Below are 56,708 nucleotides of genomic sequence, written 5' to 3' on the forward strand. Positions count from 1 at the left end.
GATCAGGCGGATGCCGGCGGGGGCGAAGATGTCCATGGCGTCCATGAAGGCCGACCCCATGATGCCGAACATGTCGGTCACGCCGTTGGCGGCAAGGGTCTCGACGAAGGCTTCCGAGGGGGTCATGGCCTGCGGGCCGGCGGTGGCGGGCGCAGCGCTCGCGTTGAGGACTTCAGGGAGGTGTTCGCTCATGGTGTGTCTCCAGTCTATGTATCAAAACGGGACTATTTGTACCGAAAAGTTCTTGTTGGCTGAAATGTAGGGTGCGGTTCGTCGAAGGTCAATAGGTAGTTACAATAAACGGGATGATTTGTACCTAAAATTGAAACTGCTCTATGATGACTCAAAGGCAGCACCGCGCGTGCGCATGCGCGCCACTGCCGTGACATGGCGCAGAGGAGACAGATGTGACGGATTTCGCGACAGACCCGATGACGGATGGACTGATGGATAGCGCGACGGATTTAGCAGTGGGCAAGCCGGACAGGATGGTCTCGGTGCGCAGCCTGTTTGGCATCGATTCCGGCCTGATGGTGCCGGCCTTCAGCGAGCGCGACGATCACGTCCCGGAAATCGACCAGGCCTACCGCTTCAACCCGGAAGTGACGCTGGCGATCCTGGCGGGATTCACCCGCGACCGCCGCGTGATGGTGCAGGGCATGCACGGCACCGGCAAGTCGACCCATATCGAACAGGTGGCGGCCCGGCTCAACTGGCCGTGCGTGCGGGTGAATCTCGACGGCCATATCAGCCGGCTCGACCTGGTCGGCAAGGACGCCATCGTGGTGCGCGACGGCCGCCAGATCACGGAATTCCAGGAAGGTATCGTGCCTTGGGCGCTGCAGCGTCCGGTGGCGCTGATCTTTGACGAATACGATGCGGGGCGCCCGGATGTGATGTTTGTGATCCAGCGCATGCTGGAGCGCGACGGCAAGTTCACACTGCTGGACCAGAACCGCGTGATCCACCCCCATCCCGCCTTCCGCCTGTTCGCCACCACCAACACCGTGGGACTGGGCAACCTGAACGGCCTGTATCACGGCACCCAGATGCTGAACCACGCGCAGATGGACCGCTGGAACGTGGTGGCAACGCTCAACTACCTGCCGCGCGCGGAGGAGGCCGGCATCGTGCTCGCCCGCGTGCCGGAACTGGCCGGCGATGCCGGGCGCGCGCTGATCGAATCGATGGTCAGCGTGGCCGAACTCACGCGCAAGGGCTTTGCCACCGGCGACCTGTCCACGCTGATGTCGCCGCGCACGGTGATCAGCTGGGCGGAGAACTGCCAGATCTTCCGCGACCCGGCGCTGGCCTTCCGGCTGAGTTTCCTGAACAAATGCGATGACGCCGAGCGCCCCATCGTGGCCGAGTACTTCCAGCGCTGCTTTGGCCGGGAGCTGGAGGCGGCGCCCGACGGCGCGCCGGAGCCGCGCTGATGATCACGGACCGGCAGGCTGCCCGCCGCAGCCAGCAGCGCGAGGCGCTATGCGCGGCGGCCGTGCGCGCCCTCACCGGCGATGCCGCGCTGCACTATCGCGACGGCCGCCTGTGCCGCCACCTGCGGCCGCTGCCGCTGCATGCGCCGCATCTGCGCACCCGGGCGGAGGACGATTTCATCTCCCAGCGCGGCGCGGCGGACGGCGCGGCCTTGCGCATCGCGCACTCCGATGCCGATCTGCACCGGCATTCATGTCCCGCCGATCCCATCGAGCGGCTGGTGTTCGAGCTGCTGGAACAGTTGCGCTGCGAATCGCTGCTGCCCGCCGGCATGCCCGGCCTGGCGCAGAACCTGCGCCACCGTTTCGAGGACTGGTCCCGCGCTTTCTACCGCGCGGGCCTGGCCGAAAGCCATCTGGGCATCCTGCTGTACACGGTGGCGCAGATCGCGTGGTCGCGCCTGTCCGGCTGGCCCGTGCTGGAAGACACCGAGGACCTGATCGAAGCCACGCGCGCGGCTATCGTGCCGGTGCTGGGCGTGTCGCTTGCCGGCTTGCGCCGGCATCGCGCGGAGCAGGGCGCGTTCGCCGTGCACGCGCTGGAGATGGCGAGGCTGGTTGGCGAGATGCTGCAGGCGGAGCGCGCTGGCCGGGCACAGGACGATGCCGGCGATCAGGAGGACGAGGAAGCCGCCCGCGTGGCGTTCTCGCTGGCGCTCGGTTTCGAGGACGACGAGTACGAGGCAATGGCGGTCGCGGCCACCGGCAACAGCCGTGTGCTGCATGGTTCGGAGCAGGGCTACCGCGCCTACACCACGCGTTATGACCGCGAGATATCGCCGGGATCGCTGGTCCGCAAGGCGCTGCTGGCCGAGTACCGCGAACGCCTCGACCGGCGCATCGCCGAACAGGGCATCAACGTGGCGCGGCTGGCGCGCGCGCTGGCGGCATCGCTTGCCGTGCCGCAGCGCGACGGCTGGTCCTTCGGCGAAGAGGAAGGCCGCATCGACGGCCGCCGGCTCGCGCAACTGGTCAGTTCGCCGGCCGAGCGCCGGCTGTTCCGGCAGGAGCGGCACAAGCTGCAGGCGGACTGCGCGGTGAGCTTCCTGATCGATTGCTCGGGCTCGATGAAAGCGCACATCGAACGGGTCGCGACGATGGTCGACATCCTCGCGCGCGCGCTCGACCAGGCCGGCGTCGCCAGCGAGGTGCTGGGCTTCACCACCGGGGCGTGGAACGGCGGCCGCGCCCGGCTCGACTGGCTGGCCCGAGGCCGGCCAGCGCATCCGGGCCGGCTGAACGAAACCTGCCATATGGTGTTCAAGGATGCCGCCACAAACTGGCGGCGCGCACGCACCGATATCGCCGCGCTGCTCAAGGCCGATCTGTTCCGCGAAGGCGTGGACGGCGAGGCCGTCGACTGGGCCTGCGCGCGGCTGCTCGCCCGGGCGGAGTCCCGGCGGATACTGATCGTGATATCCGACGGCAGCCCGATGGACACGGCAACGGGGCAGGCCAACGATGCCTTTTACCTGGACAACCACCTGAAGGAAGTGGTGGCGCGGCATGAGACGCTGCGGGATGTGGAGGTACTGGGGCTTGGGGTGGGGCTGGACCTGAGTCCTTACTACCGGCGCTGCCTGGCGCTGGACTTGTCGGTGCCGCCGGATATGCCGGTGTTCGCGGAGATTGTGCGGTGGATCGGGGGGAGGCGGTGAGCATCCCTCTCACCGCCGCCGGACCATTCATTGCATTCATTGCATATGTAGCTCAGGTAACGTCCGGGCTTGCATCGATAGCCAAACCCGGCTCTGTACGCTGGCGGGAGGGTCCCCTTAATTCGACTTCACAGCCGGCGGTGGCGTCCATTTGCCGGTCAGCGCGGCCGCCTCCGGCCAATAGGCTCGCACATACAACGAAAAATCCTCGCTTTTCGGTGCTGGCAACCAGTTGCTCTCCTTGTCGGCGCCTGGCGAATCAGCCTGGACATAGAGCGTCAGAGAGCCGTCGGCGTTGTACTTCAGGTTCTTGTTCTTCGTACCGATCGAGTAGCGCTTCAGTGCATTTTCGGAGAAGAAATGATGCTGATTGTAGAGGGTGAGCGACCAGAAGCCCTTTACCGGCGGCTCGGCGCCTTTGGCGAAGGTAACGGTGTACTTGTTGGCACCGTTCAGGCGACCACCGGCGGCATCGAGATCCTGATAGAAGTACTTGGTCTCGTTCTGCTTATTGACGAAGATATTGGACTTGGCCGCCGCGGTGCGGCTGAAATAGTCGGTGCCGAAGCTCGCGCCATTGCTGATGGTGCTCCAGTGATCGGGCAATTGCAGGCCGTAGTTGCGGAACTGGAAGAGCGGGTCCACGATCTCGCTGTCCGCCTGTGCGGATGCCTTGATCAGCACGTCCTTGATATGGGGATCCTTGGCCGCGGCTTCCGCGAGCGCGAGGGCTTCGGCGTATCGGGCTTGTTCGCCCGGGAGCGGCCGCGCGTCCTTCAACACCACCGGCAGCGTGTCCCAGAACTTTTCCGGCACCACCCATTTGGTTTCCGCGTCGCCCGTGCTCTGGCTGGGGAATTTCGGCAGCGTCGCCCAGTCCCGGACCTGCATCTTGCCGGTGTACTCGGCAAGCGGATAGAGATTCACGCCGGCAAGGGAGGCCTGCACCGCCTGCTTGTCGGCGGCGGCATCGTCCTGAAACACGCGTGGGATAAACACCCCGGTATTGCTCCTGGCGCGGAACACCTTGGTAATCCCCTTCGGCACCGTGCCTTTCCAGTCGGGCCCGACCAGCAGGTAGAAGCCCGGCTTGGTACCGTACATCTTGCCGAACTCGGCGAAGCTGTCGGTGCGCAGGTCCACTACCTGGTAGACCCAGAACCGCTTGCCGAAGTCCGGCACCTGCACGACAACGGGGCTCTGGTCGAGTGCCAGCACGCTGAAGCCATAGACCACGTCCTGGTTGGGGCAGGCCACCAGGCGCTCGTCGGGCGCGATGTAGTCCGTCAGCATCGACAAGCGGTTGGATGGCGCGATCGGCACGGTACCGCCCATCAACCCGGGTTCGGGGAGGTCCTTGAATGCCAGGCGGCGGTTGTAGATATTGGTCATCGGCCACGCCCAGAAATAAATATTCCTGGCGGCCATCTGCAGATAGGCATCGGTCATCTTCGTGCCCGGTACCGGCCCGGCCACCTCGGCCGAAGCGCCTTGCGTCGGCTGCGCCTCGGCGTGGACCGCGTCCGCGGCCACCAACGCCAGCACCATCGAGAGGAGTGAAGAGGACAATTTTGTGCGCAACAGGCTATTCATTTGATGTGACCTCAAGGGAATCAGGTTGCCAGGCCGGAGGACAGCGCGGTGCCGAGCCCGTGCAGGCCAGCAGCACGCACGCCCCTCCCGCAACCGTCGACAGTTATCGCACCAGCCGGATTGGGGCAGGGAACCACTCGCCTCGCTGAACGTCCTCCTTTGGGACATAGGTGCGGAAGTTCAGCGAGAAGCCCTTGCCCTGCGGCGTGGGCAGCCAGTTGCTTTGCGGCACGTTGGCGGGCCGCGCCGGTGCCAGCCAGATGCTGGTACTTCCATCCGCATTGGCTTTCAGATGAGACACGTTGTTCAGGTTATAGCGATTGATCGGATTGGGCGCTACGCGATAATCCGGCACGCTGTACAGCGTCACGGACCAGAAGCCATTGACGTGCGTATCCGGCTTTTCGCCTTTCGGGAACCGGATTTCGTAGGTCTTGCTGCCGTCGAGCGGTTGCTTGTCGCTGTCGGTCTGACCGATAAAATAGATGGCCTCGCTGATTGCATTGGCCCACAGTCCACCATAGTTGATGATGTCGCGCGCCATGATGTCATTGCCGAACGTCCCGGCCACGTACGTCACCGACCATCCGCCTTTCTGGGTGCCGAATCCCTTGGCGCCCGCCAGGAATGCCGGGATCGCCCTAGTCTTGACGACTTCGTCCACCCGTTTGCGCGCGGTGTCATTTCCCGTCATATAGCTGGCCACATTGAGGGCCAGGGCCTGGTACTCGGGCGCCTTCGGCATGACATCGGGATAGGTGGCCAGTACTTCAGCTACGTTGTCGAAGATCGCCGCGCCAATCGGGGCGGCCGGTGTAAAGGCCGGCACCGGGTGCGGCGGATCGATACTGATGCCAGCGGGAACGTCCAGCGTGAACTGATTCTGCAGCCGCCTGGCGGTCGCAGGCGTACCCTTGAGCTCCACGCGCGCCAGCATCTTTGCCTTGGCCGACGGCAATTCGATCCTGACCGCCCCTGCCGGCACCGGGGGATTGGTCCCCTTGATCACCAGTGCGAACTTGCCATACGGGTGATTCGGATACGTCCGCTCGTTGATATTGGCAATGACTTCGCCCCATCCGTCGAGTAATTGGGCCGTGTAATAGCGCCCCTTGACCTGTGGCACGTTCAGGATGACGGCATGATCCTTGTCCGCGGCGAGCCAGGCCTCCAGATAGGCTACATCCATGTTTGGATTCACAAATTCGGCGGAGCCGAGGGGGTTGTACTTGATCTTGTTGTAGCCAACCTTCTCGACGTTGATATCGTAGTTCTCCTGCTGCAGCACCAGATAGCGCCCGTACAAGTAGGTCCATGCCGCAACGATCTGGTCATCGGAGGGGGCCGATACGCTCGCCGTCGCGCTGTTCGCGGTAGCGCTCTTGCCAGGCGAACTGCAGGCCGTCATGCCCAGGCTTATGAAGCCTGCTGCGATTGAGGTAAAAATCCAATTGGGAGCGCGCATGGTGTTTGTTCTTTCGTTCCGGTTCTTTTGGGTTGTTTTGTGGCGTATCCGCAGCGAAGACGCGGGCCTCCCACTATGGCCGAGGACGGAGGTGGGGAGAACCAAGAAATTTTTCGGGCGATTTAAGTCTTTTCGTTTGCAGGTCGGCCACCCCATCCGCCGCACGCTTGCGCGCGCTCGTGATATTTCCAGCTTCCTGTAGCCGGAGATGGAAGTTCAAGGTTCACGATCCCGAACCAGCGGGTCTACACTACAAAAATCAGTTAGCCTGATGCGGGTACATCCATGAGCGCCGACGCGCATGACCACTCCGAGCTGTCGCCGATCCAACTGCGGGTGCGCGCGCTCGAGACGATTCTGACCGAGAAGGGCTACGTCGACCCTGCTGTCCTCGACCTTATTGTCGAGCGATACCAGACCAAGATTGGCCCTCACATCGGAGCTCGAGGGGTCGCCCGGGCCTGGCTCGATCCAGAGTTCAAGGCCGTGCTGCTGGCGGATGCGACAAGAGCGATCACCGCGCTCGGCGTCGTCAGCCAAGTGGGCGACCATCTGATCGCGGTGGAGAACACGCCCGGGCATCACAACATGGTCGTCTGCACGCTGTGCTCGTGCTACCCATGGGACGTGCTCGGGCTGCCTCCGGTCTGGTACAAGTCGGCCGCCTATCGCTCGCGTGCTGTGTCAGATCCGCGCGGCGTGCTGGCCGACTTCGGTGTCATACTGCCGGAAGCCACGCAGATCCGTGTCTGGGACTCGACCGCGGAGACCCGCTTCCTCGTGGTACCACCGCGCCCCGCCGGCACCGAAGGCTGGCCCGAGGAACGCCTGATGCGGCTCATCACTCGTGACTGCATGATAGGCACCGGCCTGCCCCTGCGCCCCGAGGAGATATCGCCATGAACGGCGTTCACGACATGGGCGGCATGCACGGCTTCGGCAAAGTGCATCCCGAGGCTGACGAACCTCCGTTCCACGCACAGTGGGAGGAGCGGGTGCTGGCCATGCAGCGGGCCATGCGTTTCACGCGCGCCTGGAACATCGACATGTCTCGCGACGCGCAGGAGCGGCTGCCTGCCGCGGTCTACCTGTCTGTGTCCTACTACGAAAGATGGGCATTGGGAATCGAGCGCAATGCGGTCGAGCGAGGACTGATCGGCGCCGATGAAATCGCCGCAGGGCATGCCATGCATCCGGGCAAGCCCCTCGAACGGGTCATGACGACGAACGACATCGGGCACGCATTCACCCGAGGCACCTTCTGTCGCCCGCCCAAGCGGCCGGCCAGGTTCAAACCGGGCGAGCGAGTGCGCACGAAGAACATCAACCCGCCCACGCACACGCGCTTGCCGCGGTACGCGCGCGGCCGTGAAGGAACGATCGAGGCAATCCGGGGTTGCCACGTTTTTCCGGACTCCGTCGTGGCCGGTGCGGGAGAAGACCCGCAGTGGCTCTACACCGTCGTCTTCGAAGGCCGCGAGCTCTGGGGAGCGGAGACCGACGCCACGCTCACCGTCTCGATCGAGGCATTCGAGCCCTACCTCGAACCAGCATGAAATGAAGGTCGATCCAGTCGCAGTGCGTGATGCCGCCGAGGCCCTACCGGGCGTTCCCCGTGACAACGAAGGCCCGGTGTTCCGCGAACCGTGGGAGGCGCAGGTTTTTTCTCTGGCATTGGTCTTGCACCAGCGGGGCCTCTACACCTGGCGTGAATGGGCTGCAGCGCTGGCAGAAGAGATCAGGCGCGCACAGCTTGCCGGCGATCCGGATACGGGCGAGACCTACTACCTGCACTGGCTCGCCACGCTCGAGCGCCTGGTGGCAAGCAAAGGCGTCGCGAGCCTGGAGACGCAGGCGCGCTATCGCAAAGCGTGGCACTACGCGGCGCGTCGCACGCCTCACGGCAAGCCTGTTGAACTCTCGCTTGGCGATTTCCCGGAAAACGGGGATTTGTGAGTCGATGTCCATTGCGCGCCGGCTCTCCGGCAGTGGAACCGTCTTGTCGATCTACCGTCCGGTACGCATGGCGGCGCCAACATTAATCTCAACGGCGCGATCTTCGACGCGTTCGACTTCTCGTTCGCGTCCCTCTGAACCGGAGAAGCAAAGTGCCAAACGTAACGTCCGACGGTGTTTCGATCCACTACGCGGTCAAGGGCCAAGGTTCGCCCGTGCTTCTTCTGGCGGGGCTTGCGGGAGTGGGCGCATCTTGGGGCCCACAGATCGATCTGTTCGCCGAGCACCACCAAGTGATCGTACCCGATCACCGCGGCACCGGCGCGTCCGAGCACACCGCACGCGCCATGACGATGACACAACACGCGCTGGACATGGCGCGGGTCATCGAGGCGGTCGGGTGCGGGCCGGTCCACGCGCTCGGCTCCTCGACCGGCGGCGCCATCGCGCAATTGCTGTCGATCCATCACCGCGAACTATTACGCAGCGCGACAATTGTCTCTTCGATTGCACGCGCGGACGCGTTCTACCGTCGCCAGTTCGACATGCGGCGACGCATGTTGACCGATTCCGGCCTGCGCGCGTCCACCGAGGCCAACGCACTATTCCTCTTCGATCCGAAATTCATGCGCGAGCACCCGGAGCAGGTGCAGGCGTGGGTGAACGCTACAGCGGCCGGCACATTCGAGCGGGAGATCAGCTTTGCCCGGATCGACATGATCGTGGGGCACGACGCCTTCGATGATCTTCCGTCGATCGCGACGCCGACGCTGGTGCTGGTGGGCGAGCGCGACTTCTGCGCCCCGCCGTACTTCTCCGCGGAGCTTGCAGAGCGGATTCCGGGAGCCGAGTTTGCCATCCTGGACGGTGGTCATTTCATCTTCCTGGAGAAGCCCGAACTACTGCACKACACTGTTGAGGCCTTCATCGCCAGGCACGAACGATGATCAGCTCGGCACTCTGACGGAAGGCGGGCGCCTCCCGCTAGAGTGCCGGTGCGAGCTGGCCGTAGTCCGGCCGCAGGCATTCGCTGTGCATTTCCCATGCTACGCAAAACGCTGCGGGATCCTGGCGCCGAAGTCAGAAAACATCTGGGCTATGCCGCAGCTGGAGTTTTTGACTCGTGGAATTGATCGACCAAAAAATCAATGAACGCTCTGGCACGCGCCGTTTGATTGCGCCGATTCGAGTAGTAGACAAACAGGTCCGCCGACGGGAGGACAAAGTCCGGCAGCACAACCCTCAGCCTGCCACTCTCGAGATACTTCGCCAGATCCCACTCCGAACGGATAAGGATGCCGTGGCCATCAAGTGCCCAGCCGAGGACGATATCGCCATCGTTGCTCGACAGCACCCCATCAACTTTGACGATCTCGGTTTGCTCATGGTGCGTAAACCGCCAGATACCGTATGCATCATCGTTCTGCCGATGGATGATGCAGCGATGGTCGGCGAGATCGGCAAGGCTAGCCGGGGTGCCATATCTCTCGAGATAGACCGGTGAGGCGCACAGAAACCGTCGGTTCGACATGATGCGTCGCGCGTTGAGCCGTTTGTCAGGCAGCGAGCCGAAACGAATGGCCAGATCGAAGCTACTCTCGACGAGGTCGATTGGCCTGTCGGTGACGTCCAGTTGCACTGTGACAAGGGGATAACGCCTGGCGAACTCGGAGACGAGCGGTGCAATGGTCGTGCGGCCGAAACCAAGGGTTGCATTCACGCGAAGTATCCCGCGCGGCACGGCACTGCTGCTCGACACTTCATTTTCCATCTCTCGGACCTGGGCAAGTATCCGCGTCGCATGGAGGAGGTAGGTCTCGCCTTCATTTGTCAGGCTGATGCTGCGGGTTGTGCGGTTGACTAGCCGTACACCCAGCCGGTCTTCCATCTGGGCAAGCCGCTTGGTGGCCGCCGGCGGCGTCAGGTCAAGCGCCCGCGCGGCAGCCGAAAGATTGCCATGGCGGGCGATAAGCACGAAGAACTCCAGTTCGGAAGCGAGATTGGTCTTCACTCAAAGTGAATAATCAAATGACTTGTGGTGAATTTTAAGACACCTTCCCGCACCTATGCTAGTGGCTCACATAGCTTATGCATCCGCCGAACCGGGTGCCTTAGGAGACACATCATGAAAATCGTCGATATTCGCGAAAAAACGTTGCCGATCAACTCGCCGATTCGTAACGCTTACATCGACTTCAGCAAGATGACCCTCAGTCTGGTCGCCGTCATCACTGACGTCATCCGCGACGGCAAGCCGGTGGTGGGCTACGGCTTCAACTCCAATGGCCGCTATGGCCAGGGGAAGCTGATGCGCGAGCGCTTCATCCCGCGCGTGCTGGAGGCGGCAACCGAATCCCTGCTTGACGCAAGCGGCAACAACTTCGATCCGCACAAGATCTGGGACACCATGTTCACCAATGAGAAGCCGGGCGGGCACGGCGAACGCTCGGTCGCCATCGGCACCATCGACATGGCCGTCTGGGACGCGGTAGCCAAGATCGAGGGCAAGCCCTTGTTTCAATTGCTGGCCGACCGCTATGGCAACGGTACGCCCGATCGCAAGGTGTTCGTCTACGCCGCGGGCGGCTACTACTACCCCGGCCAGGACCACAACAAGCTCAAGGACGAAATGCGCAGCTACATCGACCGCGGCTATACCGTGGTCAAGAAGAAGATTGGCGGCGCGACGCTTGACGAGGACCTGCGGCGAATCGACTCGATCCTGAGCGTGCTTCAGGATGGTCAAAAGCTCGCGGTGGATGCCAACGGCCGCTTCGACCTGGACACTGCGGTTCAATATGCCAAGGCGCTGTCACAGTACGACCTGTTCTGGTACGAGGAACCGGGCGACCCTCTGGATTTCGAGTTGCAGGCGACGCTGCGCAATTACTACACCAATCCGATGGCCACCGGCGAGGACCTGTTCTCGATGCAGGATGCCCGCAACCTGATTCGCTATGGCGGCATGCGCCCCGACCGCGACTGGTTGCAGTTCGACTGCGCGCTGAGCTACGGCTTGGTCGAATACCTGCGGACCCTCGACATGCTCAAGGAACACGGCTGGTCGGCGAGCCGTTGCATTCCGCATGGCGGTCACCAGATGTCGCTGAATATTGCCGCCGGCCTTGGCCTGGGCGGCAACGAGAGCTACCCGGATCTGTTCCAGCCTTTCGGTGGTTTCCCCGATGGGGTCAAGGTTGACAAGGGTTACGTCACGATGCCCGATCTGCCTGGTATCGGCTTCGAAGGCAAGTCCGACCTCTATAGCGTCATGCAGGAACTGTCGTCTTGAACGCGTAGTTGCAACGGCCATACGGCCATACGGCCATACGGCCATACGGCCATACAAGAGGAGACAAAGATGCTAAAACAGCGCGCGGTTGCCCGCAGTGCAGTATTGATACTAGTCTGCGGCGCTATTGCCGCCCCTACGTCCGCGCTCGCGGAGTATCCGGAGAAGCCCGTCACACTAGTCGTACCATTCGTAGCCGGTGGTCCCAGCGACAAGATTGCGCGCGATGTCGCGGAAGCCTTGCGCAAGTCATTGGGCCAACCGGTGTTGGTGGAGAACACAGCGGGCGCGGGCGGAACCATAGGCACCGCACGCGTGGCGCGCGCCAACCCCGACGGTTACACCCTTCTGGTGCACCACATCGGGCTGGCGACCGCGCCGTCCTTGTACAAGAAACTGGGCTACAAGACGGGGGATCTGGAGTTCCTGGGCCTGATCAACGAAGCGCCCTCAACGCTCATCGGCAAACCTGGTCTGGCCCCGAACACACTTGCCGAGCTTCGCAAAACCATTGCGGACAGTGGGGGCAAGCTCAACCTCGCCAATGCCGGCGTTGGATCGGCATCGCATTTGTGTGGCCTTATGCTGCAGAATGCCCTGAAGAGCAACATGACATTTGTGCCATATAAGGGCACCGCGCCGGCTATGTCCGATCTGATGGGCGGACAGGTCGACCTGATGTGCGAGCAAGCGACCAACAGCACGCCGCAGATCGAGGCAAAGAAAGTCAAGGCTTACGGCGTAAGTAGTCTGCAGCGCTCCACGGTACCTGCCTTGGCAAGCATCCCGACACTCAGCGAAAGTGGCTTGCCGGGTTTCAATTTCACGGTGTGGCACGGCCTCTATGCTCCACACGGAACGCCGCCCGCGGTGCTGAACAAAATTAACGCAGCTCTGCGCACTGCGCTGAAGGATCCGGCCCTCATCAAGCGGGAGGAGGGGCTAGGCATCACAGTGATCAGCGACGCGCGGCTATCCCCGTCCGGGCACAAGAAGTTCTTTGACAGCGAGGCCAATCGCTGGTCGAAGATCATCAAGGATGCGGGCATTCAGCCGGAGTGAGAAAACCTCCATGTCGTACAGCCTTCTTAAGGTGGCGGCGGGTAACAATATCGCAATCGATYCGGTGCAGTAAAAATCCCGTGACTCATAAATTGTGCTTCGTTAGGCGCATGATGCTTTTCGTCCCTCGAAAGTCGCCAAAGATGCAAGGTGATTTAGGGTACGCAAGGGCAAGCGGCGCCCTGCAGAGTGGATCCTGTGCAACGCTCGCTGAACCAATCAAGCGAGGGCCCTTTGACCGTGAGTGGATTCGCGACTACACTCGCCGCGTAGTGTTTCCGGAACTGGGTCATCCGGGAAAAAAAAGAAAAGGAGCGCGAGCATGGGCCACAGAAGCCCGGCGGTGCGATATAGCCGAAAACATTGGCTATTTCGGGAGTTGGGGGTAGCCACGCGGTGCGGTGGCTGGGGTCGACACGCTCGGCTCGGGGGCGGCTTTACGCTCATCGAGTTAATGATCGCCGTGGCAATCATCGGCATCCTCGCGGCCATTGCCTATCCCTCCTATATCCAATTCGTAGTGCGCTCCAATCGCGCAGCGGCGGAGTCGTTCCTGCTGGAAGTCGCCAGCATGCAGGAGCGCTTCCTGGTGGACAACCGGGTCTATGCCACCACCCTGGCCGCACTCGGCTATGCGAGTCCGCCCGGCACAGTTTCCCCCAATTACCAGATTACCGTCACTGCGGTCGCAGGTCCGCCACTTGGATATGTCCTGACGGCGACGCCGCAGGGTACCCAGGCCACGAACGACGCGGCATGTGGAACGTTGACGCTGTCGAGTACCGGGGACAAGAGCGTCTCCGGTACGGGTTCGACTTGCTGGAAGTAGCCCATGCGAAATACTCATGCATCGAATATATCCGGCGCCGCAGCGGAACGCGGATTCACGCTAATAGAATTGCTGGTAACGCTGACAGTGCTTTCCATCATCGCGTTTGCTGCGGCCCCGTCGTTCTCAAGCCTGATCGCGACACAACGCGCACGCAACGCCTCGCTGGATCTTTCCGCCGCGCTGACATTGACGCGTAGCGAGGCCGTCAAGCGCAACAGCAGTGTCACCATGGCCGCCTCCGGCGCTTGGGCCGGGGGGTGGGCCGTAACCGCCGGGACCGAAAAGGTGCGCAGTTTTGGTCCATATGACGGTATTTCGATCACTGCCAGCGCGGGTAACTCCCTGGCGGTCGGTAACGACGGCAGGCCTACTGCCGGCAGCCTGACGTTCCAGGTGGCGCCGTCGGTATCACCTCAGGCGAGCTCGACGATCTGCGTACAGGTGAGCGGAACCGGCCGCGTTGCACTGGTATCCGGAGCATGTACGTGAACTCGCGCTCCCCCCATGCGCGCAATCGCTTGCGCCGGTCCTCGCAGCGTGGCGCCACGCTCATTGAGGTCCTGATATCGGTCGTGATCCTGCTGGTGGCGCTGCTGGGCACCGCAGGTCTGATTGCCCGCTCCGGCCAATCGGAAATGGAAGCCTATCAGCGTGTGCAGGCGCTGACATTGCTGCAGGACATGGCCGCCCGGCTCAACGCTAACCGTCAGGCCGCGGCCTGCTATGCCAGTGGCGCCACCATTACCACGGCGGGCAGCACTACCGTTCCCGCTCCAGCTTGCACCGTCGGTACCGCCGCGCAGCAATCCATCACGAATGCCGACCTGGCAGCCTGGGGGGCAGCATTGCTTGGCAGCGCGGAGAACAATGGCGGAAAGACGGTAGGCGCCATGATTGGTGCGCTCGGTTGTATCGAAGCCCTCGATGCTACAAACCAGATCTACCGCATCACGGTAGCCTGGCAGGGCCTCGCAAAGACGACCGCGCCGGCGCTGCCATGCGGCAACGGACAATTCGGCAATGACAGCTATCGCCGCGCGGTAAGCATTCAGGTACGCATTGGAGTTCTCTCGTGAATCGGCAGCGCAATGCGAAGCGCCACCGGCAGGGCGGCATGTCCCTGATCGAATTGATGGTCGGGATGACGCTTGGGCTACTGCTCTTGACTGCCCTGGGGAGTTTGTATTTTTCCACCACGCGGTCGCGCTCTGAGTTTTCCAATAGTGCGGAGCAGGTGGAAAACGGGCGCTATGTGGTGGACACGGTAGGTCGTGAAATCGAGCTTGCCGGCTTTTTCGGTGCCGCCAGCGTAGCCAGCGGCGCAACCGTGGCAAGCCCCGCCCTGTGCGCTACATCACCGGGCGCACTGGGTTTCGTCAACTCACCGGCGACGATGCCTCTCGGCCTTCAGGGCTACGCTCCTGGTACGGTGGCGCCATGCCTGCCGAACCTGGCTCCGGCATCGGAAATACTTGTGATAAGGCGTGTGTCGACGACGCCGGTGGCGGCGGCGACCGTCGGGCAGTCCTATATGCAGGTATCGTACTGTTCCACCGACGCCACATCGTTCGTGTTTGGCGCCAGCGCTCCGGCCTTCACCATGCGCACCAAGGCATGCGACCCGGCCGTTACCGCGGAGTTGCGCCCGGCTGTAGTCCGCATTTTTTATCTTGCAGCTTGCGATGTGTGTTCCGGCGCTGGCGACGGCGTGCCGACGCTGAAGATGGCGGAGTTGTCCGGCGGTGCCTTCCAGGTCAACTCGGTGGCGCAAGGCATTCAGGATATGCACTTGTCCTACGGTGTGGATCTCGACAACAACGGCTCCGCAGACTGCTATGTCAGCGACCCCGGTGTGAACAACAGCGCCATTTGCACCTCGGTACCCGCATACGACTGGACGACTGCCCTCACCAACTGGCAGAACGTCACGTCTGTCAGCATTAGCGTCCTTGCCCGCACGCAGCGGACCTCGCTTGGCTGGACAGACAGCCGCACCTATGATCTCGGACGGGCCACTGTCAGTGGCCCGTTCAACGACGGCTACAAACGTCATGTCTACGCCCGCGTGGCAAGGCTGGCCAATGTGGCGGGCCGCCGGGAGTAAGTCATGCTAATCGCACAGCGCCGGCAGTCCGGCGCCACCCTGATCGTTACGCTAATTTTCCTGGTGATCTTCCTGCTGATGACGATATCGCTGGTTGGCTCCAGTGTCGTCAATGTGAAGGTCGCCGCTAATCAGCAGCACGGAGTGGAGGCGCAGAATGCCGCGCAGCAAGGCATCGAGCAAGTCATTAGCAAGGACTTCACCGCCAACCCGGCGGCAGCCGCGGCCAGCGTCCCGGTCGATGTGAACGGCGACGGTAGCGCTGACTATACGGCGCAGGTCGCGGCGCCGGTGTGCCAGACCAGCAAGCCGGTAAGGAATACGGACCTGGATACGTCCAATACCGACGACGTCTCCTGTTTCGTTGGCAATGGTAACCAGGACACCGGGATATTGACGGCATCCGGAGGCGGCGGCGGAAATTCACTGTGCAACGCCACGCAATGGGACGTAAAGGCCAGCGTCAGCGATAGCGCCGCCACAGCCACCAACACCACCTTGCACCAGGGTATCTCAGTACGCGTGCCGGTCGGCACGGCATGCCCGTAAGTTTGCGGTCACGATTCAGTTTCCGATTGCTTCACCTCCGCACCTCAGGACTCACAATGCGTCAATTCGCTGAACGCGCTGCCTCGCGCATTGCCATCGCCACGTTACTCGCGCTTTCCGCCTTGCATCCGGCAATGGCGGAGGACATCGATCTGTACACTGGCTTGCAGCCCCAGTCCGGCAAGCCCAATGTGCTGATCCTGTTCGACAATGCATCGACCTGGGATGCGTCGGCCAGCTTCACCTGCTCCACATCGGGGGTCGTCTCCAGCAATAACGCAGGCAAGGACGTTGGCGCCGAGCAGTGCGCGCTCTACAACGCGGTGTCGTCGATCAAGACCAGCCCCACACTGCTGGGCAACCTCAATCTCGGCGTGATGATGTTCGGCGCCGGGGACAACGTCGGCGGCCGGTTCAAGTTCCCGTCGGCGGCGCCCTACAAGTTGCCGCTGATGGACAACAGCGGGGTCGACAGCTTCCTTAGCTATGTGAAAACAATCGACCGTCAGGCCGACAACTCGAACAACTCGCAGGTCGGTGGCGGTATGCAGGAATCGTGGGCCTACTATGCCGGCCAGACTGGCTTGTCCGGCACCAAGTACACCTCACCGATCGACAACCCCTGTCAGCGCAATTTTGTCATCTATATCGCCAACGCCGTGAACAACGGCAAGCCGCAAGACACAGGCCAGAATGTCATCAATGCCCTGGCCGCCGCAGGCGCGACTGCAACTCAGCAACAGCAGATTGTCATTCCCGCACCCGACAACAAATACCAGAGCAACTGGGGCGACGAATGGGCTCGCTTCATGTACCAGACCGACGTCCAGGGCAACATGGCCAACCGTCAGAACATCGTGACCTACACGATCGCGGTGACCGATAGCAAAAATCCTGACTATGTCCAGTTCGCGAGCAGCATGGCGACCAATGGCGGCGGCAAGACCTATGTGGTACAGCTCGGTGACGTCAATGGGCTGACGTCGGCCTTGCTGCAAATCTTCAACGAGGTGCAGGCCATCAACAGCGTCTTTGCCTCGGTCAGCCTTCCGGCCTCCGTCAATGCCCAGGGTCAGTTCCTCAACCAGGTCTATGTGGGTATGTTCCGCCCGGATGCCACCGCGGCACCGCGGTGGCAAGGCAATCTCAAGCAGTATCAGATCGGCTATGACGCCAGCGGCAACATCGTGCTGCAGGATGCCAAGGGCAACGCTGCCATCAGCAACGCGGCGACGGGCTTTATCTCTCCGAACGCTGTCAGTTTCTGGACGACGGAGCCGCCGCTTTCCTTCGGCGCGACCGGCTATGGGGCCAGCGCGGTCAGTAGTTGGCCGGCCACGGGATACTGGAAGAACAGCCCGTCGAGTGTCGGGTGGGGCCTTGATTCCCCTGACGGGGAGGTTGTGGAAAAGGGTGGTGCGGGCGAGATGCTGCGCGCACAGTTGCTGACCAGCCAGACCGGCCGGCAACTGATAACCTGCAACGGTGCGGGTAGTTGCCCAACTAGCGCGGCGATGCCGTCATTCGATAGTTCCAACACATGGCTGAAGGACACGAGTTCGACCGGCGGCCTTGCCGTCATCAACTCGGGGACCAGCGGCGCGGCCACCATCACCGCAGCCGAATTGCCCAAGCTTATCGCCTGGGTACGCGGCCAGGACGTCGCCGCTTCGGATACCAGCAGCCTGGCCGGCACCGAAGCGGAGCCAGGTCCCGGTACGCCGGTGACCGTGCGCAGTTCGATCCACGCAGACGTACTGCATTCCCGGCCGGCTGTCGTCAACTATGGCGGCAGCAAGGGAGTCGTGGTGTTCTATGGCACCAACGATGGCGTGTACCACGCGATCAACGGCAACCAGACGCAGGGCATCGGCAGTGTGAGGCCGGGCGGCGAGCTATGGGGCTTCATCGCACCGGAGTTCCTTGGCAAGCTCAGCCGCCTCTACACCAACTCTCCGGAGGTGAAGCTCTCGACCACGCCTGGCGGTATCACTCCCACTCCGGCGCCGCGGGATTACTTCTTCGACGGAAGTACCACCGTGATGCAGGACTTGCGCGACGCGGCGAATCCTCGCGTGGTCATCTACCTGACGGCACGCCGCGGCGGGCGGCTGATCTATGCAATCGATGTGACGGATCCCGTCAATCCACGCTTCCTGTGGAAACGCTCCAATGCTGATATCCCTGAGCTCGGCCAGACCTGGTCCCAGCCGCGCGTCATGCGCGTGCGCGGCTACGCCAACCCGTTGGTGGTGATGGGCGCGGGCTATGACTCGGCCGAAGACAGCGATCCGTCGCCGGGAGTCGATAGCATGGGGCGCGGCATCGTGGCATTCGATGCCGTCAGCGGCGCCGTTGTGTGGAGCGCTCTGCCCAACTGTAGCGGTATGAGCGGCACATGCCTGGCGGTTGCCGGCCTGACCCGGGCCATCCCGTCGGATGTCACGGGGCTTGACCGCAATGGCGACGGTTATATCGAACGCCTGTACGTTGGCGACGTCGGCGGCAATCTCTGGAGAGCCGACTTTGAAACCACCGCGGGCAATGCGCCTGCCAACTGGACGCTAAACAAGCTCGCCGCACTCGGCGGCGGAGCTAATACAAATGACGCGCGCAAGTTCTTCTATGCACCCGACGTCATTTCCACTGCTACCTTCGATGCCATTACGGCCGGTACGGGTGACCGCGAGCATCCTCTGTACTCGGCCTCGACCACGCAGGGGACCGCTTACAACGTGGTCAATCGCCTCTACATGTTGAAGGACACCAACATACTCGGCATGCCGGCCACCTGGACACCCATCACAGAGGCGCTTCTCGTCAACAACACCAGCACCACGGCCAAGTACGACGGCACTGGTTCGGGCTTCTACATTACGCTCACCAATCCCGGCGAGAAAGCAGTGAATGCGCCGCTCACCGTCGCCGGAAATACCATCATCGGCACAAATACGCCGGCAGTGCCCCAGGCGGGCATGTGCTACCCCAATCTTGGCATCGCCCGGAGCTATTCCTTCAGCTTCCTTACGGCATCAGGCCAAAACCCGCAACGTTCGATCATCCTGGATGGCGGCGGCTTTCCGCCTTCGCCGGTATTCGGCATGGTATCGATTGGCAGCGGCGCGACCGCTACCGTTGTGCCGGTTTTGCTCGGTGGTGGCAACCAGACCGGTGCCGGAGGAGGCGACGCTACCTCGGCACTGGGTGCTCAGAAGATCAAGATCGCGGGCGTGGGCAAGCGCAAACGCATCTACTGGTTTCCGGAGAGCGATAAGCACTAGAACCCTGCATCAAGCATTGGTTGCAAGCGGCGAGGCAAACGGCGCAAGCCCATCCGCCTCGCCAGCGACGAACGGCGGAAATGGCATTGATTTGCGGACGCTCGCGGGGCAACGACGAACGTCCACTCCCAACCCGAACCGTTCAGTCAGCCATCCCCTCGGATCGGATCAGGAGAGAACGTCCGGGACCCGATCCATCAACTTGAGGATAGGTTTCGGCCCAGCCGTGCCGCCTCTATCGCGGCGATGTCGATCTTTTTCATGGTCATCATCGCGTCGAATGCGCGCTTGGCCGCCGCGCGATCGGGGTCGGATATCGCCGCGATGAGGGCGCGCGGGGTGATCTGCCATGACAATCCCCATCGGTCCTTGCACCAGCCGCATGCGCTTTCCTGGCCGCCATTGCCGACGATCGCGTTCCACAAACGGTCGGTTTCGGCCTGGTCGTCCGTCGCGATCTGAAAAGAGAAGGCCTCGTTGTGCTTGAAATGCGGGCCGCCGTTCAGCCCGAGGCAGGGAATGCCAACGACGGTGAACTCAACCGTCAGGACATCGCCCTGCCTGCCGTCGGGATAGTCGCCTGGTGCGCGGAGGACGGCGCCGACAGAGCTGTCGGGGAATGTTTCGGCATAGAAGTTCGCGGCGTCAACGGCGCCGCCTTCGTACCACAAACAGATCGTGTTCTTGCTTGTCATTTCGTGTCTCCTGAGGCGTTGAGCACCGACATTCGCCACCGTCAAGATAACATTGGAAGACGACGACAACGCGCAGATAGCGGACCTCCATGTGTGAACTCCCGTCGTGCGAAGGCGCGGCGGGCAGTCAGAATCACTTCGTGTCGCGCGCGCCCGAGGAATACGGTTTTGCTGCGGCGCCGGGTGACGCTCACGCTTTGGCGATTGAGCGTGGCCAACGTCAATCAACACGTCATTACGACCGCACCCGCTTTAGTTCATCGATGCGGAGATGATAACTTCGCAGTAGACAAACTTTATCGCCACACGCGTTGCGAGAATTGCGAAGCCATGCTCGTTGATCCGCTCGTAACCGCGCCTTGTTAACCGATGTTTTTATCTTTTGATCATAGATTTCTGCCAGTGTTTTATCGATGCGGGTAAGTTCCGCATCCCCGCAAATAAGCTGCGCTTGAACAGATATGAGCTTGCTGCAATCAAAACTACGCATCAACGCATCGTTCGTCTCGTATTTAGTTTCCAGTTGCCCAGGCTTGCATAGCCCTTGCAGCGACTTGCAAGCGACGTCGTGCCCGACCCACGCCATGTCTCGCGCACCATATTGCTTAACGAAACGATTGATGCCTGCGTGGCTGACGCCCCTTTGCATTGCGTTTGCCGCGATTATTTCGTTGCAAAGCGAGTCCCCGGTGTAAGTTCGCCCATCGCGCCTGTAGCAACTGTGAAAACCGAGCAGCCCCGTACCAACAACACTTCGGCGTTCCCCTGAAGCGAACAAGACCGAAGCGCAAGCGGACGCGCACCTGGCATTATTTGGAACTGTTGTATAGACGCGTACTCTATCCATGGCATCGACGACTCGGAAAGCGGCCTCAACATTTCCTCCCGGACTGTTTAAAACAAGGGTAACGAGTCCTTCTTCATCACGGTCAGCCATTTTTGCGGACGCCAGGAATTTCTTTGCATCGCCTTCCTGAATCCTCCCCTCCCCGATAACCATTTTCATCTTAATCTGTGGTTGGTAGTAGATCCTGAATTCCATTCCTGGCGCCACACCGGGAAACATAAGCACAGCGAAACAAAACCCGGAAAGCAACCGTTGGATCAAGCTTTGCGCCGCCGCGTTCTTGGCTTCTGGGTGCTTATTGCTGCGCATACGCTCCTCCTTGGAATGTGAAAAGCATAGCCTCGAATCTGTGATGAACGGTGTAATGACCCAGTGAAAATGTGCTTGGGGGGGACCCTTGAAAGGAACTGCATTGCGCATGTTGATGGACGACGATATCAGGCGCTGGACGGCCAGGCGCGAGGGCTTCGGTGATGGAGATGCACCATGACAAGACGGCGGCGGCGGAGGCCACCGATCGTTCGATCTGGCGCACCCTCGGAGATCGAGGACTGGGTAAATGAAGCTGGTTTTTCGAGACTAATGGCGACGCCTAGGTCGAGCGGTGCCGCCGCAGACGAGGCAAATGACCGGCGGGCGGCGGCGTGCCAGCGCATTGGATGGCTGATCAGGCCGAGGGGAGGCTGTTGACAGGCAGCGGATAGCACGACTGTCTTCGGCCAACGCCGGTCGCAGCGCGCCGTCCTCAAACGCAGCCAGTCGTGCCGCACGTGCGTGTGCGTAACTGAGCCGGCAAGCTGGGAGATGACGCCGCATCCCCGCCTTGCATCCGAGTTCCACATGTCGTGGATGGCCTTCCAGGTCCCGTCTTTCTGCTTCTTCCAGGCGGTCACTTACTTTCGTTCTCGCTGACCGACTTGCCGTCGGGTTGCCGCCCAGCGGGGGAGGGAGCGAATGGCGGCTTCAGCCTGAGCGGGCATCCAGGCTCTGCCTGCGGAAGGTCCGGTAAGCCCATGAGCGCTCATCCAAGGGGGCTGGCTCTGGCCAGACTGAACAGCCTCGCCCTGGTCAAGCCGCAGTGGGATGTGGGCGCTTCGGCCCGCTGCGCTATGTGCCTGACGTGTCGCCGGCCTCGCTCAACTGGATGAGTAGCACGGCGTCGCGCTTGTCCAGCAGATGCTGGCGCAGGATCGCGGCAAGCCGCTTGCCATCGCGTGCCTCGAGCGCCGTCAGCATTTCCTCGTGGTCATGGATGGCGCTGTCCCATTTCGGCTTCTGATAGTTCGACCGGTAGCGCAGCGCCTGCAACCTCCGATTCACCGATAGATAGGTCTGACGCAGCGCGACATTCCGGGCCGCTTCGTTGATACGGTCATGAATCTGATGGTTGAAGCTGTAGTAACCGGACAAATCGTCCTTGGCCCGGCATGCCAGCATCGCGTAGTGTAATGCCTTGATCTCCGCCAACTCGATGGCCGTGATGCGCTCGCAGGCCAGTTCCCCGGATAGCGCTTCCAGACCGCTCATCAATTCGAACGTGTCCTGAATCTCCGTCGGCGACAGGCGCGATACCGTCGCGCCCCGGTTGGGCGTGCTTTCGATCAGCCCCTCCGCCGCCAGCACCTTCATGGCCTCGCGCAGGGGCGTGCGGGAGATGCCCAGCGTCTCGCACAACTCACGTTCGTTGAGTTTCGTACCCGCCTTCAAGACCCCCTCGACGATGAACGTCCGCAGATGATCCACCACCGTGTCATGCAAGCGCCGTCGCTCAACCTTGGGTAGCACGGATACGGAAGAATCCGTGTCGGTCAAAATAGAATTTTGCATTCAAATTCCAGAAAACGTTGCTGCATACATTTTAGCAGACACTTAACATTGCTCCAAAAAGCCGCAGAATCCCTCTCCTATGGGGTAAACACTGCGAAATTTTAGCAACATCCGCCCCGTCTCCATGTAGCTCTTCTGCTAGAGTATTTTGTATTCAAAACTCAACTGGAGGAGACCATGCAGAAACTCAACTTCCACCCCGCCGGCCGCCACTTCCTTCAAATCCCCGGGCCGAGCCCCGTTCCCGATCGCATCCTGCGAGCCATCAGCTATCCGACCATCGACCATCGCGGCCCCGAATTCGGGGTGCTTGGCCTCAAGGTGCTGGCCGGGATCCGGCAGATATTCAAGACTGAGCACCCGGTCGTGATCTATCCCGCTTCCGGGACAGGCGCATGGGAAGCCGCGCTGACCAACACGCTGAGTCCCGGCGACACGGTTCTGATGTTCGAGACGGGTCACTTCGCCACGCTCTGGAAGAAGATGGCCGAGAATCTTGGCATCCGGCCAGAGTTTCTCGGCTTGCCCGGCATCGAAGGCTGGCGCCGCGGCGTGCAGGCCGACATGATCGAGGCACGCTTGCGCACGGACTCCCAGCATGCCATCAAGGCGGTGTGCGTGGTGCATAACGAAACTTCGACCGGCGTTACCTCGGACATCGCGGCCGTGCGCAAGGCGATCGACGCCGCGCGGCACCCCGCGCTCCTGCTGGTCGACACGATCTCCGGCCTGGCGTCTGCTGATTACCGGCACGACGAATGGGGCGTGGATGTGACCGTTTCCGGCTCGCAGAAAGGGCTCATGCTGCCGCCGGGCATCAGTTTCAACGCGGTGTCTCCCAAGGCCATCGAAGCCGCCAGGACGGCAGGACTGCCGCGCAGCTTCTGGAGCTGGGACGAGATCATCGAGATGAACCGCACCGGCTACTGGCCCTATACCCCCAGCACAAATCTGCTCTATGGCCTGTCCGAAGCGCTCGACATGATCCTCGGCGAGGGGCTGGACAATGTGTTCGCGCGCCACCAGCGGCTGGCGGAGGCATGCCGCCGGGCAGTGCGCGCCTGGGGGCTGGAGATCCAGTGCGCCGACCCTTCCGCGTACAGCCCGGTTCTCACCGGCGTGATGATGCCCGAGGGGATCGATGCGGACGTTGTGCGCAGGAACATCTATGACCGCTTCAATATGTCGCTGGGCGCGGCGCTCGGCAAGATGAAAGGCCGCATGTTCCGCATCGGCCATCTCGGCGACTGCAACGACCTGACGCTGATGGCGACGCTCGCCGGCTGCGAAATGGGCTTGAAGATCTCGGGCGTGCCGGTCGCGGCAAGCGGGACATCCGCGGCGATGGACTACCTGGCCGCCCATGCCACGCCCTTGCCGCTCAAAGCCGCGGCCTGACGCCGTCCGACGCAACTGTAGTTCCGAAGCGAGGAATTCCGCGCGGCTGCGCCGCGGCGGCCAGCGCCTGGACTGGCCTCCAGCCTTGCGATGCCGGGGAGGGCATCGCGGCGGGAGCCAGTCCGTCACCGGTACGCGGTGGCGCCAATTCCCCGCACCGTACCGATCGCGTGAGGATCGGTGCAGCAGCACAGACATACCTGAAAAAAGCTGAGGAGACGCTGTGGATACTACCCTGCAGGCCGGGACAAAAGTGAGGACCTTCGAGGACGCCGTTTATCGCAAGGTAAGCTGGCGGCTGATACCGTTCCTGATGCTGTGCTTCCTGATCGCTTATCTCGATCGTGTCAACGTTGGTTTCGCCAAGCTTCAGATGTCGCAGCAGTTGGGCTTCAGCGAAACTGTTTACGGCCTGGGCGCCGGCATCTTCTTCATTGGCTACTTCCTGTTCGAAGTGCCAAGCAACCTGGCCTTGCACCGGTTCGGCGCCAAGGTGTGGATCGGGCGCATCATGGTCACATGGGGTGTGCTCTCCGCGTGTTTCGTGTTCGTGGAGACGCCAACCGCCTTCTACACGCTGCGCTTTCTGCTCGGCCTGGCCGAAGCCGGCTTTACGCCAGGCATCGTGTACTACTTGTCCTGCTGGTATCCGGCACACCGGCGCGCCAAGATCATGGCGATCTACTGCATGGGCTCGCCACTGTCCGGCATCATTGGTAACCCGTTGTCCGGCTTCCTGATGGGCAGCATGGGCGGCATCGCAGGCTGGGCCGGATGGCAATGGATGTTCTTCATCGAGGCCGTTCCCGCAGTCCTGCTAGGCCTCTTCTGCTTCTACTATCTGGACAACTCGATTGCCAAGGCCAAATGGCTCTCCAGCGAGGAGAAGCGCGTGCTGGAGTTGGCCAAGGCGGAGGACGTCAGGTCGGCGGACCCGCAGGCGCGCGTCGGCAACGTCTTCACCGACCCACGCGTCTGGCTCATCAGCCTGATTTGTTTCTGCTATGTCACCGGCCAGTACGGCATTACCCTGTGGCTGCCGACCTTCATCAAGTCCACAGGCGTCACCGACCCCATCCATATCGGCTTGCTGAGCGCGATCCCCTATGTGGCGGCGATTGTCACGATGTACTTCTTCGCAAAGAGCGCCGACAAGCATCGCGAACGGCGCTGGCACCTGATCGTGCCCTGCATGATGGGAGCGATCGGCTTCCTGGCGCTGCCCTGGGTCATGCACAGTACCGCGCTGTCGCTGGTGTTCCTGTCAATTGCCGCGGCCGGCATCCTGACCTGCACGCCGCTGTTCTGGTCGCTGCCGACTGCTTTCCTGAGCGGTGCCGCGGCGGCCACGGCAATCGCCATGAGCAACTCGATCGGCAATCTCGCGGGCTTCACCAGCGGCTACATGATCGGCTATCTCAGGGACGTGACGCAGAGTGGCACCAGCGCCTATTACATGATCGCGGCAATGCTGATCATTGGCGCCTTTGCCATCTGGACCTTGCCTGCCAAGCTGGTCAACCGATAACAACGGGAAGCGGTGCGCCGGCGCCGCACCGCTTCCCCGCACCCCCAACGACTCGGGCGCCCGTAGCGGGCGCATGGAAGACTCTCATGAACAGTGCATTCGAATCGAAAACGGACGGACCAGATACGCAAGCGCCGTTCAACCTGTTGGAGGCCACCGTTGCCACCGTGCATGCCGCGATGCGTGACGGCCGGCTGACGGCACGGCAACTGGTGCGCGGCTACCTGGACCGGATCTCAGCCTACGATCAAAGCGGCCCCCGCATCAACAGCATCCTCCGGCTCAACCCGGAGGCGCTGGCAGAGGCGGAACGCATGGACGCCCGGGCCGCCGGGAAGCCGGCGCAGGCCCTGGCTCCTCTCCACGGCATCCCGGTGCTGATCAAGGACAATATCGAATGCGGTGGCATCGAAACCACCGCAGGCTCGCCTTGCCTTAGGGGCAATATGGCCGCGCAGGATGCGTTTATTGTCCAGCGGCTGCGCCGGGCAGGCGCCATCGTCCTGGCAAAGACCAACCTGCACGAGCTTGCCTCCGGGGGGGAGACCGTCAGTACGGAGCTTGGCCAGACCTTGAACCCATACGACCTGACGCGAACGCCCGGCGGCTCAAGCGGGGGCACCGGCGCCGGCATCGCAGCCAACTTCGGCCTGCTCGGGATCGGAACCGATGGGGTCAACTCGATCAGGTCGCCGGCCTCGGCTAACAATCTCGTCGGCCTGCGCCCAACCATGGGCCTTGTCAGCCGAACGGGGCTCGTTCCCTGCGGTCTGACGCAGGACACCATCGGGCCGATCACACGGACCGTTGCGGATACCGCTGTACTACTCGACGCAATAGCCGGGCACGACCCGGCCGATCCTGTCTCGAGCCAGGGCGCCTCCCACATCCCCGCGAGTTATACGGCCTTTCTCGATCCCGACGGGCTCAAGGGCGCGCGCATCGGCGTACTGCGCCATTTCTTCGGCGATGGGCCCGAGCATCGGCCCGTCAACGCCGTCATGCAGCAAGCACTGGCCGTCATCGAAACACAGGGCGCGGAACTGGTCGCGGTGGATGACGCCATCAGCCCTGATGAACTCCTGGCGTCCACGCTCGTGCATCACTACGAGATGGAGCACGATCTCGATGCCTACCTGGCCCGGCTCGCACCGGGCGTGGGGGTGCGGTCGCTGAAAGACATCATCGCATCGGGGCAAGTGCACGCAAGCGTCGCGGGAACGCTGACCACGGCAGTGGCGCTCGCGGGCAAGGACGCGGAATACCGCGAGCGCTTGCAACGTCAGCAGGCATTGCGCCAGCGGCTACTGAATCTGATGGAAGCGCAGCGGATCGACGTGCTGGCCTTTCCGCATCAGCGCCGCCTGGTGGCGCCAATCGGCGAGGCCCAAGCCGATCGCAACGGCGTACTCGCATCTGCCACCGGCTTTCCGGCGATCGTGATTCCAGCGGGGTTTTCCGCCGCGGACCGCAATGCGCCGCAGGGCGTGCCGGTTGGATTGGAGCTCTTCGGCCGTCCGTTTTCGGAACCCGTGCTGATAAGGCTGGCCTATGCGGCCGAGCAGGCTCTGCGCGCGCGCCGGGCGCCGTACGCGGCACCGGCGCTCGAATAGGGGCGTATCGGAACGAATCTTCATTGCTGCTCTACAAACGCCAGCCGATCCAGGCGGCGAGAAGTTTGCGGATATACCGTGACGACCTCAAACGAGGAGGAGACAAAGATGGGCGCAGAAGTGGTAGTTCAATCGTCGAGTTCCCCACAGCAGCACGAGCTCGACCGGGCAATGGATGGCATCGGCGTGACGGCTTCGCACAAGAAGATCATCTTCATGATCATGCTGGGTGTGATGTTCGACGTCTTCGAGCAGAATGCGGTCGGCCTGGTTGGCCCCATGCTGCGGGAGCAATGGGGTATCTCAGTGGCGCAGATCGGCTTTCTGAACACACTGACCTTCAGTGCCGCCGCGCTCGGACGCATCGGATCGGGCTATATCGCGGATCGCTATGGCCGGCGCACCATGCTGAGTGCAAACCTGCTGCTGTTCACGCTGGGCGCCATCATCTGCGCGCTGGCGCCGAACTATGCGGTGCTGGCTGCGGGCCGCTTTATCGTCGGCATCGGCCTGGGCGGGGAGATATCCATTGCTGTGACGATGCTGGCCGAGTTGTGCTCGACCCGCTTCCGGGGTACGGCGGTAGGCATGGTTAGCGTGGGCAGCGGTGGTCTTGGCAATATGCTGGCGCCCGCCTTTGGCCTGGCCGTGTTCGCCATGTTCCCGGGACCGGACAACTGGCGCTGGCTGTTCGCCTGCCTGGTGGTCCCCGCGTTCTTTGTCGTGTTCTATCGACGTTTTATTCCGGAGACACCGCGGTTCCTGTTGTCCAAGGGACGGGTAGACGAGGCTAACCGCGTGCTGTCGATCCTGGCGTCGGGCCGGCTGGGCAAGCTCGCAGGTGAGCCGACGCCGTACATCAAGGCATCGGTGCAGGATGAGGCGCCGCGCGCCAAGGTGCGGCTGAGCGACGTATTCAAAGGCCGTCTGGGCCGACGCACGATCGCGCTCGGGATTGCGGTGTCCATGACATACGGGGCGCAGATTTCCGTACTGACGCTGATGCCGACGATTCTGATGTCACAGGGCTACACCATTTCCAAGAGCTTGCTCTTCACCATGGTGATGCAGAGCGGCAGCCTGTTCGGCGCGCTCGCGGCTTCGTACTGCGGCTATCACATCCCGCGCAAGCGCGTGCTGACGGTAGGCGCCGGGCTGGCGTGCACGGCCGGACTATGCTTCGGCTTCCTGACGTATAACGTCGCCCTGGTACTGCTGTTCGGCGCGGCCTTTACGTTCTGTGTCGTGTTGCTCAACACCTCGATCTGGATCTTCGCGCCGGAGCAATATCCCACGCACGTTCGCGCGTTCGGCACTTCCCTGATCCTGGCGCTCGGCACGCTGGCCGGGGCACTGACACCGCTGATCAGCGGCCGGGTGTTCGAAACCTACGGCGTCGGCGGCATGTTCAGCATGCTGGCAGCGATGTACGCTGTTTTCGCACTGAGTGTCCAGTTTGCGCCGGAAACCTTCGGCCGCGCCATGGGCGAGACAGCCGCCGACGACGAAGCCGATCTCGCGGTAGGTGGTAGTGCGGCCAGCGCAAGCGGCTCCTGATCGGCGCATCGCGATGAACCACATCCTGCTGATCAATCCGAATACGTCGCAGTCGACCACGCAGATGATGGTTGACATCGCGCGTGCCACACTTGCCGGCGACCTGGAGATCCGCGGCCTGACGATGGCGCGCGGTGTGCCGATGATCGTCGACGAGGCAGATCTGCGCGCCGCCGCGGACGCGGTCGGCGCCATGGATCTGCCCGGCGCCGGTCCGGATCGCGCAGGCGTGCGCGCTGTCATCGTCGCCGCATTCGGCGATCCCGGCGCGGACGCGCTTCGGCGCAGGCTAGCCGTGCCGGTGGTGGGGATCGGCGAAGCCGCCATGCGAGAAGCGGCGCAGCATGGGCGTCGATTCGGTATCGCCACGACGACGCCGTTCCTGGCGTCCTCGATTGAAGCCAATGTACGGCGCTACGGACTCGATGCCAGCTTCACGGGTGTGCGTTTCACCCGCGGCGATCCTCGCATGCTTGGCCTTGACCCGGCGGCGCTGGAAGCCGCACTGGCAGAAGCGGTCCGGGCCTGCGTGGAAGCTGACGGAGCACAAGCGGTGGTGATAGGAGGTGGCCCGTTGGGCCAGGCGGCCCAGGCCTTGAGCGCGCGTTTTTCCATTCCCGTGATCGGTCCGGTGCCAGCAGCGTGCCGCAGCCTGCTGCGCGCGCTTGCCGCGAGCGAGTCGCGGAGTCATTCAAATCCTTCATTCAAGGAATTGCCCTAAGCATGACATCAACCAACATCGATACGGTCGCGCAGGCCCTGCTTTGCGCACGGCGCGAGCACCGTTGCGCCGACGCGGAGCGCTTCGCCACGGCGCTTGACAATCCGGAGCAGGCCTACGCCGTGCAGTCGGTCGTGGCTCGCTCGCTTGGCTGGCAAAAGACAGGCGCCGGGTACTGGAAATCCGGCGGGCCTTCACGCGAGGCGCAACTGACACACGCCGAACTTCCGTCCGCCGGGGTGTGGACCAGCCCCGCGCATGCCGGGGACTGGCCCTTCACGTGGCGCGGCATTGAGGCCGAGATCGCGCTGCGGCTCGGGCGCGGGGTGGACGCCGCGCAGGCGGCCGCCCTCGATGGTCCGGGCGCGGCCGCGCTGATCGACGCGATGGCGGTCTCGATTGAGGTCGTCGACTCGCGCTGGCAGCAGTACGTCGCCGCACCTGCGCTACTGAAGCTGGCTGACCTGCAGGCCCACGGGGCGCTTGTGCTTGGCGAGTGGCGTGACTATGAAGCGCGAGACTGGGCGGCACAGCGTTGCCGGGTGCAGATTGGCATGGAATCGATCGAACGCCGTGGCACCCATGCCCTGGGCGATCCGGCCTACGGACTGGTGGCCTGGCTGCGCCACGCCACGCGCGCGGGCCGAAGCGTGGAAGCCGGCACCGTCGTCACCACGGGCACCTGGGTCGGAATTCTGGCGGCGTCGGCTGGCGACCTTGTGACAGCGGAATTCGAAGGCATTGGCCGCGCCTCGATCCAGTTCTGAGGATGGCGGGACAATCGGGATTCATCGAGGCGTAACCGGTGGTCGGCACGCCTTCTTTTTCGGTCTCCCGCAGGGCCAGGCTTATCGCAACAGATAGAGCGGAAACTGCCCACCGTTCATCGGGAAAGCTGCGCCAGCCACTTCACCGAGCGCTTCCATTGCACCCAACCCACCCATCGATATGCCGCCGGCACAGTCCACGCTCCTCCCGGCGTCAGTGCAGGCAGTGAAAAGCACCAGGGCTGCGAGCCCGGCCCAAACCAGCTTGCTCATGAACTTCTCCTCGCGATTCCGGCAGGCAAGGGGAGTGGGAGTCGCCGGGAATCGGGGCGGCGAGTCCCACGATGATTTCAGCAGTCGCAACCTTCGGTCCACGCTCAGGCGGGCCTGATGTTCTGGTTCACGCGGAACAGGTTTGCAGGGTCGTACTTGCGCTTGATCTCCGCCAGTCGCGCATAGTTGTCGCGATAGGCAGCCTTCACGTTGTCGTTGCCTTCGTCCATCATCATGTTGATGTAGCCGCCGCCGGCCGAGTGCGGATGCAGCGCCAGCCAGTAGTCCTTGGCCCACTGCACGATGCGGTCGTTGTTGGCCGGGTCGGGATCGACGCCGACAATCACGCTGGCGAAGCTCGCATCGCGGTAGCTGAACGCGGTGTCATTCGGGCCCGCGCGATGCGCCGCGCCGTTGATGGGATACAGGTGCATGGTCGAGTGCATGGACGGCAACTGATGCCCATACTTGATGTGCAGATCGATGGCCTTGTCGCTCAGGTCGCTCACGAAGTCGGCTTTCCAGTACCACTGAAGGCCAGGCGGATACAGCGCGTCGAACAGGCTCTGCAAGACCGGCCAAGGAATGGAGCCGGCAAAGTCCACCGCTGGCGGCATGGCGTCGCGAATCGGCTTGAACCGCGCCTCGGCCTGATCGAGTGGACCCGTGTAGCACCACACCACGGCGCACATCTTCTGCAGGTGGACAGACTCGGGGAACGGCGGCCCGGGCGGCACCGTCACAAAGCCGAACCAGCCATTGATGTCCTGCGGCGCAGTCAGGATGAAATCGCGCCACCACTTCATCAACTCGCGCGCCTGGTCCATCGGCCACAGCATCGGGCCGCCGTAGACCGTGCCGACGGGATGGGCCTTGAACTCGAATGAGGTGACCACGCCGAAGTTGCCGCCACCGCCGCGCAGCGCCCAGAACAGGTCCGCGTTCTCGTCGCTGCTGGCATTGACCAGTCGCCCGTCGGCCAGAACGACCTCGGCGCTAAGCAGGTTATCGATCGTCAGGCCGTAGGCGCGGCTAAGGTAGCCAATGCCCCCGCCAAGCGTCAGCCCACCCACGCCCGTGGTCGAGATGAAGCCGCTCGGCGTCGCCAGTCCATAAGCGCTGGCGGCGTGGTCCACATCGCCCCAGGTGCAGCCGCCACCAACCCGAATGGTGCTGCGCTTCGGATCGACAAACACGCCTTTCATCGGCGACAGGTCGACCACCAGTCCGCCATCGCATGTGCCGAGCCCCGCGCCATTGTGCGCACCGCCACGTACGGCCAGCAGCATTCCGCTGTCTCGCGCGGCGTTCACCCCCGCAATGACGTCCGCGACATCCGTGCAGCGCGCGATCAGTGCCGGGCGCTTGTCAATCATGCCGTTGTACACCGCGCGTGCCTGGTCATAGGCCGCATCGCCAGGCTGAATCAATTGCCCCCGAAAATGCGGCTTCAGCGCCGTGACGACGGTTTCACTCAGAGCACCTTCCATGGTTGCCTCCTGTCCGGTAGGTATGCAGGAGTTTTATCAACCTCGGCGTTTGAAAGGCGTTAGGCGCACCGTTATATGCGCCAATCTCCGACGCGGCTGGCCCGGAGCGGCCAAACCATCACTAACGCGCCAGTAACGCGCGCGCCCGGACGATGTCGGGCTGGTCGAAGCCCTCGGCGAATCGGGCGAGCGGCGGCTCGACCACTCGGCGCGCGCCGATACCCTCCCGTGGCTCGCGCAATGCCGCCAGCGACAGCGCGGCGCGTAGCTCGAGAGGGCGAGCCCGTTGAGCGGCGGCGATCTCGATCGCCTTGATCAGCGACGATTCGGCTTCGGCCAGGTTGGCGCTGCGTTGCAGCAGAAGCTCGCCGCGCAGGCGATAGAGCTCCGCGTCCAGCCAGTGCTCGCCAGTGTGCTCCGCATGATGGAGCGCCTGATCCAGCGCCGCAAGCGCGGCCTCGGTCTCGCCCACGTCACCCAGGCATTCCGCCAGCATGCCGAGATACAGCGGCAGCCGCAGGCGCGCGCCGGTGCCATGAAAGCCCTCGATCGCCGCCCGCATTGCCGCCACGGCGTCGGCGCCGGGCGACTGCTTTGCATTGGCCCAGGCGAGCAGCACGTCAGCCCAGGCAAGGTAGTAGCCGACGTGGTACTGATCGGCGATCGAACGTGCCTGTCGGGCGTAGTGAAGCGTGAGACCGTGCTGCCGGCGCAGGGCATGCTGCGTTGCAAGATAAGACAGCGCCAGCGCCTGGGAGAACGGGTGTGCCAGCCGGTTTGCCACCTCCAGCGCTTCGCGTCCACGCCGGAGGGCCTGATCGGCAAGCCCGGTGAACCAGAATGCATGGGCCGACCACGCCGAGGCCAGCACGCCGAAGTTTCCGCCCATCAACGACACATGCTCGGCGTGCTGGGTTTCGTCATAAGCGCCGATCGCGCGTTGATACGCTGGCTCCGCCGCCACCCAGTCACCCTGCTGGACCAGGCTCCCCATGATGTTGGTCCATGCCATCGACGCGTAGGTACCCGACCCGGAAGTGCCCAATCCCGCGATGAGTTCCTCGCTCAGGCTCCGTGCCTGGGCAAGCTCCGCACTGACGACGAGAAAGAAGGCAAGGCTGACCTGGGCGCGCGCCTGCTGACCGAAGTCGCCCGCCTGTCTGCTGAGCTCCACGGCGCGCCGCAGTGGCGTGTCGAGCTCCGGTGCCGCCCACCCACGGGAAATGCGAATCGGCGGCGCAAGGTCGAGTTGCAATGCCAGCGACTGCTGAGCGCGCTCTTGCGGATCGACGATCTGATCGGCTTGCGCCAGCCCGCGCCGCAGCAGGGCGATGGCATCGTCATAGGCGTACACACTCTGCGCAACGCCGGCCGCGCGCCGATAGAACGCGGCTGAATCGGTTGGCAGGCCCGCCTGTTCGTAGTGCGCGGCAATCTGCGCGCTGGCAGCGTCGAGATCATCGTCCGGCGCCTGTTCAAGTGCGCGTGCCACGCGTTGATGCAGGCGGCGGCGTTGCAGCGGACTGACCTCGGCGTACGCCACGTCCCGGATCTTGTCGTGGCTGAAGTCAAAGGCAATGCCCCCGCTGTCCGGCTGGCGCACGATGCCTCGTTGCCAGAGTTCATCCAGCGCATTCGTGAGGGCGTCCTCGCGCACGTCGCTCGCCTGGGCCAGCACATCGGCGGTGAATGCTCGCCCGATGATCGCCGCGACGCCGACGATATCGCGCGCGGCAGGCGACAGTTGCGCAAGACGGTTCGAGATCACCGTGTACACCTTGGGTGGCAACTTCGGGACCGTGCCGTGCGGCGTGCCGCCGGCCGTCGCGGTGCCGGACCGGGCGCGCATCATCTCGACCGTGAACAGGGGATTGCCTTCGCTTTCCTCGAATAGCCGGGTTGCCTCCGCATCGGCCAGCGGCCGATTGATGATCTGCGCCGCGATCTTCGCAGTTTCGGCGGCATCCAGCGCGCCCAGCAACATCTCCGTGAGCTGGTCGTCGCGCCGCAAGGCGTCAAGCAGCTGGCTCACGGCGTGCAAGGGCGTGAGGTCTTCATGCCGCGCCGTGGCGACCACGAGGAGCTTCGCGCTCACGTCGAAGCGCATCAGGAAACGTAGCCATTCAAGCGTCTCCGCGTCGCACCATTGCAGATCGTCGAGCAACAGCAGCAGCGGCCCGTCTGTCGCCAGCACGGCGCGCGCCAGCGCTTCGAAGAACCGCTGGCGCTGCCAGTATTCGGTGAGTGGGGAGGGCGGAGGCAGGCCGGGTTGTTGCGTCAGCAGCTCTGGCAACAGGCGCGCGACTTCGGTCAGCCACAGTCTGTCGAGTCCGCTCATCGCTTCGTGCAAGGCGGGGCTGCGCAGCCAGCCGGTGACCGGCGCAAACGCGACCCGCCCCTCGGCCGCGTACGCGCGCGAGTGCGTCGTGGTGAAGCCTTGCCCGGAAAGGTGCACGAGCAATTCCTCCGCCAGGCGCGACTTGCCGATGCCTGCTTCGCCCGAGATCAGGGCGAACTGCTTGTCGCCAAGCTGACTACGCTGCCACACTTCGAGAAGCCGCCGCCATTCGTCGTGGCGTCCGATCATTGACAGCATGGGGTCCCGTGGGCGTCGACGCTGTGTTGGCGCAGCCTGGGCAGCAAGGCGCGCATAGGCCTCGCGCAAGGCTTCACTGGGCACGATGCCCAGCTCGCGCGTGAACGTTTCAACGCAGTTGCGATAGGCGCGCAGCGCGGATGCATGATCGTGATTCAGGGCATGCAGGCGCATCAGCGCCATATAGGTGGGCTCGCGTAATGGGTCGAGCCGCTGCAACTGCTGCGAGTGTTTCAACGCCTTTGCGTAGTCGCGCCTGTCCTCGCTCAACAGGCTGAGCCGCACGAGCGCCGCGATGCACGCTTCGCGTAACTGATCGCGCTGCGGGGCGATCCATTCATCGTAACAACTGGCTAGCAGGTCGCCCCGATACAGCTCCGCTGCATGCGTCAGGCGCTCTTCCTCGGTGGCCGCGTCGTTGTTGCTTGCGGCCCGCGCCGCGGTGGCCAGGGCCGACTGAAACTGCGCGACATCGAGATCGAACGCGGAATCGGGCAACCATCGCACCATTTGCGCGTCGGCGTGGACGAAACTGGCTGCGTGCGGCCATGACTTGCGTAGATGAAACAGGAGCTGACGCAATGCGTTGCGTGCCTGCGCTTGCGTGGAATCGGGCCAGAACAGGAAGGCGAGTTGCTGGCGCGACTGCGGCACGTCTCGATGCAAAATCAGATAGGCAAGCAGCGCCTGCAAGCGGGGAGAATTCGCGTCAGGCATCGGCGCGTCGGCGCCGTCGAGATGGAACTCGCCGAACAGTCGGACAGAGTAGCGAGCTTCAGGCGCCATGCTGGTCACCGGAGATCTAGGCGACTTCGGCGGCGTCGTGGAGGCCGGCCCACGTCCTGGTACGCTGGACTGCCGATGGCGGTGCGGACGCACTCGACAAACATGCGTAATCGCGCAGGCACGCATCGGACTTCAGCGTGGGCGATGTCAATGGACTCCGGAGCCGGAGGCGATGCGCCATGCCGGGTAGGCGCCAGCCGTCGTGTCGTGCGTCTCAGCAGGGTTGCTCCCAAGGAATTTTTTCCAGATCGGCCAAGCGCTCGCTGACGACGGATTCGGACAGATGGAGGCGGCGCGCGGCCTCGCTGATCGCGCCAGCCTCCACTACGGCGACGAAGCCGACCACGCCTTCGAGCTTGCGCATTGTTCGGAGCATCCGGATGGCAGTTCTGCGTTCTTCAGTGTAGTGCGAACTACGCTCGCCGCAGAAGCTTGCCGGGACGAAAGCGAAACCGCCCGACGGGTTCGCGGCTTGACACGTGCGTTAAACGCCATAGTCTCCACGCGGTATGTGCGCTGCATCATGGGATCCGCCTCGACGCTTTCGTCGAGATGTCACGCAATCGCCGCGTGCTGGCGGCAGGAGGTCCCTTGGAAAGCTCGACGGCGTTTGCGTCGCTTGGCGTAACGGGCCCGTTCACGCATGTGCGTTTCGACTATGTGCTCCAGGACGCGCTGTGCGAAGACGAAATGATGGCCGCGAGCCGATACGATACGGCGGCGCTCCGATCGCGCGGATCGGCGTGGTAGGGCGGCATCGTCCTGATGCCGTTGGCGCAGCCCGCTCCGCTCCTATGAGCGGAGGCCGAACAAGCCGTGCCAGAACGAATCGAAGGCGCCGGGGTGACGCCCGGGCCGCGTCACCTCGTCGGGGTTTGACGCCGCCGCACCGGCGGGCGGCGGGGCGGCCTCGGTGTCAGGCGCGTCCGCGGCCGGCACGGTTGCCCGCCGCGACTCCTGCAAGGCCCATGTGCTGTCCGCGATGCGTGCCGCCAGTTCCGCGTCGCAGTCCCGGCCGAGCAGCACGCCGAAGATGACGTCGCGGTTGTGGCCGTCGTCGGCAAAGCGCATCGCGATGGCGACCATCTTTTCGTAGTGTTCCTGCGCGACGCGCTGGGCTTCGCCTTGCGCCTCGCGCTCCTGCGCTTCCTGCGCCTCGCGCTCGGCCTGGCAGCGCCGCATCTCCCGCTCGAATACCTCGTCGTAGATCTGGCGCTGCCCGGCATCGGAAAGAATGGTGTAGGCATCCCGGATCTCCTGGAATGCCTCGTGCGCCTGCGCCTCGCGGCCAAGGTTGCGGTCGGGGTGCCACTTCATCGCGGCGCGGCGGTAGGCGCGCTTGATCTCGTCCAGGGTAGCGTCCGATTGCACGCCGAGGGTCGCGTAGAGGGTGGTCATGGGCCTGGGGCGGCTGCTGGGGGGCTTTTATCCTAGCACGGGGTGGCGCGCCAGCAGCGTCACCCGCCGTGTCGACGTGATGTCGTTATTGGTAGCGCACTTCTACGCATATCGACGCCATTCGGCACGGCGCACGCCTACGGCAGCCCCGGGGAGATCGCCGCCTCGCTCGGGCAGGCCAAGGGCAAGCTGCGCGAAGTGTTCGGCCGGCCACCATGAGCACTGGCTGCGCGCCCCGGCTCGCTTGCGCGATTGCGCTAATGAGTAAATGCTTGTTTCCATGTCACCTTCACGGAGCCACATCATGGACACTCGAAGTGAGCTGCAAGCCACCGTGGACGCCCTGGTTCAAGCGGGCAAAGGCCTGCTGGCCGCCGACGAGAGCGGGCCAACGATCGCCAAGCGGTTCGAGCGCATCGGTGTGGCATCGAGCGAGGAGAGCCGCCGGGCGTGGCGCGACCTGCTTCTGTCGACACCAGGTCTTGGTGAATTCATCAGCGGCGTGATCCTGTACGAGGAAACACTGGGCCAGCGCGCCGACGATGGCACGCCGCTGCCGGAGCTGGCGGCGCGCCATGGCATCGTGCCCGGCATCAAGGTGGACAAGGGCAAGCTCGCGCTAGCCCACGCTCCCGGCGACGAGATCACCGAGGGCCTCGACGGGCTGGCCAAGCGGCTTGCCGGCTATCGCCAGCAGGGCGCGCGCTTTGCCAAGTGGCGCGCGGTGTACAACGTGTCCGACAAACTGCCCGGCCGGCTTGCCATCCAGGCCAATGCGGAGGCGCTGGCACGCTATGCCGCGATCTGCCAGGAGACGGGCGTGGTGCCCATCGTCGAGCCCGAGGTGCTGATGGATGGCGCGCACTCCATGGCGCGTTGCGCCGAGGTCACCGAGACCGTGCTGCACGAAGTCTTTCACGCTTTGCACCGGCATGCGGTGGTGCTCGAACACATGCTGCTGAAACCCAGCATGGTGCTCCCCGGCAAGGAGGCCGGCCACGCGACGCCGGCCGAGGTTGCCATGCAGACCCTGCAGGTGCTCAAGCGCACGGTGCCGGCGGCGGTGCCGGGCATCTTCTTCCTGTCCGGCGGCCAAACGCCTACTGAGGCCACCGCCAATCTCGATGCCATGAACCGGCTCGGCCCGCTGCCCTGGCGGCTGGCCTTTTCCTACGGACGCGCCTTGCAGGAGCCGCCCCTGCTGGCCTGGCGCGGCGAGGCCGCTAACGCGGCGCAAGCGCAACGGGCGCTGCTGCAGCGCTCCCGGCTGAATGGCATGGCCTGCCTGGGGCAATATGAAGCGGCGCTGGAGACCGCTGCGGGCTGAGCTTTCGGCAGGCGCGGTCTGGACCGGGCGCTCAAACGCTTGCGCGCTGCCTGCATCAGGCGCCCGCGCTGCTCGGGTTCCGCGGGCGCCTTGTAGACCGAGTGACGTCGCCGCGAGCATCACATGCTTGCGCTTCCAGCCTGCGGTAAGCGCGCTCAGTATCGGCGCAGGAAAGGTCGCTGCGAAGTCTGCTTCAGCCGGTTAAGGAACCAGCGGCCGGCGGGGCCGGGCGGCGTGTCCTTGCGGTAGACCGCGAACATGGCGATCGGCGGGGTACGCGGCTGGAAGCTTTCCAGCCGCAACGCCACCAGGTCGCCCGCATCGATATCCCCCTGCACCATTGCCGCTGGCATGTGCCCCCAGCCGAAGCCGGCGCGCAAGAAGGCATGCTTCGCGCCCAGATCGGCCAGGCGCCAGGTCAGCGGCGAGAAGACGCCGAAGGTCTCCCCCTCGGTCAGCGTGGTGCGGTCGGTCAGGACCAATTGCACGTGGCCCTCCAGTTCGCGTACCCGGATAGCCCCCTTGCGCGATGCCAGAGGATGCGATGGCGCGGCCACGGTGACCATTGGCACGTCGAGCAGCTTTTCCGCATCCAGCGTCTCGGGAACCGCGGGCATCGATCCGCTGATGCCAAGCCGGCAAACGCGCTCGATTACCGGGCGCATGACCGCGCCAAGCGCCTCTACATACAAGCGCAGCGGGGTGTGTGGAAAAGCATCGCGGAACTCGCCCACTGTCACCGTCAGTGACGCCATCGGGTACATGACATCCACCACCACAGACAGCTCGGGTTCAAGTCCTTCGGCAATCGCGCGCGCCTTGGATTTGAAGCCGTCCATGCCGCTCACCACCAGCCGCGCCTGCGCCAGAAGCGCGGCGCCCTGCTCGGTCAGGCGCGGGTAGCGGCCGCTGCGATCGAACAACTGGACATCGATTTGTCCCTCCAGGTTGGCGAGCGTCTGGCTCACCACCGACTGCGCGCGCCGCAGCTTCCGCCCCGCCGCGGAGAAGCTGCCCTCGTCGGCGGCCGCGATGAAGGTGCGTAGCTGGTCCAGGGATACGCCATCAAGCATGTATCTATTCCTTAGATGGATTTCATCTAGAAATATAGGCTACCAATATATATGTCAAGCACCTAACCTTCGGTCATGTCATCGCCGAAGGAGATTTTCATGGAGTACGCAACGCAGACCCGTCACGCCGGAGACGCGGGCCAGACCCAGCACCACGCCGCGCAGCCGGATGCGGCGAGCCATCGTGCCATCGTGCTGCGTACTGGTGGCCGCCGGCATGGTCCCGTTTCACGGATCGTCAGTCCCGGCGACGTTGGCAAGCTGATCAAGCCCTTCGTCTTTCTCGACTACTTCGATTTCGCACCCTCAGGCGACGCGTTGTTCCCCATGCACCCGCACTCGGGCATCGCTACCCTCACCGTGCTGCTCGAKGGCGAACTGCACTACGAAGATACGACCGGCGCGGCCGGCGTGTTGGCGGCGGGCAGCGTCGAATGGATGCGGGCGGGCAACGGCATCTGGCACGCAGCCAGTCCCGCGAAGGGGAGCCGCTTCCAGGGCTATCAACTGTGGATCGCCCTGCCGCGCAGCCTGGAGAACGGCACGCCGCACAGCCAATACCTTCCGGCATCCTCGATACCGCAATCAGGACCGGTGCGCCTGGTACTGGGCTCACTGGCTGGAAAAGACAGCCCGGTTGCCGCGCCGTCCGGCGTGGCACTGCTGCACGTGTGCCTGGCGGCGGGCCAAAGCTGGCGCTATCAGCCGCCCGCAAGCCACACCGTGGCCTGGGCACACGTCAACCGTGGCACGCTCGCGACGGGTGGCGAGTTGCTGCAGGACGAACTCGCGGTCTTCTCACAATCCGAGGACGCGCTCGATTTCACCGCCAAAACAGATGCGGATTTCATCGTCGCGTCGGCGGTCCCCCATCCGCACGACCTGGCACTTGGCTACTACTCAGTCCATACATCGAACGACGCGCTCCGCAGGGGCGAAGCCGAGATCGCCAGGATCGGGACGCAGTTGCGCGCCGATGGTCGTCTGCGGTGATGCGAGTGACTCCCAGGCAAGGCATTTACCGCTTTATCTCCACGTTCCATTCTTCATTACGTACTTTCCATTTCTTCACCCAAGGATGCAAACCATGAACTCGACGACCGCAACTTCGCACCTGGCCCTTCCCCTGATCGGCCGTACCCTCATCGCCACCATCTTTCTCGTCAGCGGCCTTGGCAAGCTGATGGCGCCCGGCGCGACCATCGCTTACATCGGCTCGCTCGGCCTGCCTGTGCCGCTGCTGGGCTATCTCGGTGCGCTGGTGCTGGAACTGGCGGGCAGCGTGCTGTTGATTGCCGGCTATCGCACGCGATTGACTGCTGCGCTGCTTGCCGCCTACGCCGTGGTCACGGCGCTGATCTTCCATCACGCGCTCGGCGATCAGAACCAGATGTTCCACTTCCTGAAGAACCTGGCGATGGCCGGCGGTCTGCTGCAGGTGGTGGCCCATGGCGCCGGCGCGCTTAGCATCGACGGTCGCCGCAGCACGACCGGCACGCGCGCCGTCGCGGCGCATTGAATGCCACGTACCCAACAATCCGGGAGCACGTAGTTGCAGGTTCGCGGCAAGAATCTCCGCTACCACCGCGCCCGACACGCAAGGAAATATCATGAGCGTCGCAGCAGAGTTGTTGCAGCAACACCTCCAGTGGCTGGTTGATGACCACCAGCAATGGCAGGAACTGATTGCCGCGGACATCGTATGGGAACTGCCCTACGCGCCGGGCATCGGGCATCCGTCGAAATTGAGCGGCCGGGACGCGGTGATCCGCCATGTCTCCTGGTTCATCGGTGCGGTATCGAATTTCCGCTTCTTCGACGCCGAGATCCTACCCGCGGCAGACCCTCGTCAAGCCGTTGCGCGGGTGCACGCCGAAGGGCTGATCCAGTCGACCGGCCGCATCTACCGGCAGGAGTACGTCGTGTTCTTGACGGCCCGCGACGGCAGGATCGCGCATCTGCGCGAATACTTCGACCCGGTGCAGGCCGCGCTGGCACTTGATACCCCGATCGTCGGCATTACCGCAAGGAGCCTTTGATGAAAGCCATTCGTGTAGCCGCCTACGGCGGCCCCGATTCCCTGTCGCTGCAGGAACTCGATGATCCTCGCCCCGGTGATGGCGAGGTGCTGATTGATGTCGCCGCCACCTCGGTCAACCCGATTGACTGGAAGATCGTCAGTGGGGCCATGCAAGCCTTCATTCCGCTAACCTTTCCCTTCACGCCCGGGGTGGATGCCGCGGGGACTGTCATTGCGGTTGGACGCAATGTCACCACACTGGTGCCGGGAGACGAAGTGCTGGGCTTCATCGGCATCGTCGGCGGCTATGCAACGCGTGCCGTGGTGGATGCGGGGCGCCTTGCCCGCAAGCCGAAGGGCCTCGGGTTCCTGGAGGCCGCTGGCATTCCCGCGGCGGCTTTGACTGCCTGGCAAGCGCTGCACGACCACGGCAAGCTTCAGGCGGGACAGAAAGTCCTGATCCATGCCGCAGCTGGCGGTGTCGGTAGCGTGGCCGTGCAGTTGGCGAACCTGGCCGGCGCACAAGTGATCGGCACCGCTTCGGCCGCCAACCGGAGCTACCTCCAAGGCCTGGGGGCGACGGACGTGATCGACTACACCGAGGACGATTTTGCCGCCAAGGTTTCGGATGTCGATCTTGTACTCGACCTGGTCGGCAGCGACACGCAAGTGCGTTCCTGGTCAGTGCTCAAGCGCGGTGGCACGCTGGTATCCAGCGTCAGCCCGCCGGATGCCAGGCGCGCCCATGAAGTCGGCGCCGACGGAAAGCACTTTGCGACGCGCCCTGATGGTGCCCAGCTCTCCGCGCTGGCCATGCTTTACGAATCAGGCAGACTGCGCGTCGAAATTGAGTCCACTTATCCACTGGATCGAGCCGGAGAGGCAATGGCGAAGAGCATGGCCAGGCATGTGCGCGGCAAGGTGATTATCCAAACGGCATAAGGCGCCGGCTGGCACGCGCGCGAGGCGATGCCGTCCATCTTCTGCCCGCCGAACGGCCGGTGAAGGGGCGGGGCCGCCGGTCCGACTCTACGTGCGGTCCCCTTTGCGCGCCATCAGTACGGAAGCCGTGGCGCCCGATGCATCGCAACGTCCGTCTACCAAGACGAGGTTCCCCCGCGCGCCCTGAGCAGTTTCCCTTCAAAGTGCGCAACCAGGAAGTCGAGGAACGCCCGGACCTTGGCCGACATGTTCAACCGCTCAGGGAAGACGGCAAAGATGTCGGCTGGTGGCAAGGCATAGTCTTCGAGCAGCAAGACCAGGCGGCCGCTTCGGAGGTACTTGGCAAGGTCCCACTCCGCGCGCTGCAAGATCCCTTGCCCGGCCAGGCCCCACGTCAGCGTCACTTCGCCATCATTGCTGCTCAGGGCGCCGCGCACCTTTACCGTTTCCGTCTTCTTGCCTTTGACGAAGCGCCAGATGCCATAGGCGGAGTCGTTCTGGCGCAGCACGATGCATTGATGCTGGGTCAGATCATGTGGCGTGATCGGCGTGCCGTGTGCATTTAGATAGGAGGGCGCGGCGCAGACCAGGCGCCGGTTGTCGGCAATCTTCCGCGCTATAAGGCGTGTGTCAGGAATCTCGCCGAACCGGATTCCTATGTCGAATCCCTCATCGCCCAGGTTCATCGGCCTGTCCGTCAGGTGGAGCTGCACCTCCATTTGTGGATACCGTTTCGCGAAATCGGATATCGCGGGCGCGATGTAGGTTCGCCCGAATCCCAGCGGGGCATTGACGCGCAACGTCCCACGCGGCGCCACATGGCTGCTGGAGATCAGTTGGTCGAGATCCTCGATCTCAGCAAGCAGGCGCCGGGCGTGCTCGAGGTAGACCTCTCCCTCGGCAGTCAGGCCGATGCGCCGCGTCGTCCGGTTCAGCAACCGCACGCCAAGCCGCTTTTCCATTTGAGCCAGCCGTTTGCTGATGGCGGCGGGGGTGACGTCTTGTTCACGCGCTGCCGCTGACAGGCTGCCCGCCTTGGCCAGGCCAGCGAAGAAGGCAAGTTCGGAAGGCTGTCCCATCTTCAACCTCAAGTTAATATTAGTTTGAAATTAAGTTTATCTTACTCCCTCAGTTTTCAACGATAGTTAGGTCACAGAAGGCGCCGGCAAGCCTGGCGGTTGAAAGCGGCCTTCGGTGTGTGGAAAACAATGCGAGGAGCAACGCTATGCGTGAATACAAGATTGCAGCCATCCCTGGCGATGGCATCGGCCCGGAAGTCATCTCTGCCGGTTTGCAAGTGCTGGAGACCCTGGCGGGACAAGACGGCGGCTTCAGGCTGAGCGTCGAGCATTTTCCCTGGAGCTCCGACTACTATCTGGAGAAAGGCTACTACATCCCCGAAGGCGGGCTGGAGCGCCTGAAGCAGTTCGACGCCATCTTCTTTGGCGCAGTGGGCGCCCTGAACGTACCCGATCACGTGTCGCTGTGGGGCCTGCGTCTGCCTATCGCCCAGGGCTTCGACCAATACGCCAATGTGCGTCCGGCGCGCGTCCTGCCAGGGGTGAAGAGCCCGCTGGCGAATGGCAAGGACATCGACTGGGTCATCATCCGCGAAAACTCGGAAGGCGAGTATGCCGGCAATGGCGGTCGTACTCACCGTGGCCTGCCCATCGAGACCGGCACTGAAACAGCAGTCTTCACGCGCGCCGGGGTCGAACGGATCCACCGCTTCGCATTCGAGATCGCGCGGAAGCGCCCCCGCAAACACCTCACCCTGGTGACCAAGTCGAACGCGCAACGCTTCGGCATGGTGATGTGGGACGAGATCTTCTATGAAGTCGCCAAGGACTATCCGGACGTCAAGGTTGACCGCGAACTGGTCGATGCCGTGACCACGCGCATGGTGTTGAAGCCCCATACGCTGGACGTGGTGGTCGCGACCAACCTGCACGCCGACATCCTGTCCGACCTGGCGGCAGCGCTGTCCGGCAGCCTCGGCATCGCGCCGACCGCCAACCTGAACCCGGAACGCGTGTTTCCGTCGATGTTCGAACCGATCCACGGTTCTGCCTTCGATATCACGGGCAAGGGCGTGGCGAATCCCATCGCCACCTTCTGGACCGCGGCCATGATGCTCGAGCATCTGGGCGAGAAGCCCGCGGCGGACCGCCTGATGGCAGCCATCGAGCAGATCACCGCCAACGGCGTCTTCACCCCGGATCTGGGCGGCAATGCGACCACCGCATCTGTCACCGAAGCCATCTGCAAGGTGTTGGCCGATCAGGTCAAGAAGGCGGCCTGAAGCTGGAAAAGCAGCGCGGCTTGCCGCGCCGCAGCAAACCGCTGGCGGGTTAGCACCGGCACAGGTGCCCCGCACCGTGCCGGCCCTGAATGGGCCGGCCAACAAAGAATTCCATCAGGAGACAGGCATGCAATCCGTTATCCGGACTGCGGTGGCTGCGTTCGCCCTCGCTCTCGGCGCCGGCACCGCTTTCGCCCAGGTATATCCCGCCAAGCCCATTCGCCTTATCGTCCCGTTTCCCCCGGGGGGCACCACCGATGTCCTTGCCCGTACGGTGGGACAAAAGCTCACGCAGGCGCTGGGCCAGCCCGTCATTATCGAAAACCGGCCGGGCGCTGGCGCAACCATTGGCGCGGACGCCGCCGCGAAGTCTGCGCCAGATGGCTACACGCTGCTCATGGGCGCGGTTCATCACACCATCGCGCCGAACGTCTACAAAAAGCTCTCCTACGACTTCCAAAAGGACCTGACACCGGTCTCCGTCGTTGCCATCGTGCCGAACGTGCTCGTTGTCAGCCCGAGCTTCCCGGCCAGGAACGTGCAGGAGCTGGTTGCCTACGCCAGGGCCAACCCGGGAAAGCTGACCTACGCGTCCAATGGCAACGGCACGGCCCATCACCTGATCGGCGAGCAATTCAAGGCACAGACCGGCACCAACATCGTCCACGTTCCCTACAAGGGGAGCGCCCCGGCTATCACCGACCTGATGGGCGGACAGGTCTCGATGATGTTTGACACCGCGTCGTCCGCGCTGCCTTACATCAAGGCGGGCAAGCTGAAGCCGCTGGCGGTCGCCACGGCCAGGCGCTCTTCCGCGCTGCCGGATGTGCCTACCCTTGCCGAGTCGGGCTTGCCAGGCTTCGATATCGCCTCCTGGTTCGGCATCCTTGCCCCTACGGGAACGCCGCCTGAGATCGTGAACCGGCTAAGCACGGAAATCACCAGGGCCCTGGCACTCCCCGATGTGAAGAAGCAGTTTGCGGCCATCGGCGCAGAACCGGTCGGCAACACCCCGGCTCAGATGACGGCCCAGATCAAGGAAGAAGTCACCCGCTTCGGCAAGCTCGTCAAAGAGGCGCGCGTAAGCATGGACTGACCGGGAGGCACGGCCGTCGCGAAGACGTCGGCCGCATCCGTTCGATGAAGGCAAGACAGACAGGCTGCGCTGCAAGTGCGTCGCCACAGGAGACATCATGAAAAGGCGACTCATCAGCTCACTGTATGTCCAGGTGCTCATTGCCGTGGCGGCGGGCATCCTGCTGGGTATCTTCATGCCCCATATCGGCAGCGAGCTCAAACCACTTGGCGATATCTTCATCCGCCTCATCAAGATGGTGTTTGCACCCATCATCTTCGCGACGGTAGTGCTCGGCATCGCCAAGATGGAAAGCATGAAAGACCTTGGCAGGGTAGGCTGGCGTGCCTTGCTGTACTTCGAAGTGCTGTCGACGTTCGCGCTGCTGCTCGGCGTCATCGTGGTCAACTTGGTACAGCCCGGTCATGGCATGAACGTCGACCCGGCGACGCTCGACACGAAGAGCATTGCCGCTTATACGGCACAGGTGAAGCACGAAGGCGTCATGGACTTCCTGCTCAACCTCGTGCCGATGAGCATTGTCGATGCACTGGCCAAGAACGACATCCTGCAGATCCTCGTGTTTTCGGTATTCATGGGCGTGGCCCTGGCCCATCTGGGCGAGCGCGGCAAGCCGTTCGTCGCCGCCCTGGACTCGTTCGCCAACGCCATGTTCGCGATCGTCGGCATGATCATGCGCTTCGCGCCGGTTGCCGCGTTCGGCGCCATGTCATTCACGGTGGGCAAGTATGGCTTTGGCTCCATTGCATCGCTTGGCAAGCTGGTCGCCACCATGTACGGGACCTGCGCGCTGTTCGTGCTGATTGTGTTGGGTGCCATTTGCCGCATCTGCGGATTCAGCCTGTTCAAATTCCTGAAGTACATCAAGGACGAAATCCTGACCGTGCTGGGCACGAGCTCGTCGGAATCCGTCATTCCGCAGTTGATGCGCAAGCTGGAGAACGTCGGCGTGTCGAAGCCCGTCGTCGGGCTGGTGGTGCCGGCGGGGCTTACCTTCAACCCCGATGGCCAGTGCATCTACTACACCATGGCCGCGATCTTTATCGCACAGGCAACCAACACGCCATTGACCCTCACCGACCAGTTCGTCGTGCTCGGTGTGCTGCTGCTGACTTCGAAGGGTTCCGCGGGCATCACCGGCTCGGGTTTCATCACGCTGGCGGCAACGCTCGCGTCGCTGGGGAAGATTCCGGTGGCTGGCATGGTTCTCCTGCTTGGGGTGGACCGCTTCATGTCGGAGGCGCGCGCCATCACCAACACCATCGGCAACGCGGTTGCGACCATGGCGATTGCCAAGTGGGTCGGCGCGCTCGACGAGGACCGCGTCCAACGCGTCCTCAATGGCGAAGTCGACCCCGAGGACCTGGAGCAACTCTACGAAGGTGTCGCGCCGGAACCGATCCCGCTGGTGCCGTTGCAGCCGAACTATGCCGCCGACGCCCGCAAGAGTGCTTGAAACCGGAACGGAAACAGGTAGCGCATCGTGAAACACCTCAGCATTGAAAACCCCCGTGCATTCCTGGAGTCGCTCTTCCGGACTGCCGTATCCGCGGCGGACCCGCGGGACTGCCTGGCGACCGCATTACCCGAGCCGCCTGCCGGTCGCACCATCGTCGTCGGGGCCGGCAAGGCCGCCGCCAGCATGGCCCGGGCGCTGGAACAGGCGTGGCCGGGCCCACTCACCGGACTGGTTGTGACGCGGTACGGCCACGCCACGCCGACCTCGCGCATCGAAGTCGTCGAAGCCGCGCATCCGGTACCCGACGCGGCTGGCCAGCGTGCCGCGGTTCGCATGCTGGACATGGTCTCGGGGTTGTGCCCGGACGATCTGGTCATCTGCCTGATATCCGGCGGCGGATCCTCGCTGCTCAGCCTTCCGCTGGCCGGCATAAGCCTGGAGGAAAAACGCGCCGTCAACCAGGCGCTGCTGGCCAGCGGCGCGACCATCTCGGAGATGAACTGTGTGCGGCGGCATCTTTCCGGCATTAAAGGTGGAAGGCTTGCCGCTGCGTGCCATCCGGCTCGCGTTGTTACGCTGCTGATCTCGGACGTACCCGGCGACGACCCGGTCAATATCGCTTCCGGGCCGACGGTATGCGACGCGACCACGTGCCAGGACGCGCTGGATATCGTCCGGCGCTACGGGATCCCGCTCCCGGCCAGCGCGGAGCGTCTGCTGGCGTCCGGCAGCGGGGAGTCCGTCAAGCCAGGCGACGAACGGCTCGCGCACAGCGAGGTGCGCATGATCGCGACGCCTGCCATCTCCCTTGCCGCCGCGGCGCAGGCAGCGGCGGCCGCGGGCATCCAGCCCTATGTACTGGGGGATCGCATCGAAGGCGAGGCCACCGACGTCGGCAAGGTGATGGCCGGCATCGCCTTCCAGGCCGCGCGGGCAACGGCGCCATTCCAGCTTCCGTGCGTGCTTCTGTCAGGGGGCGAGACCACCGTCACGGTCAGAGGCAATGGCCGCGGTGGGCGCAACGTGCAATTCCTGCTTTCCCTGGCCATTGCGCTGGACGGCCACCCGGGTGTCTTTGCGCTGGCCGCCGATACGGACGGCGTGGACGGCATCGAAGAGATCGCAGGGGCATACGCCGACCCCACGACACTCTCGCGAGGCTGGCAAAGGGAGATGGCGCCGCACGCCCTTCTCGCCAACAACGACGGACACACCTTCTTCGAGGCGCTTGGCGACTCCATCGTCACGGGCCCGACTCTTACCAACGTCAACGACTTCCGCGCCTTGCTGATTACCAGCCCGGCCGGGAAAGGATGCTAGATCATGCGCCGCACTCGAAATGCCAAGATTGTCGCCACCGTCGGACCGGCCAGCAGCGATGCTGCAACCCTTCGCCGCCTGTTCATGGCCGGCGCCGACGTCTTTCGGCTGAACTTCAGCCACGGCACGCATGCCGACCACAAGGCACGCCTCAACCTCATCAGGGATCTGGAGACGGAGCTGGGACGGCCTATCGGCGTCCTGCTGGACCTGCAAGGGCCAAAGCTGCGCGTGGGCCAGTTCGCGAACGGTCCCGTTACGCTCGTGCAAGGCCAGACGTTCCGGCTTGACATGGACAAGGACCGCCCGGGCGACGCGACCCGGGTTGCACTGCCCCATCCCGAGATCTTTGCGGCACTGGAAGCGCAGACCGACCTGTTGCTCGACGATGGGAAGCTTCGCCTCCGGGTAAAGGCATTCGGGCCGGACTATGCCGAGACCGAAGTGATCGACGGTGGGGTGCTGTCCGACCGCAAGGGCGTCAACGTGCCAGGCGTCGTGCTGCCGCTGTCGGCCTTGACCGCGAAGGACCGAGAAGACCTGGACTACGGCTTGTCGCTCGGGGTCGACTGGATCGCATTGTCTTTCGTCCAGCGCGCGGAGGACATTCGCGAGATCAAGCAGATTGTCGGAAACCGGGCCAGCATCGTCGCCAAGCTGGAGAAGCCTGCGGCCATCGCGGAGCTGCATGCCATCGTCGCCGAAACCGACGCGGTGATGGTCGCCCGCGGCGATCTTGGCGTCGAAATGCCCGCCGAGCAGGTGCCGTCCATCCAGAAACGCATCGTGCAGGCTTGCCGCAAAGCGGGCAAGCCCGTTATCGTCGCCACGCAGATGCTGGAATCCATGGTGAGCTCGCCGGTACCGACGCGCGCCGAAGCATCCGACGTTGCCACCGCCATCTACGATGGCGCCGACGCCGTCATGCTCTCCGCAGAATCGGCCTCGGGGAAATTCCCCGTCGAAGCCGTGCAGATGATGAACAGCATCATTGTGCAGACGGAGGCAGACCCGTACTACAGGGAGGTCATGGAGGCGTCGCAGACACCACCGGAGCCGGACATCGCCAACGCAATCGGCAGTGCAATGCGCCGCGTGGCCGGGCTTCTCCACGTAGCCACCACCGTGGCGTACACAAGCTCCGGCTATTCCGCCATGCGCATGTCTCGCGAGCGTCCCGATGCCCCCATTATCGGCATGACCCCAAACCTGCATGCTGCGCGTGCCATGGCACTCGTCTGGGGTGTGCATGCGGTCATCATCCATGAAGTGGAGAGCGTCACCGAGATGACGAACTATGCCTGCGACACAGCCGAGAACGAGGGCTTTGCCACTTCGGGGCAAGTCATCGTGATCTCCGCGGGCATGCCATTCGGCACGCCTGGCACGACCAACCTGCTTCGCATTGCAACGGTTGGCCAGCCGGCCGCCTGAAGACCCTCGGCACCCACGACATCCCTATTTGAGGCATTCATCATGACCGTCATCCGATCCATCCGAGGCTTCGAGGTATTGGACTCCCGCGGCAATCCCACCGTAGCCGCGGAGGTGACGCTGGCCGATGGCGCCTGTGGATATGCGGCCGCACCCTCGGGCGCCTCCACCGGCAGCCGGGAAGCACTGGAACTCCGGGACAATGACCCGGCCCGCTACGGCGGCAAAGGGGTCCGGAAGGCCGTCAGACACGTCAACGAAGACCTGAGCGCAACGCTGGTCGGTTGCGACGCTGCGGACCAGGCGGCCGTGGATGGCCTGCTCCTGCAAGCGGACGGTACGGAGACGAAGTCCCGCATGGGCGCGAATGCGCTTCTGGCGGTGTCCCTCGCCGCCGCCAGGGCGGCGGCTGCATCCCAACGGGTGCCTTTGTACAGGCGCTTCTCGACGGCCGACCGCTTCGTGCTGCCGGTACCGATGATGAATGTGATCAACGGCGGCGCTCACGCCGACAACAACGTCGACATACAAGAGTTCATGATTCTGCCGGCAGGCGCCGCTTCATTTGCCGAGGCGATCCGTTGGGGTGCCGAGGTATTTCACTCGCTCAAGAGCGTGCTGCGAAAGCGGGGCCTCTCCACCGCTGTGGGTGACGAGGGCGGGTTTGCTCCCGATCTTCCCTCCAATGAGGCTGCGCTGGAAGCGATCATCAGTGCAATCGAGCTCGCCGGCTATCGGATCGGCCCCGATATCGCGCTGGGTCTGGACGTCGCCAGCTCGGAACTCTACGAGAACGGGGTGTATAGCCTGGCCTCCGAAGGCAAGCACTTCGACGCCGGCGGCTTCTGCGACTATCTCGCCGCGCTGGCGAAGAACTACCCCATCGTCACCATCGAGGATGGAATGGCAGAGGACGACTGGACAGGATGGAAGCTGCTGACGGAGACGCTCGGAGAACGCATTCAGCTTGTGGGCGATGATCTGTTTGTCACCAACACGGCCATACTGGAGAGAGGCATCGAAGAAGGAATCGCCAATTCCATCCTGATCAAGCCGAATCAGATCGGTACCCTGACAGAGACTCTGGCCGCCATATCGATGGCCACCGCGGCGGGATACACCGCGGTCGTGTCCCATCGCTCCGGCGAGACGGAAGACACGACGATTGCCGATATCGCGGTAGGGACTTCGGCCACCCAAATCAAGACCGGATCGCTCTGCCGCTCGGATCGTGTGGCCAAGTACAACCGGATACTGCTGATCGAAGCCGAGTTGGGAGAACTGGCTACCTATGCGGGACCGACCGCGTTCGGGCCGCCAGCCCTCCGCGCGCGTTCAAGGCAGCGGCGCTGACATCTCCTGCAATAGCGGTGCCTTGTCGTTCACTGCCGAGCCAATCAGCGCAAAGCCAAACGTGCGTCCTGTCGCCGGATCGGAGCAGATGGCGCGGATGCTGTTGCGCACATCCTGCGGATGCTACCGGCTCGATCATGGCCAGCGCCTGCGTGGTGGGCACCATGCGGCTGCCGCTGCGCACCAGCAGCGGGTCGCCGGTCATCTCGCGCATCCGCCGCAGTGCAACACGGATCGCCGGCCGGGACTGGCCCAGCAGGACCGCTGTACGGGAGACGCTGCACGCGGTCAGCAGGGTATGCAGGATGCGGAGCAACTGGAGGTCTAGCGAGGCTTTTGGCATCACGATGGGGCAAGGTTGGTTATCAGGACGGGAGGCATTGCCGCCGCTTGCGAACGCGGTATGATCTGGCGATCCACGGCCCGGACGCCAGCGGCGCTCCGGGACGGCGCACTTGCGGCCAGGCGGTGGCCGCCGACATGACGAGGTGAGGGACAGATGAAAACCAGCGCAAGAAACAAGCTGACCGGCAAGGTGACAGCAGTCCACCAGGGCGCGGTGAACGACGAGATCGAACTCGAGGTTGCCGGCGGCGCGAAGATCGTCGCCACCATCACCAGCGACAGCACCAAGCGGCTCGGGCTCGCGGTAGGCAAGGAAGCCATCGCGCTGATCAAGGCGTCATCCGTCATCGTTGGCGTGCCTGAACCGGACATGCTGCTCTCCGCCCGCAATCAGCTTGTGGGCACGGTTTCGGGGGTCAAGACCGGCGCCGTCAATGCCGAAGTTGTCATTGGCCTGAAGCAGGGGGGCGAGATCGTGGCCATCATCACCAATGACAGCGTAAGCAGCCTGGGGCTGGTGCAAGGCGGCGCGGCCGTCGCCATCTTCAAGGCCTCCAGCGTCTTGCTGGCCACTCGCGCCTGACCCTGCCTACCGTGCCGCCGGCGCCGCGAACACTTCCAGGCTGATCAGCCTGGAGACGTAGCGCCCGGCCTTGCCGTCGTTCGGGACTGCCAGCCGGGCAAAACCGCTGGCGGTGAGCGGCGCGCCATCCATCGCATAGGCGATCATGACCGGCTGGTTGCCGAAGCCGGGCTCGATCTCGCCCAGCGAGATCGGCGTCTTGTAGCCGTCGCTGCCGGTCGCCACCACGTACATGGCGAGCACATCGCTCTTTACCGCCGGATATGTCGGCGTTTGCGGAGATCGTGCGGTGGATTCGGAGGGAGCGGTGGGTGGTTATCCCACCGCCGCCGAGCCGCGCTTGCCTGCCTGCGGCCTTTCGTCACTTGTCAGCCTAGCCAGCCCTTGATGGTCGCCGCCATGACGTTGGCGGAGATGCCGTAGCGATCGTGCAACGTAGGCAGTGCGCCAGCGTCGAGGAACGCGTCCGGAAGGCCAATCTGCCGGAATGGCGCGCTAACGCCAGCGCGCATCAGCGCAGTCGCCACCCCTTCGCCGAGACCGCCGATTACCGTATGGTTCTCGGCGACGACGACGAGCCGGCCAGCGCGCTTTGCCTCTTGCACGATGGTTTCGGTGTCAAGGGGTTTGATCGTCGGCACGTGCAGCACGCCAACGCCCACGTGATCTGCTTCCAGCGCCTTGGCGACTTCGAGCGCGCGCATTGTCATGATGCCCGACGAGATAACGAGCACCTCAGCGCCGTCGCGCAGCAATTTTGCCTTGCCAAGTTCAAAGCGATAGTCATATTCATCGAGCACCATGGGGACGTTGCCGCGCAGCAGCCGCGCATAGACAGGACCGCGATGTGCCGCGATGGCGGGCACCATTTGCTCGGTGTCCAGCGCGTCGCACGGATCGATGACGGTCATGTTCGGCATCGCGCGCATCAAGGCCAGGTCCTCGGCGGCCTGATGGCTTGGTCCATAGCCTGTCGTGAGGCCGGGAAGCGCACAGACGATCTTCACGTCCAGGTTGTCTTCGGCGATGGCCTGGTGCATGAAGTCATAGGCGCGGCGCGTGGCAAAGACCGCGTACGTGGTGACAAAGGGCTGTGCCCCCTCGTGCGCCAGGCCGGCGGCAGCGCCCATCAGCAACTGCTCGGCCATGCCCATCTGGTAGTAGCGTTCGGGGAACGCCTTCGCAAAGAGATGCAGGTCGGTGTATTTGCCGAGGTCGGCCGTCATGCCGATCACGTCGGGCTTGTTGCGGGCCAGTTCCACCAGTGCATGTCCGAACGGGGCAGGGCGGGTCGCCTGGCCCTCTCCGGCAATCGACGCGATCATTGCGGACGTCTTCAGACGCGGCTTGTTCAAGGTTGCGTTGCTCATGCTTGTCTCCCGGCTTCCAGTGCTTCCAGCGCGAGCTGCCACTCGTGGGCGTCGACGCGGATAAAGTGATTCTTCTCGCGCTGCTCCAGGAAAGGAACACCGCAGCCCATGCGCGTATCGCAAACGATCATGCGAGGCTGCGCGCCCGGATGCGATCGCGCCGCATCGAATGCCGCCGCTACCGCCTCGATATCGTTGCCATCGACGCGCTGCGTAAACCAGCCAAAGGCCTCCAGCTTCTCCACCAGCGGCTCGAATGCCATGATTTGCGTCGATGGCCCGTCGGCCTGCTGGTTGTTGACATCGACCATTGCGATGAGGTTGTCCAGTTTCCAGTGGCTCGCCGACATGATGCCTTCCCAGATCGCGCCTTCGTCCAGTTCGCCATCGGAGAACAGCGTATAGACAAAAGCATCGGAGCCCTTGCGCTTGAGGCCAAGGCAACGGCCAACGGCTATCGTCAGGCCCTGCCCCAGAGACCCGCCAGACATCTCCATGCCTGGCGTGTAACTTGCCATGCCTGACATCGGCAGGCGGCTATCGTCGCTGCCATACGTCTCCAGCTCTTCTGCCGGGAGAATGCCTGCTTCGAACAAGGCGGCATACAGCGCGATCGCGTAGTGCCCGTTGGACAGGAGGAAGCGGTCTCGCCCCTCCCACTCCGGGTCTTCCGGCCGGTACCGCATGGCACCGAAGTACGCAACGGCAAGGACGTCCGCGATGTCGAGTGCCTGCCCGATGTAGCCCTGGCCTTGCACTTCACCCATCAACAGGGCATTCCTGCGGATTCGATAGGCGCGCTCTGGCAGTGCCACGGGCGCTTCGGATGAGGATGAATTCATATTCGTCTCCTGCGTAGATCTGATGGTCAAGGGGATGGAGAAGCTCAACGGTTGACGGTCTTCGCCGGGACAAGGAAGACAAGCAGTGCGCCGAGCACGATGACGCCTGAGATAAAGATCAGGCCGGCGGTCGATTTTCCGGTCAGGTCGTTGAGCCAGCCTACGATGGCCGGGGAAAAGAAGCCGGCAAGGTTCGCGAAGCAGTTGACGGCGGCGATCCCGGCCGCTGCCGACATGCCACCCAGCAAAGCGGTGGGCAAGGCCCAGAACTGCGACGAGGACGTCAGGATTCCCGCCGCCGCGATGCTCAGGCAGACGATCGAAGCACCGACGCTGCCAAGCAGGGGAAGCGTCGCAAAGCCAGCCGCCGCTACCAGCATCGGGATCGCCAGGTGCAGGCGCCGCTCGCGGCGCCGGTCCGCGCTCAAGCCGACCAATGGCAGCGCAATAATGGCGCACAGGTACGGCAAAGCGGTAAGGATGCCCACCCACAAGGGGTCGGCGACGCCGGCCTTCCTGACGATGGTCGGCAACCAGAACGTCAAGCCGTACTGTCCGAGCACGACGCAGAAGTAGATGGAGGCCATCAGCCAGAGCCGGCGATCGGCGATGAATGCGCGGATCGACACGTGCGAGACCTTCTGTGCATTGTCGCCAGCGACGTTGCGCGCAAGCAGCGCTTTCTCCGCTTCGGTGAGCCACTTCGCATTCTGGATGCCGTTGTCCAGGTAGAGCAGGATGGCGATGCCGAGAACCAGCGATGGCAGCGCCTCCAGCATGAACAGCCACTTCCAGCCGGCCAGATCCAGCACGCCGTGGAATGCGTGCATGATGTAGCCGGACAGTGGTCCGCCCACGATGCCCGCCAGCGGTATCGCCATGAAGAACATCGATAGCGCCTTGGCCCGCCTTTCCGACGGAAACCAATAGGTCATGTAAAGAATGACCCCGGGCGCAAATCCGGCCTCCGCGACGCCTAGCAAGAAGCGCAACACGTAGAAGGAGGTGGGCGTGCTGACAAACGCAAAGCTCGCCGAGATGACGGCCCACGTCAGCATGATGCGCGCGAGCCAGTTGCGCGCACCCACCTTGTGCAGAATCATGTTGCTCGGGACTTCGAAGAGGAAATATCCAAGAAAGAAGATGCCGGCGCCAAGGCCATAGATCGTTTCACTGAAGCGCAGGTCATTGAGCATCTGCAGCTTGGCAAATCCCACATTGACCCGGTCCAGATAGGCGCCAAGGTAGCAGAGCATCAGGAACGGTATCAGGCGCCGTACCACTTTCGCGTAGGTCTTGGATTCAAAGGTGGCGGCATCCGTGTGCGCCATCACATCGCCCGCGACGGGCGAAGCGTACTTGGTCTTCATGTTGTCTCCTGCCAGGCGCCCCGGGTTAGCCCGAGTGCGCCGATTGTTCCGCCAGGTGAAGGCGGCAGTCGAGGGACGGTCAGTGAATCAGCATCCCGCCATTGACGTCGAGTGTGATGCCCGTCAGGTAGGCGGACAGATCGCTGATCAGGAAGAGGCAGGCGTTGGCCACATCGGCGGCATCGCCGAGACGCCCCAGCGGAATGCCTTTGATGATGTCAGCCCGCATTTCCGGCGTAAGCTTGTCGCCGGTGATGTCCGTCTGGATCAGGCCTGGCGTAATGGAGTTGACGCGAATGTGGTCGCCGCCAAATTCCCGGGCCATGGCGCGTGCGAGGCCAAGCACGCCCGCTTTCGCCGCGCTGTAGTGCGGACCGCCAAAAATGCCACCGCCACGTTGGGCGGAAACCGACGACATGCAAACGATGCTGCCGTGCCTCTGCGCCTTCATTTGAGGGATGACTGCCTGCGACATGTAGAGCGTGCCGCGCAGGTTCACATCGACGACGGCATCGAAGTTGGCTGGCTGGATGTCCAGCGTCCGCAGGGGCTGCGTAATGCCGGCGTTATTGATCAGGCCATCGATGCGCCCGTATTTTTCCAGGGCGGCGCGCGCGGCCAGTTGGCAGGCCGCGCGGTCCGTGACATCGCATGCGATGCCGAGGTGATCTTCGCCAAGGTCCAGTGCCGCCCGCTCCGCGTCTGCCTGCCGCAGATCCAATATGACTACCCTGGCGCCTTGCGCGGCCAGCGCGCTTGCCGTTGCCTTGCCGATACCGCGGGGGGATGCGGCACCGGTCACGATCACAACCTTGTTCTCGAGCATCATGTCTGTCTCCTGACTGTTGAAATGATGGTTCGAGTCTGGTGCCTCGCGCGGCGCCGATCAACGCAGTCCTTCTCAGCTATTGCTGAGAAATTTTCAGATGAGAGATGCGATTCCAGGACGTGAATTTTTGGTGCGCCGCACCATGCGTGAGCCGCATGGGCCGCATGCCTACGTCAACTCCCGGTCGATCCAGTCGAGAAATCGCTGTACCCGAGGCAAGTCCGCATTCTGGGATGGGCAGACGATGTGATGCGCGCCT

52 protein-coding genes and 2 pseudogenes (1 of these 54 running past the window's edge) are annotated in these 56,708 nt (G+C 63.3%); 33 read left to right on the plus strand and 21 right to left on the minus strand.

Features of this window, described 5'->3' with window-relative positions; genetic code table 11:
* Positions 1 to 192, minus strand: a pseudogene (locus tag AC1DT6_RS32680) (sulfoacetaldehyde acetyltransferase); the annotation flags it as partial.
* 254 nt (positions 193 to 446) lie between these two features.
* On the opposite strand from AC1DT6_RS32680, the gene AC1DT6_RS32685 reads away from it, so the two are divergent.
* On the plus strand, positions 447 to 1,436 hold the full coding sequence (locus tag AC1DT6_RS32685; protein WP_441630566.1) for an AAA family ATPase: 990 nt from the start codon (positions 447 to 449) through the stop codon (positions 1,434 to 1,436).
* A complete protein-coding gene (locus tag AC1DT6_RS32690) occupies positions 1,436 to 3,154 on the plus strand; it encodes a cobaltochelatase CobT-related protein (RefSeq protein ID WP_441630472.1) in 1,719 nt (572 codons plus the stop codon). The genes AC1DT6_RS32685 and AC1DT6_RS32690 overlap by 1 nt, the downstream gene beginning before the upstream one ends.
* Before the next feature lie 117 nt (positions 3,155 to 3,271).
* Here the strand turns inward: AC1DT6_RS32690 and AC1DT6_RS32695 are convergent, their stop codons facing one another.
* Both AC1DT6_RS32695 and AC1DT6_RS32700 read right to left on the minus strand, forming a co-directional pair.
* Positions 3,272 to 4,723, minus strand: a complete 1,452-nt coding sequence (locus AC1DT6_RS32695; RefSeq protein ID WP_441630474.1) for a DUF1254 domain-containing protein — start codon at positions 4,721 to 4,723, stop codon at positions 3,272 to 3,274.
* A 127-nt stretch (positions 4,724 to 4,850) separates the two neighbouring features.
* On the minus strand, positions 4,851 to 6,317 hold the full coding sequence (locus tag AC1DT6_RS32700; protein WP_477115255.1) for a DUF1214 domain-containing protein: 1,467 nt from the start codon (positions 6,315 to 6,317) through the stop codon (positions 4,851 to 4,853).
* Between the two features lie 180 nt (positions 6,318 to 6,497).
* Here AC1DT6_RS32700 and nthA point away from each other — a divergent pair, with 180 nt between their 5' ends.
* The 4 genes from nthA to AC1DT6_RS32720 all read left to right on the plus strand — a co-directional run bounded on the left by nthA (position 6,498) and on the right by AC1DT6_RS32720 (position 9,115).
* A complete protein-coding gene (gene nthA, locus AC1DT6_RS32705) occupies positions 6,498 to 7,115 on the plus strand; it encodes a nitrile hydratase subunit alpha (RefSeq protein WP_441630478.1) in 618 nt (205 codons plus the stop codon).
* Positions 7,112 to 7,768, plus strand: coding sequence for a nitrile hydratase subunit beta (gene nthB, locus AC1DT6_RS32710; protein ID WP_441630480.1), 657 nt, complete (start codon positions 7,112 to 7,114; stop codon positions 7,766 to 7,768). Before nthA ends, nthB begins: the two co-directional genes overlap by 4 nt.
* A gap of 1 nt (position 7,769) precedes the next feature.
* Positions 7,770 to 8,168 carry a nitrile hydratase accessory protein gene (locus AC1DT6_RS32715; RefSeq protein WP_441630482.1) on the plus strand — a complete coding sequence of 133 codons (399 nt, stop codon included), beginning with the start codon at positions 7,770 to 7,772 and terminating at the stop codon, positions 8,166 to 8,168.
* Positions 8,169 to 8,320: 152 nt separating this feature from the next.
* A complete protein-coding gene (locus tag AC1DT6_RS32720; protein WP_477115256.1) occupies positions 8,321 to 9,115 on the plus strand; it encodes an alpha/beta fold hydrolase in 795 nt (264 codons plus the stop codon).
* 149 nt (positions 9,116 to 9,264) lie between these two features.
* On the opposite strand, the gene AC1DT6_RS32725 is transcribed toward AC1DT6_RS32720, so the two are convergent.
* Positions 9,265 to 10,179 (minus strand): LysR family transcriptional regulator, encoded by a 915-nt coding sequence (locus AC1DT6_RS32725; RefSeq protein WP_441630486.1) that lies wholly within the window; start codon positions 10,177 to 10,179, stop codon positions 9,265 to 9,267.
* 114 nt (positions 10,180 to 10,293) lie between these two features.
* On the opposite strand from AC1DT6_RS32725, the gene AC1DT6_RS32730 reads away from it, so the two are divergent.
* From AC1DT6_RS32730 to AC1DT6_RS32765, 8 genes are all read left to right on the plus strand, one after another.
* Positions 10,294 to 11,460 (plus strand): mandelate racemase/muconate lactonizing enzyme family protein, encoded by a 1,167-nt coding sequence (locus tag AC1DT6_RS32730; protein WP_441630488.1) that lies wholly within the window; start codon positions 10,294 to 10,296, stop codon positions 11,458 to 11,460.
* Between the two features lie 69 nt (positions 11,461 to 11,529).
* Entirely contained in the window at positions 11,530 to 12,522 is a 993-nt protein-coding gene (locus AC1DT6_RS32735; RefSeq protein WP_441630490.1) for a tripartite tricarboxylate transporter substrate-binding protein, read from the plus strand.
* Positions 12,523 to 12,901: 379 nt separating this feature from the next.
* Positions 12,902 to 13,351, plus strand: a complete 450-nt coding sequence (locus tag AC1DT6_RS32740) for a type IV pilin protein (protein WP_441630568.1) — start codon at positions 12,902 to 12,904, stop codon at positions 13,349 to 13,351.
* Between the two features lie 3 nt (positions 13,352 to 13,354).
* Positions 13,355 to 13,843 (plus strand): GspH/FimT family pseudopilin, encoded by a 489-nt coding sequence (locus AC1DT6_RS32745; protein WP_441630492.1) that lies wholly within the window; start codon positions 13,355 to 13,357, stop codon positions 13,841 to 13,843.
* Complete coding sequence (gene pilV / locus AC1DT6_RS32750; RefSeq protein ID WP_441630494.1) at positions 13,834 to 14,430, plus strand: type IV pilus modification protein PilV; 597 nt, start codon at positions 13,834 to 13,836, stop codon at positions 14,428 to 14,430. Before AC1DT6_RS32745 ends, pilV begins: the two co-directional genes overlap by 10 nt.
* A complete protein-coding gene (locus tag AC1DT6_RS32755) occupies positions 14,427 to 15,458 on the plus strand; it encodes a PilW family protein (protein WP_441630496.1) in 1,032 nt (343 codons plus the stop codon). The genes pilV and AC1DT6_RS32755 overlap by 4 nt, the downstream gene beginning before the upstream one ends.
* 3 nt (positions 15,459 to 15,461) lie before the next feature.
* On the plus strand, positions 15,462 to 16,007 hold the full coding sequence (locus tag AC1DT6_RS32760) for a pilus assembly PilX family protein (RefSeq protein WP_441630498.1): 546 nt from the start codon (positions 15,462 to 15,464) through the stop codon (positions 16,005 to 16,007).
* A 56-nt stretch (positions 16,008 to 16,063) separates the two neighbouring features.
* Positions 16,064 to 19,288, plus strand: coding sequence for a pilus assembly protein (locus AC1DT6_RS32765; protein ID WP_441630500.1), 3,225 nt, complete (start codon positions 16,064 to 16,066; stop codon positions 19,286 to 19,288).
* A 197-nt stretch (positions 19,289 to 19,485) separates the two neighbouring features.
* Here the strand turns inward: AC1DT6_RS32765 and AC1DT6_RS32770 are convergent, their stop codons facing one another.
* From AC1DT6_RS32770 to AC1DT6_RS32780, 3 genes are all read right to left on the minus strand, one after another.
* Complete coding sequence (locus AC1DT6_RS32770; RefSeq protein WP_045240303.1) at positions 19,486 to 19,983, minus strand: VOC family protein; 498 nt, start codon at positions 19,981 to 19,983, stop codon at positions 19,486 to 19,488.
* Between the two features lie 235 nt (positions 19,984 to 20,218).
* A complete protein-coding gene (locus tag AC1DT6_RS32775) occupies positions 20,219 to 21,139 on the minus strand; it encodes an ATP-dependent Clp protease proteolytic subunit (protein ID WP_441630503.1) in 921 nt (306 codons plus the stop codon).
* A gap of 798 nt (positions 21,140 to 21,937) precedes the next feature.
* Positions 21,938 to 22,657, minus strand: coding sequence for a GntR family transcriptional regulator (locus AC1DT6_RS32780; protein WP_441630505.1), 720 nt, complete (start codon positions 22,655 to 22,657; stop codon positions 21,938 to 21,940).
* A 177-nt stretch (positions 22,658 to 22,834) separates the two neighbouring features.
* Between AC1DT6_RS32780 and AC1DT6_RS32785 the strand changes: the two genes are divergently transcribed.
* From AC1DT6_RS32785 to AC1DT6_RS32810, 6 genes are all read left to right on the plus strand, one after another.
* Entirely contained in the window at positions 22,835 to 24,055 is a 1,221-nt protein-coding gene (locus tag AC1DT6_RS32785) for a pyridoxal-phosphate-dependent aminotransferase family protein (RefSeq protein ID WP_441630507.1), read from the plus strand.
* Between the two features lie 223 nt (positions 24,056 to 24,278).
* Positions 24,279 to 25,583, plus strand: coding sequence for an MFS transporter (locus AC1DT6_RS32790; RefSeq protein ID WP_045240300.1), 1,305 nt, complete (start codon positions 24,279 to 24,281; stop codon positions 25,581 to 25,583).
* Between the two features lie 86 nt (positions 25,584 to 25,669).
* Positions 25,670 to 27,196 (plus strand): amidase family protein, encoded by a 1,527-nt coding sequence (locus AC1DT6_RS32795; protein WP_441630510.1) that lies wholly within the window; start codon positions 25,670 to 25,672, stop codon positions 27,194 to 27,196.
* Positions 27,197 to 27,304: 108 nt separating this feature from the next.
* Positions 27,305 to 28,753, plus strand: coding sequence for an MFS transporter (locus AC1DT6_RS32800; protein ID WP_441630512.1), 1,449 nt, complete (start codon positions 27,305 to 27,307; stop codon positions 28,751 to 28,753).
* Positions 28,754 to 28,766: 13 nt separating this feature from the next.
* Complete coding sequence (locus AC1DT6_RS32805; protein ID WP_441630514.1) at positions 28,767 to 29,474, plus strand: aspartate/glutamate racemase family protein; 708 nt, start codon at positions 28,767 to 28,769, stop codon at positions 29,472 to 29,474.
* 2 nt (positions 29,475 to 29,476) lie between these two features.
* Positions 29,477 to 30,241, plus strand: a complete 765-nt coding sequence (locus tag AC1DT6_RS32810; RefSeq protein WP_441630516.1) for a fumarylacetoacetate hydrolase family protein — start codon at positions 29,477 to 29,479, stop codon at positions 30,239 to 30,241.
* 81 nt (positions 30,242 to 30,322) lie between these two features.
* On the opposite strand, the gene AC1DT6_RS32815 is transcribed toward AC1DT6_RS32810, so the two are convergent.
* The 4 genes from AC1DT6_RS32815 to AC1DT6_RS32830 all read right to left on the minus strand — a co-directional run bounded on the left by AC1DT6_RS32815 (position 30,323) and on the right by AC1DT6_RS32830 (position 35,750).
* Positions 30,323 to 30,514: a hypothetical protein gene (locus AC1DT6_RS32815; RefSeq protein ID WP_441630518.1), complete on the minus strand. Its 192-nt coding sequence runs from the start codon at positions 30,512 to 30,514 to the stop codon at positions 30,323 to 30,325.
* 104 nt (positions 30,515 to 30,618) lie between these two features.
* On the minus strand, positions 30,619 to 32,004 hold the full coding sequence (locus tag AC1DT6_RS32820; protein ID WP_441630519.1) for an FAD-binding oxidoreductase: 1,386 nt from the start codon (positions 32,002 to 32,004) through the stop codon (positions 30,619 to 30,621).
* Positions 32,005 to 32,125: 121 nt separating this feature from the next.
* Complete coding sequence (locus tag AC1DT6_RS32825; RefSeq protein ID WP_477111858.1) at positions 32,126 to 35,386, minus strand: ATP-binding protein; 3,261 nt, start codon at positions 35,384 to 35,386, stop codon at positions 32,126 to 32,128.
* A gap of 214 nt (positions 35,387 to 35,600) precedes the next feature.
* The gene (locus AC1DT6_RS32830; RefSeq protein ID WP_441630523.1) at positions 35,601 to 35,750 is read right to left on the minus strand and encodes a helix-turn-helix domain-containing protein; all 150 of its coding nucleotides are present in this window, start codon (positions 35,748 to 35,750) and stop codon (positions 35,601 to 35,603) included.
* A gap of 227 nt (positions 35,751 to 35,977) precedes the next feature.
* Here AC1DT6_RS32830 and AC1DT6_RS32835 point away from each other — a divergent pair, with 227 nt between their 5' ends.
* The gene (locus tag AC1DT6_RS32835; protein WP_441630525.1) at positions 35,978 to 36,136 is read left to right on the plus strand and encodes a hypothetical protein; all 159 of its coding nucleotides are present in this window, start codon (positions 35,978 to 35,980) and stop codon (positions 36,134 to 36,136) included.
* Positions 36,137 to 36,178: 42 nt separating this feature from the next.
* Here AC1DT6_RS32835 and AC1DT6_RS32840 read toward each other — a convergent pair whose 3' ends face one another.
* Positions 36,179 to 36,784 (minus strand): J domain-containing protein, encoded by a 606-nt coding sequence (locus tag AC1DT6_RS32840; RefSeq protein WP_441630527.1) that lies wholly within the window; start codon positions 36,782 to 36,784, stop codon positions 36,179 to 36,181.
* Between the two features lie 304 nt (positions 36,785 to 37,088).
* Between AC1DT6_RS32840 and AC1DT6_RS32845 the strand changes: the two genes are divergently transcribed.
* Positions 37,089 to 38,111 (plus strand): class I fructose-bisphosphate aldolase, encoded by a 1,023-nt coding sequence (locus tag AC1DT6_RS32845; RefSeq protein WP_441630529.1) that lies wholly within the window; start codon positions 37,089 to 37,091, stop codon positions 38,109 to 38,111.
* Positions 38,112 to 38,266: 155 nt separating this feature from the next.
* Here the strand turns inward: AC1DT6_RS32845 and AC1DT6_RS32850 are convergent, their stop codons facing one another.
* The gene (locus AC1DT6_RS32850; protein ID WP_441630531.1) at positions 38,267 to 39,184 is read right to left on the minus strand and encodes a LysR family transcriptional regulator; all 918 of its coding nucleotides are present in this window, start codon (positions 39,182 to 39,184) and stop codon (positions 38,267 to 38,269) included.
* A 99-nt stretch (positions 39,185 to 39,283) separates the two neighbouring features.
* Here AC1DT6_RS32850 and AC1DT6_RS32855 point away from each other — a divergent pair, with 99 nt between their 5' ends.
* From AC1DT6_RS32855 to AC1DT6_RS32870, 4 genes are all read left to right on the plus strand, one after another.
* Positions 39,284 to 40,177, plus strand: coding sequence for a pirin family protein (locus tag AC1DT6_RS32855; protein ID WP_477115257.1), 894 nt, complete (start codon positions 39,284 to 39,286; stop codon positions 40,175 to 40,177).
* 85 nt (positions 40,178 to 40,262) lie between these two features.
* Positions 40,263 to 40,703 carry a DoxX family protein gene (locus tag AC1DT6_RS32860; RefSeq protein ID WP_441630535.1) on the plus strand — a complete coding sequence of 147 codons (441 nt, stop codon included), beginning with the start codon at positions 40,263 to 40,265 and terminating at the stop codon, positions 40,701 to 40,703.
* A gap of 91 nt (positions 40,704 to 40,794) precedes the next feature.
* Complete coding sequence (locus tag AC1DT6_RS32865) at positions 40,795 to 41,223, plus strand: nuclear transport factor 2 family protein (protein WP_441630537.1); 429 nt, start codon at positions 40,795 to 40,797, stop codon at positions 41,221 to 41,223.
* Positions 41,223 to 42,146, plus strand: a complete 924-nt coding sequence (locus tag AC1DT6_RS32870) for an NADP-dependent oxidoreductase (RefSeq protein WP_441630570.1) — start codon at positions 41,223 to 41,225, stop codon at positions 42,144 to 42,146. Before AC1DT6_RS32865 ends, AC1DT6_RS32870 begins: the two co-directional genes overlap by 1 nt.
* A gap of 155 nt (positions 42,147 to 42,301) precedes the next feature.
* On the opposite strand, the gene AC1DT6_RS32875 is transcribed toward AC1DT6_RS32870, so the two are convergent.
* Positions 42,302 to 43,225: a LysR substrate-binding domain-containing protein gene (locus AC1DT6_RS32875; RefSeq protein ID WP_441630539.1), complete on the minus strand. Its 924-nt coding sequence runs from the start codon at positions 43,223 to 43,225 to the stop codon at positions 42,302 to 42,304.
* Positions 43,226 to 43,371: 146 nt separating this feature from the next.
* On the opposite strand from AC1DT6_RS32875, the gene AC1DT6_RS32880 reads away from it, so the two are divergent.
* The 6 genes from AC1DT6_RS32880 to eno all read left to right on the plus strand — a co-directional run bounded on the left by AC1DT6_RS32880 (position 43,372) and on the right by eno (position 51,110).
* Positions 43,372 to 44,448, plus strand: coding sequence for a tartrate dehydrogenase (locus tag AC1DT6_RS32880; RefSeq protein ID WP_441630541.1), 1,077 nt, complete (start codon positions 43,372 to 43,374; stop codon positions 44,446 to 44,448).
* A gap of 127 nt (positions 44,449 to 44,575) precedes the next feature.
* Positions 44,576 to 45,544, plus strand: coding sequence for a tripartite tricarboxylate transporter substrate binding protein (locus AC1DT6_RS32885; protein ID WP_441630543.1), 969 nt, complete (start codon positions 44,576 to 44,578; stop codon positions 45,542 to 45,544).
* A gap of 97 nt (positions 45,545 to 45,641) precedes the next feature.
* Entirely contained in the window at positions 45,642 to 47,000 is a 1,359-nt protein-coding gene (locus tag AC1DT6_RS32890; protein ID WP_477104142.1) for a dicarboxylate/amino acid:cation symporter, read from the plus strand.
* 27 nt (positions 47,001 to 47,027) lie between these two features.
* On the plus strand, positions 47,028 to 48,323 hold the full coding sequence (locus AC1DT6_RS32895) for a glycerate kinase type-2 family protein (RefSeq protein ID WP_441630546.1): 1,296 nt from the start codon (positions 47,028 to 47,030) through the stop codon (positions 48,321 to 48,323).
* Between the two features lie 3 nt (positions 48,324 to 48,326).
* The gene (pyk, locus tag AC1DT6_RS32900) at positions 48,327 to 49,757 is read left to right on the plus strand and encodes a pyruvate kinase (protein ID WP_441630548.1); all 1,431 of its coding nucleotides are present in this window, start codon (positions 48,327 to 48,329) and stop codon (positions 49,755 to 49,757) included.
* A 42-nt stretch (positions 49,758 to 49,799) separates the two neighbouring features.
* Entirely contained in the window at positions 49,800 to 51,110 is a 1,311-nt protein-coding gene (gene eno, locus AC1DT6_RS32905; RefSeq protein WP_477111859.1) for a phosphopyruvate hydratase, read from the plus strand.
* Between the two features lie 115 nt (positions 51,111 to 51,225).
* On the opposite strand, the pseudogene AC1DT6_RS32910 reads toward eno, so the two are convergent.
* Positions 51,226 to 51,453: pseudogene (locus tag AC1DT6_RS32910) on the minus strand (LysR family transcriptional regulator); the annotation flags it as partial.
* A 156-nt stretch (positions 51,454 to 51,609) separates the two neighbouring features.
* Between AC1DT6_RS32910 and AC1DT6_RS32915 the strand changes: the two are divergent.
* Positions 51,610 to 52,038 carry a TOBE domain-containing protein gene (locus AC1DT6_RS32915; protein WP_045240277.1) on the plus strand — a complete coding sequence of 143 codons (429 nt, stop codon included), beginning with the start codon at positions 51,610 to 51,612 and terminating at the stop codon, positions 52,036 to 52,038.
* Between the two features lie 6 nt (positions 52,039 to 52,044).
* Here AC1DT6_RS32915 and AC1DT6_RS32920 read toward each other — a convergent pair whose 3' ends face one another.
* The 6 genes from AC1DT6_RS32920 to AC1DT6_RS32945 form a co-directional block, all read right to left on the minus strand.
* Positions 52,045 to 52,281: a molybdopterin-binding protein gene (locus AC1DT6_RS32920; protein ID WP_441630552.1), complete on the minus strand. Its 237-nt coding sequence runs from the start codon at positions 52,279 to 52,281 to the stop codon at positions 52,045 to 52,047.
* 125 nt (positions 52,282 to 52,406) lie between these two features.
* Positions 52,407 to 53,408, minus strand: a complete 1,002-nt coding sequence (locus AC1DT6_RS32925; protein WP_441630554.1) for a transketolase family protein — start codon at positions 53,406 to 53,408, stop codon at positions 52,407 to 52,409.
* Positions 53,405 to 54,250, minus strand: a complete 846-nt coding sequence (locus AC1DT6_RS32930; RefSeq protein WP_441630555.1) for a transketolase — start codon at positions 54,248 to 54,250, stop codon at positions 53,405 to 53,407. Before AC1DT6_RS32930 ends, AC1DT6_RS32925 begins: the two co-directional genes overlap by 4 nt.
* Positions 54,251 to 54,294: 44 nt before the next feature.
* Positions 54,295 to 55,620 carry an MFS transporter gene (locus AC1DT6_RS32935; protein ID WP_045240274.1) on the minus strand — a complete coding sequence of 442 codons (1,326 nt, stop codon included), beginning with the start codon at positions 55,618 to 55,620 and terminating at the stop codon, positions 54,295 to 54,297.
* Between the two features lie 79 nt (positions 55,621 to 55,699).
* The gene (locus AC1DT6_RS32940) at positions 55,700 to 56,449 is read right to left on the minus strand and encodes an SDR family NAD(P)-dependent oxidoreductase (RefSeq protein WP_441630557.1); all 750 of its coding nucleotides are present in this window, start codon (positions 56,447 to 56,449) and stop codon (positions 55,700 to 55,702) included.
* A 168-nt stretch (positions 56,450 to 56,617) separates the two neighbouring features.
* On the minus strand, positions 56,618 to 56,708 hold the end of the coding sequence (locus tag AC1DT6_RS32945; RefSeq protein ID WP_441630559.1) for a LysR substrate-binding domain-containing protein. The gene runs 788 nt beyond the window's last position; the window shows 91 of its 879 coding nt (coding positions 789-879); the start codon falls outside the window, past its right edge; its stop codon occupies positions 56,618 to 56,620.

The sequence above is a fragment of the Cupriavidus sp. 01L45 genome (assembly GCF_056399885.1).

Bases quoted from the DNA above. Each gene is read 5' to 3' on its own strand.
- AC1DT6_RS32685 (WP_441630566.1), top strand. From the start codon at position 447: ATGGATAGCGCGACGGATTTAGCAGTGGGCAAGCCGGACAGGATGGTC.
- AC1DT6_RS32690 (WP_441630472.1), top strand. From the start codon at position 1,436: ATGATCACGGACCGGCAGGCTGCCCGCCGCAGCCAGCAGCGCGAGGCG.
- nthA (WP_441630478.1), top strand. From the start codon at position 6,498: ATGAGCGCCGACGCGCATGACCACTCCGAGCTGTCGCCGATCCAACTG.
- nthB (WP_441630480.1), top strand. From the start codon at position 7,112: ATGAACGGCGTTCACGACATGGGCGGCATGCACGGCTTCGGCAAAGTG.
- AC1DT6_RS32715 (WP_441630482.1), top strand. From the start codon at position 7,770: ATGAAGGTCGATCCAGTCGCAGTGCGTGATGCCGCCGAGGCCCTACCG.
- AC1DT6_RS32730 (WP_441630488.1), top strand. From the start codon at position 10,294: ATGAAAATCGTCGATATTCGCGAAAAAACGTTGCCGATCAACTCGCCG.
- AC1DT6_RS32735 (WP_441630490.1), top strand. From the start codon at position 11,530: ATGCTAAAACAGCGCGCGGTTGCCCGCAGTGCAGTATTGATACTAGTC.
- AC1DT6_RS32745 (WP_441630492.1), top strand. From the start codon at position 13,355: ATGCGAAATACTCATGCATCGAATATATCCGGCGCCGCAGCGGAACGC.
- pilV (WP_441630494.1), top strand. From the start codon at position 13,834: ATGTACGTGAACTCGCGCTCCCCCCATGCGCGCAATCGCTTGCGCCGG.
- AC1DT6_RS32760 (WP_441630498.1), top strand. From the start codon at position 15,462: ATGCTAATCGCACAGCGCCGGCAGTCCGGCGCCACCCTGATCGTTACG.
- AC1DT6_RS32765 (WP_441630500.1), top strand. From the start codon at position 16,064: ATGCGTCAATTCGCTGAACGCGCTGCCTCGCGCATTGCCATCGCCACG.
- AC1DT6_RS32770 (WP_045240303.1), bottom strand. From the start codon at position 19,983: ATGACAAGCAAGAACACGATCTGTTTGTGGTACGAAGGCGGCGCCGTT.
- AC1DT6_RS32775 (WP_441630503.1), bottom strand. From the start codon at position 21,139: ATGCGCAGCAATAAGCACCCAGAAGCCAAGAACGCGGCGGCGCAAAGC.
- AC1DT6_RS32780 (WP_441630505.1), bottom strand. From the start codon at position 22,657: ATGCAAAATTCTATTTTGACCGACACGGATTCTTCCGTATCCGTGCTA.
- AC1DT6_RS32785 (WP_441630507.1), top strand. From the start codon at position 22,835: ATGCAGAAACTCAACTTCCACCCCGCCGGCCGCCACTTCCTTCAAATC.
- AC1DT6_RS32795 (WP_441630510.1), top strand. From the start codon at position 25,670: ATGAACAGTGCATTCGAATCGAAAACGGACGGACCAGATACGCAAGCG.
- AC1DT6_RS32800 (WP_441630512.1), top strand. From the start codon at position 27,305: ATGGGCGCAGAAGTGGTAGTTCAATCGTCGAGTTCCCCACAGCAGCAC.
- AC1DT6_RS32805 (WP_441630514.1), top strand. From the start codon at position 28,767: ATGAACCACATCCTGCTGATCAATCCGAATACGTCGCAGTCGACCACG.
- AC1DT6_RS32810 (WP_441630516.1), top strand. From the start codon at position 29,477: ATGACATCAACCAACATCGATACGGTCGCGCAGGCCCTGCTTTGCGCA.
- AC1DT6_RS32815 (WP_441630518.1), bottom strand. From the start codon at position 30,514: ATGAGCAAGCTGGTTTGGGCCGGGCTCGCAGCCCTGGTGCTTTTCACT.
- AC1DT6_RS32820 (WP_441630519.1), bottom strand. From the start codon at position 32,004: ATGGAAGGTGCTCTGAGTGAAACCGTCGTCACGGCGCTGAAGCCGCAT.
- AC1DT6_RS32825 (WP_477111858.1), bottom strand. From the start codon at position 35,386: ATGGCGCCTGAAGCTCGCTACTCTGTCCGACTGTTCGGCGAGTTCCAT.
- AC1DT6_RS32830 (WP_441630523.1), bottom strand. From the start codon at position 35,750: ATGCGCAAGCTCGAAGGCGTGGTCGGCTTCGTCGCCGTAGTGGAGGCT.
- AC1DT6_RS32840 (WP_441630527.1), bottom strand. From the start codon at position 36,784: ATGACCACCCTCTACGCGACCCTCGGCGTGCAATCGGACGCTACCCTG.
- AC1DT6_RS32845 (WP_441630529.1), top strand. From the start codon at position 37,089: ATGGACACTCGAAGTGAGCTGCAAGCCACCGTGGACGCCCTGGTTCAA.
- AC1DT6_RS32850 (WP_441630531.1), bottom strand. From the start codon at position 39,184: ATGCTTGATGGCGTATCCCTGGACCAGCTACGCACCTTCATCGCGGCC.
- AC1DT6_RS32860 (WP_441630535.1), top strand. From the start codon at position 40,263: ATGCAAACCATGAACTCGACGACCGCAACTTCGCACCTGGCCCTTCCC.
- AC1DT6_RS32865 (WP_441630537.1), top strand. From the start codon at position 40,795: ATGAGCGTCGCAGCAGAGTTGTTGCAGCAACACCTCCAGTGGCTGGTT.
- AC1DT6_RS32870 (WP_441630570.1), top strand. From the start codon at position 41,223: ATGAAAGCCATTCGTGTAGCCGCCTACGGCGGCCCCGATTCCCTGTCG.
- AC1DT6_RS32875 (WP_441630539.1), bottom strand. From the start codon at position 43,225: ATGGGACAGCCTTCCGAACTTGCCTTCTTCGCTGGCCTGGCCAAGGCG.
- AC1DT6_RS32880 (WP_441630541.1), top strand. From the start codon at position 43,372: ATGCGTGAATACAAGATTGCAGCCATCCCTGGCGATGGCATCGGCCCG.
- AC1DT6_RS32885 (WP_441630543.1), top strand. From the start codon at position 44,576: ATGCAATCCGTTATCCGGACTGCGGTGGCTGCGTTCGCCCTCGCTCTC.
- AC1DT6_RS32890 (WP_477104142.1), top strand. From the start codon at position 45,642: ATGAAAAGGCGACTCATCAGCTCACTGTATGTCCAGGTGCTCATTGCC.
- pyk (WP_441630548.1), top strand. From the start codon at position 48,327: ATGCGCCGCACTCGAAATGCCAAGATTGTCGCCACCGTCGGACCGGCC.
- eno (WP_477111859.1), top strand. From the start codon at position 49,800: ATGACCGTCATCCGATCCATCCGAGGCTTCGAGGTATTGGACTCCCGC.
- AC1DT6_RS32915 (WP_045240277.1), top strand. From the start codon at position 51,610: ATGAAAACCAGCGCAAGAAACAAGCTGACCGGCAAGGTGACAGCAGTC.
- AC1DT6_RS32925 (WP_441630554.1), bottom strand. From the start codon at position 53,408: ATGAGCAACGCAACCTTGAACAAGCCGCGTCTGAAGACGTCCGCAATG.
- AC1DT6_RS32930 (WP_441630555.1), bottom strand. From the start codon at position 54,250: ATGAATTCATCCTCATCCGAAGCGCCCGTGGCACTGCCAGAGCGCGCC.
- AC1DT6_RS32935 (WP_045240274.1), bottom strand. From the start codon at position 55,620: ATGAAGACCAAGTACGCTTCGCCCGTCGCGGGCGATGTGATGGCGCAC.
- AC1DT6_RS32940 (WP_441630557.1), bottom strand. From the start codon at position 56,449: ATGATGCTCGAGAACAAGGTTGTGATCGTGACCGGTGCCGCATCCCCC.